At 40.5% G+C, this 57,671-nt stretch carries 54 protein-coding genes (1 of these 54 running past the window's edge); 37 read left to right on the forward strand and 17 right to left on the reverse strand.

The genetic code is table 11. From position 1 onward, the window contains the following. Nucleotides 1-153 precede the first annotated feature (153 nt). The 8 genes from dnaA to lenA all read left to right on the forward strand — a co-directional run bounded on the left by dnaA (nt 154) and on the right by lenA (nt 10,931). On the forward strand, nt 154-1,479 hold the full coding sequence (gene dnaA / locus A0128_RS00005) for a chromosomal replication initiator protein DnaA (protein ID WP_069605656.1): 1,326 nt from the start codon (nt 154-156) through the stop codon (nt 1,477-1,479). Between the two features lie 308 nt (nt 1,480-1,787). Next, entirely contained in the window at nt 1,788-2,909 is a 1,122-nt protein-coding gene (dnaN, locus tag A0128_RS00010; protein ID WP_069605657.1) for a DNA polymerase III subunit beta, read from the forward strand. Continuing rightward, nucleotides 2,909-4,006 (forward strand): DNA replication/repair protein RecF, encoded by a 1,098-nt coding sequence (gene recF, locus A0128_RS00015; protein WP_069605658.1) that lies wholly within the window; start codon nt 2,909-2,911, stop codon nt 4,004-4,006. Before dnaN ends, recF begins: the two co-directional genes overlap by 1 nt. Continuing rightward, the gene (locus A0128_RS00020) at nt 4,003-4,467 is read left to right on the forward strand and encodes a DciA family protein (protein WP_069605659.1); all 465 of its coding nucleotides are present in this window, start codon (nt 4,003-4,005) and stop codon (nt 4,465-4,467) included. The genes recF and A0128_RS00020 overlap by 4 nt, the downstream gene beginning before the upstream one ends. 65 nt (nt 4,468-4,532) lie before the next feature. Beyond that, nucleotides 4,533-6,458, forward strand: a complete 1,926-nt coding sequence (gyrB, locus tag A0128_RS00025) for a DNA topoisomerase (ATP-hydrolyzing) subunit B (RefSeq protein ID WP_069605660.1) — start codon at nt 4,533-4,535, stop codon at nt 6,456-6,458. A gap of 18 nt (nt 6,459-6,476) precedes the next feature. Further along, nucleotides 6,477-8,981: a DNA gyrase subunit A gene (gene gyrA, locus A0128_RS00030; RefSeq protein WP_069605661.1), complete on the forward strand. Its 2,505-nt coding sequence runs from the start codon at nt 6,477-6,479 to the stop codon at nt 8,979-8,981. A gap of 4 nt (nt 8,982-8,985) precedes the next feature. Beyond that, the gene (dusB, locus tag A0128_RS00035; RefSeq protein ID WP_069605662.1) at nt 8,986-9,942 is read left to right on the forward strand and encodes a tRNA dihydrouridine synthase DusB; all 957 of its coding nucleotides are present in this window, start codon (nt 8,986-8,988) and stop codon (nt 9,940-9,942) included. 245 nt (nt 9,943-10,187) lie between these two features. Next, nucleotides 10,188-10,931, forward strand: a complete 744-nt coding sequence (gene lenA / locus A0128_RS00040; RefSeq protein WP_069605663.1) for a lipoprotein LenA — start codon at nt 10,188-10,190, stop codon at nt 10,929-10,931. A 139-nt stretch (nt 10,932-11,070) separates the two neighbouring features. On the opposite strand, the gene A0128_RS00045 is transcribed toward lenA, so the two are convergent. Beyond that, a complete protein-coding gene (locus tag A0128_RS00045) occupies nt 11,071-11,634 on the reverse strand; it encodes a lipoprotein LipL21 (RefSeq protein WP_069605664.1) in 564 nt (187 codons plus the stop codon). A gap of 138 nt (nt 11,635-11,772) precedes the next feature. Between A0128_RS00045 and A0128_RS00050 the strand changes: the two genes are divergently transcribed. Continuing rightward, nucleotides 11,773-13,326, forward strand: coding sequence for an LIC10012 family protein (locus tag A0128_RS00050; RefSeq protein WP_069605665.1), 1,554 nt, complete (start codon nt 11,773-11,775; stop codon nt 13,324-13,326). A gap of 23 nt (nt 13,327-13,349) precedes the next feature. Beyond that, nucleotides 13,350-14,219 carry an AAA-type ATPase lid domain-containing protein gene (locus A0128_RS00055; RefSeq protein ID WP_069605666.1) on the forward strand — a complete coding sequence of 290 codons (870 nt, stop codon included), beginning with the start codon at nt 13,350-13,352 and terminating at the stop codon, nt 14,217-14,219. On the opposite strand, the gene holA is transcribed toward A0128_RS00055, so the two are convergent. Then, nucleotides 14,185-15,273 (reverse strand): DNA polymerase III subunit delta, encoded by a 1,089-nt coding sequence (gene holA / locus A0128_RS00060; RefSeq protein WP_069609003.1) that lies wholly within the window; start codon nt 15,271-15,273, stop codon nt 14,185-14,187. The genes A0128_RS00055 and holA overlap by 35 nt on opposite strands. An 85-nt stretch (nt 15,274-15,358) precedes the next feature. On the opposite strand from holA, the gene A0128_RS22195 reads away from it, so the two are divergent. Further along, nucleotides 15,359-15,574 (forward strand): hypothetical protein, encoded by a 216-nt coding sequence (locus A0128_RS22195; protein WP_069605667.1) that lies wholly within the window; start codon nt 15,359-15,361, stop codon nt 15,572-15,574. Here A0128_RS22195 and A0128_RS00070 read toward each other — a convergent pair. After that, nucleotides 15,565-16,128, reverse strand: coding sequence for a nucleoside triphosphate pyrophosphatase (locus A0128_RS00070; RefSeq protein ID WP_069605668.1), 564 nt, complete (start codon nt 16,126-16,128; stop codon nt 15,565-15,567). The two genes, A0128_RS22195 and A0128_RS00070, sit on opposite strands and share 10 nt — an antisense overlap. Nucleotides 16,129-16,188: 60 nt before the next feature. Here A0128_RS00070 and A0128_RS00075 point away from each other — a divergent pair, with 60 nt between their 5' ends. The 5 genes from A0128_RS00075 (at nt 16,189) to A0128_RS00095 (ending at nt 20,961) form a co-directional block, all read left to right on the forward strand. Continuing rightward, nucleotides 16,189-17,079 (forward strand): hypothetical protein, encoded by an 891-nt coding sequence (locus A0128_RS00075; RefSeq protein WP_069609004.1) that lies wholly within the window; start codon nt 16,189-16,191, stop codon nt 17,077-17,079. 18 nt (nt 17,080-17,097) lie between these two features. After that, nucleotides 17,098-17,586, forward strand: a complete 489-nt coding sequence (locus A0128_RS00080) for a hypothetical protein (protein ID WP_069605669.1) — start codon at nt 17,098-17,100, stop codon at nt 17,584-17,586. Between the two features lie 6 nt (nt 17,587-17,592). Continuing rightward, complete coding sequence (locus A0128_RS00085; RefSeq protein ID WP_069605670.1) at nt 17,593-18,336, forward strand: SDR family NAD(P)-dependent oxidoreductase; 744 nt, start codon at nt 17,593-17,595, stop codon at nt 18,334-18,336. Nucleotides 18,337-18,353: 17 nt separating this feature from the next. Further along, entirely contained in the window at nt 18,354-18,962 is a 609-nt protein-coding gene (locus tag A0128_RS00090) for an L-threonylcarbamoyladenylate synthase (protein ID WP_069605671.1), read from the forward strand. A gap of 313 nt (nt 18,963-19,275) precedes the next feature. Continuing rightward, nucleotides 19,276-20,961 (forward strand): FG-GAP and VCBS repeat-containing protein, encoded by a 1,686-nt coding sequence (locus tag A0128_RS00095; protein ID WP_069605672.1) that lies wholly within the window; start codon nt 19,276-19,278, stop codon nt 20,959-20,961. Here the strand turns inward: A0128_RS00095 and A0128_RS00100 are convergent, their stop codons facing one another. Next, nucleotides 20,962-21,318 (reverse strand): arsenate reductase family protein, encoded by a 357-nt coding sequence (locus A0128_RS00100; protein ID WP_069605673.1) that lies wholly within the window; start codon nt 21,316-21,318, stop codon nt 20,962-20,964. Between the two features lie 181 nt (nt 21,319-21,499). On the opposite strand from A0128_RS00100, the gene fliG reads away from it, so the two are divergent. The 6 genes from fliG (at nt 21,500) to A0128_RS00130 (ending at nt 27,743) form a co-directional block, all read left to right on the forward strand. Next, nucleotides 21,500-22,513 (forward strand): flagellar motor switch protein FliG, encoded by a 1,014-nt coding sequence (gene fliG / locus A0128_RS00105; RefSeq protein WP_069605674.1) that lies wholly within the window; start codon nt 21,500-21,502, stop codon nt 22,511-22,513. Nucleotides 22,514-22,578: 65 nt separating this feature from the next. Continuing rightward, nucleotides 22,579-24,819, forward strand: coding sequence for an adenylate/guanylate cyclase domain-containing protein (locus tag A0128_RS00110; RefSeq protein WP_069605675.1), 2,241 nt, complete (start codon nt 22,579-22,581; stop codon nt 24,817-24,819). A gap of 10 nt (nt 24,820-24,829) precedes the next feature. Further along, complete coding sequence (locus A0128_RS00115; RefSeq protein ID WP_069605676.1) at nt 24,830-25,321, forward strand: hypothetical protein; 492 nt, start codon at nt 24,830-24,832, stop codon at nt 25,319-25,321. Continuing rightward, nucleotides 25,293-26,534, forward strand: a complete 1,242-nt coding sequence (locus A0128_RS00120) for an LIC10025 family lipoprotein (protein ID WP_069605677.1) — start codon at nt 25,293-25,295, stop codon at nt 26,532-26,534. The genes A0128_RS00115 and A0128_RS00120 overlap by 29 nt, the downstream gene beginning before the upstream one ends. Nucleotides 26,535-26,677: 143 nt before the next feature. Continuing rightward, nucleotides 26,678-27,382: a urate hydroxylase PuuD gene (locus A0128_RS00125; protein WP_069605678.1), complete on the forward strand. Its 705-nt coding sequence runs from the start codon at nt 26,678-26,680 to the stop codon at nt 27,380-27,382. Between the two features lie 4 nt (nt 27,383-27,386). Continuing rightward, entirely contained in the window at nt 27,387-27,743 is a 357-nt protein-coding gene (locus tag A0128_RS00130) for a c-type cytochrome (RefSeq protein ID WP_069605679.1), read from the forward strand. A 55-nt stretch (nt 27,744-27,798) separates the two neighbouring features. On the opposite strand, the gene A0128_RS00135 is transcribed toward A0128_RS00130, so the two are convergent. From A0128_RS00135 to A0128_RS00145, 3 genes are read right to left on the reverse strand one after another with little or no spacing between them, the layout of a single operon-like run. Next, on the reverse strand, nt 27,799-28,647 hold the full coding sequence (locus A0128_RS00135; RefSeq protein ID WP_069605680.1) for an inositol monophosphatase family protein: 849 nt from the start codon (nt 28,645-28,647) through the stop codon (nt 27,799-27,801). Between the two features lie 19 nt (nt 28,648-28,666). After that, nucleotides 28,667-29,578: an LIC_10030 family protein gene (locus A0128_RS00140; protein ID WP_069605681.1), complete on the reverse strand. Its 912-nt coding sequence runs from the start codon at nt 29,576-29,578 to the stop codon at nt 28,667-28,669. A 42-nt stretch (nt 29,579-29,620) separates the two neighbouring features. Beyond that, nucleotides 29,621-31,597: a beta-galactosidase gene (locus A0128_RS00145; RefSeq protein WP_069609005.1), complete on the reverse strand. Its 1,977-nt coding sequence runs from the start codon at nt 31,595-31,597 to the stop codon at nt 29,621-29,623. A 200-nt stretch (nt 31,598-31,797) separates the two neighbouring features. Between A0128_RS00145 and A0128_RS00150 the strand changes: the two genes are divergently transcribed. From A0128_RS00150 to A0128_RS00180, 7 genes are all read left to right on the forward strand, one after another. Continuing rightward, nucleotides 31,798-32,655 (forward strand): Hsp33 family molecular chaperone HslO, encoded by an 858-nt coding sequence (locus A0128_RS00150; protein WP_069605682.1) that lies wholly within the window; start codon nt 31,798-31,800, stop codon nt 32,653-32,655. Between the two features lie 7 nt (nt 32,656-32,662). Further along, nucleotides 32,663-33,175 (forward strand): tRNA (adenosine(37)-N6)-threonylcarbamoyltransferase complex ATPase subunit type 1 TsaE, encoded by a 513-nt coding sequence (gene tsaE / locus A0128_RS00155; protein WP_069605683.1) that lies wholly within the window; start codon nt 32,663-32,665, stop codon nt 33,173-33,175. Further along, nucleotides 33,172-33,852: a tRNA (adenosine(37)-N6)-threonylcarbamoyltransferase complex dimerization subunit type 1 TsaB gene (gene tsaB, locus A0128_RS00160; RefSeq protein ID WP_069605684.1), complete on the forward strand. Its 681-nt coding sequence runs from the start codon at nt 33,172-33,174 to the stop codon at nt 33,850-33,852. The genes tsaE and tsaB overlap by 4 nt, the downstream gene beginning before the upstream one ends. Before the next feature lie 5 nt (nt 33,853-33,857). Beyond that, on the forward strand, nt 33,858-36,122 hold the full coding sequence (locus A0128_RS00165) for a ribonuclease R family protein (protein WP_069605685.1): 2,265 nt from the start codon (nt 33,858-33,860) through the stop codon (nt 36,120-36,122). A 143-nt stretch (nt 36,123-36,265) separates the two neighbouring features. Beyond that, nucleotides 36,266-36,772 carry a hypothetical protein gene (locus tag A0128_RS00170; RefSeq protein WP_069605686.1) on the forward strand — a complete coding sequence of 169 codons (507 nt, stop codon included), beginning with the start codon at nt 36,266-36,268 and terminating at the stop codon, nt 36,770-36,772. Nucleotides 36,773-36,774: 2 nt separating this feature from the next. Beyond that, entirely contained in the window at nt 36,775-38,391 is a 1,617-nt protein-coding gene (locus A0128_RS00175; protein WP_069605687.1) for a GMC family oxidoreductase N-terminal domain-containing protein, read from the forward strand. Nucleotides 38,392-38,454: 63 nt separating this feature from the next. After that, complete coding sequence (locus A0128_RS00180; protein WP_069605688.1) at nt 38,455-39,957, forward strand: tetratricopeptide repeat protein; 1,503 nt, start codon at nt 38,455-38,457, stop codon at nt 39,955-39,957. Here A0128_RS00180 and A0128_RS00185 read toward each other — a convergent pair. From A0128_RS00185 to A0128_RS00200, 4 genes are read right to left on the reverse strand one after another with little or no spacing between them, the layout of a single operon-like run. After that, on the reverse strand, nt 39,954-40,673 hold the full coding sequence (locus A0128_RS00185; protein ID WP_069605689.1) for a type I 3-dehydroquinate dehydratase: 720 nt from the start codon (nt 40,671-40,673) through the stop codon (nt 39,954-39,956). The genes A0128_RS00180 and A0128_RS00185 overlap by 4 nt on opposite strands. 3 nt (nt 40,674-40,676) lie before the next feature. Beyond that, a complete protein-coding gene (locus A0128_RS00190) occupies nt 40,677-41,645 on the reverse strand; it encodes a KpsF/GutQ family sugar-phosphate isomerase (protein ID WP_069605690.1) in 969 nt (322 codons plus the stop codon). After that, nucleotides 41,629-42,168, reverse strand: a complete 540-nt coding sequence (locus A0128_RS00195; protein ID WP_069605691.1) for a UpxY family transcription antiterminator — start codon at nt 42,166-42,168, stop codon at nt 41,629-41,631. Before A0128_RS00195 ends, A0128_RS00190 begins: the two co-directional genes overlap by 17 nt. Next, nucleotides 42,152-42,631: an LIC_10042 family TonB-like protein gene (locus A0128_RS00200; protein WP_069605692.1), complete on the reverse strand. Its 480-nt coding sequence runs from the start codon at nt 42,629-42,631 to the stop codon at nt 42,152-42,154. Before A0128_RS00200 ends, A0128_RS00195 begins: the two co-directional genes overlap by 17 nt. A 181-nt stretch (nt 42,632-42,812) precedes the next feature. Here A0128_RS00200 and A0128_RS22300 point away from each other — a divergent pair, with 181 nt between their 5' ends. The 6 genes from A0128_RS22300 to A0128_RS00225 all read left to right on the forward strand — a co-directional run bounded on the left by A0128_RS22300 (nt 42,813) and on the right by A0128_RS00225 (nt 49,054). Further along, nucleotides 42,813-43,058, forward strand: coding sequence for a DUF445 domain-containing protein (locus A0128_RS22300; protein ID WP_245667177.1), 246 nt, complete (start codon nt 42,813-42,815; stop codon nt 43,056-43,058). A gap of 35 nt (nt 43,059-43,093) precedes the next feature. Beyond that, nucleotides 43,094-44,032 carry a DUF445 domain-containing protein gene (locus A0128_RS00205; protein WP_245667178.1) on the forward strand — a complete coding sequence of 313 codons (939 nt, stop codon included), beginning with the start codon at nt 43,094-43,096 and terminating at the stop codon, nt 44,030-44,032. 178 nt (nt 44,033-44,210) lie between these two features. Beyond that, on the forward strand, nt 44,211-45,908 hold the full coding sequence (locus A0128_RS00210; protein WP_069605693.1) for a methyl-accepting chemotaxis protein: 1,698 nt from the start codon (nt 44,211-44,213) through the stop codon (nt 45,906-45,908). A gap of 87 nt (nt 45,909-45,995) precedes the next feature. Continuing rightward, nucleotides 45,996-46,874 (forward strand): M50 family metallopeptidase, encoded by an 879-nt coding sequence (locus A0128_RS00215; protein ID WP_069605694.1) that lies wholly within the window; start codon nt 45,996-45,998, stop codon nt 46,872-46,874. Next, nucleotides 46,871-47,809 carry a UDP-glucuronic acid decarboxylase family protein gene (locus A0128_RS00220; RefSeq protein ID WP_069605695.1) on the forward strand — a complete coding sequence of 313 codons (939 nt, stop codon included), beginning with the start codon at nt 46,871-46,873 and terminating at the stop codon, nt 47,807-47,809. Before A0128_RS00215 ends, A0128_RS00220 begins: the two co-directional genes overlap by 4 nt. Nucleotides 47,810-47,884: 75 nt before the next feature. Next, entirely contained in the window at nt 47,885-49,054 is a 1,170-nt protein-coding gene (locus A0128_RS00225; protein WP_069605696.1) for a Re/Si-specific NAD(P)(+) transhydrogenase subunit alpha, read from the forward strand. Here A0128_RS00225 and A0128_RS00230 read toward each other — a convergent pair. Genes A0128_RS00230 through A0128_RS00245 form a run of 4 tightly spaced genes read right to left on the reverse strand, consistent with a single transcriptional unit; the run spans nt 49,013 to nt 54,102 of the window. Continuing rightward, nucleotides 49,013-49,549 (reverse strand): phosphatase PAP2 family protein, encoded by a 537-nt coding sequence (locus A0128_RS00230; RefSeq protein ID WP_069605697.1) that lies wholly within the window; start codon nt 49,547-49,549, stop codon nt 49,013-49,015. The genes A0128_RS00225 and A0128_RS00230 overlap by 42 nt on opposite strands. After that, on the reverse strand, nt 49,546-50,865 hold the full coding sequence (gene hisS / locus A0128_RS00235) for a histidine--tRNA ligase (RefSeq protein ID WP_069605698.1): 1,320 nt from the start codon (nt 50,863-50,865) through the stop codon (nt 49,546-49,548). Before hisS ends, A0128_RS00230 begins: the two co-directional genes overlap by 4 nt. A 6-nt stretch (nt 50,866-50,871) precedes the next feature. Further along, entirely contained in the window at nt 50,872-52,020 is a 1,149-nt protein-coding gene (locus A0128_RS00240; RefSeq protein WP_069605699.1) for a DUF1577 domain-containing protein, read from the reverse strand. Nucleotides 52,021-52,029: 9 nt separating this feature from the next. Continuing rightward, complete coding sequence (locus tag A0128_RS00245; RefSeq protein WP_069605700.1) at nt 52,030-54,102, reverse strand: OmpA family protein; 2,073 nt, start codon at nt 54,100-54,102, stop codon at nt 52,030-52,032. A gap of 93 nt (nt 54,103-54,195) precedes the next feature. Here A0128_RS00245 and folP point away from each other — a divergent pair, with 93 nt between their 5' ends. Further along, nucleotides 54,196-55,041 (forward strand): dihydropteroate synthase, encoded by an 846-nt coding sequence (gene folP / locus A0128_RS00250; protein WP_069605701.1) that lies wholly within the window; start codon nt 54,196-54,198, stop codon nt 55,039-55,041. Nucleotides 55,042-55,045: 4 nt separating this feature from the next. Here folP and A0128_RS00255 read toward each other — a convergent pair whose 3' ends face one another. Both A0128_RS00255 and A0128_RS00260 read right to left on the reverse strand, forming a co-directional pair. Then, on the reverse strand, nt 55,046-56,029 hold the full coding sequence (locus A0128_RS00255; protein ID WP_069605702.1) for a tetratricopeptide repeat protein: 984 nt from the start codon (nt 56,027-56,029) through the stop codon (nt 55,046-55,048). Between the two features lie 91 nt (nt 56,030-56,120). Continuing rightward, nucleotides 56,121-57,029 carry a tetratricopeptide repeat protein gene (locus tag A0128_RS00260; protein ID WP_069609006.1) on the reverse strand — a complete coding sequence of 303 codons (909 nt, stop codon included), beginning with the start codon at nt 57,027-57,029 and terminating at the stop codon, nt 56,121-56,123. Between the two features lie 106 nt (nt 57,030-57,135). Between A0128_RS00260 and mpl36 the strand changes: the two genes are divergently transcribed. Continuing rightward, on the forward strand, nt 57,136-57,671 hold the 5' portion of the coding sequence (gene mpl36, locus A0128_RS00265; protein ID WP_069609007.1) for an RlpA family plasminogen-binding lipoprotein MPL36. It continues 388 nt past the right edge of the window; the window shows 536 of its 924 coding nt (coding positions 1-536); its start codon is at nt 57,136-57,138; its stop codon lies off the right edge, out of view.

Raw genomic sequence — 57,671 nt, forward strand, 5'->3', positions numbered from 1 at the left:
AGAGTTCTTTCAAAAATAGTGTATTCTCATTCATCGATCTCCGGGACTCCGGAGGAAAAGTGAAAAATAGCCTCAGTCAATTGATTTGGAGAAAACCATCCAAATCAAACTCGTAAAAATCTCTTGTGAGAGAGAATTTTTGTTTTTGTTTCTTTGGAGGAAGAGTTGAACCTAGTTTGGAATAAAATTTTAGAGGAAGTATCCAAGAAAATATCTCCTCAATACTTTGAAAGGTTCATTGATACCCTGAAATTAGAAACTCTTAACTCTGAAAAATGTACGATCATCGCTCCTTCGGCGACAATCAAGACTCACGTTGAAAGAAAATATCAAAGCATCATTGAAAGCGCGATCTTAGAAGCCTGCGGAGATAAAATTCCGGTCGAAATTCTGATCGAAACAAAGGCCGCATCACCGCTTCAGACCATTCTTGAAAAATCATTCGATCAAAAAGATTTTCAATTCAATCCGGATTATACGTTCGAATCCTTTATCGTCGGCGACTGTAATCGTTTAGCCTATACGGCAGCTAAAGAATGTGTAAGAAAACCTGCGGAGATAAATCCTCTTTACTTGTTCGGTAGCGTCGGAGTTGGAAAAACACATCTGCTTCATGCGATCGGTTCCGAACTTTTAAAAAAAGATCCGTGGAAAACGGTCTGCTACGTTGATATATCCTCCTTTATGAATGAATTTCGTTTTGCATTGCAATCTCGAGAACTGATCGAAAGTTTTAAAATAAAATATCAATCTTACAACTGCCTTCTCGTGGACGACATTCAACTTCTCTCAACAAACGCAGAAAAAACTCAGGATGAATTTTTCGCATTGTTCAATTTTCTTTTTGAGAGAAGAAGACAAATCGTTATCGCATCGGATCGTCCAAGTTCCGAGCTTCCAATACACGAAAGATTAAAATCAAGATTCGTAACCGGCGTTCAAGCTGACATTCAATATCCGGACAGAGAAATTCGAAAAGGCATCGTCGCACATCATTCTCAAATTATGGATTTAGGATTGAGTGAGGATATCTTAGATTTTCTCGCGGATCAAATCGAAGAAGATACAAGACTTCTTCTTGGAGCGCTGAACGATATTTATCTTTATAAAAAATCCTATTCTCTTTTGTTTTTGAACTTGGAGAAAGTAAAGGAGATCGTAAAAAATCGTCTTTATCGAAAAAAGAACGTAGAATTTTCTCATGACAGAATCATCGAAGCGGTTGCAAAAGAATTCAGTTTAAACCCTTCCGAGATTATGGGAAAGAGTAGAAAGAAAGAACTCATCATTCCTCGCCACATTTGTTTTTATCTTCTGCACAATATTTTTAAAGTGAACAAGTCTCAGGTTGGAAGACTTTTTCAAACTCAGCATACGACGGTCATTCACGGGGTCAGAAAAGCTGAGGACCTACTTTCCAAAAACAAAGATATGCGATTTTTAGTCGAAAGAATCAGCTCTCGTTATCGACTTCAGTAAGCGTTTTAAACTTACAGGTGAATTCAGATTTACACACACTGTAAATAAAGTGTATATAAACTCTCTTTTCCTTGTTCAGTAAGTTTAATAAATCTGTAAATAAGACATAATGCAAAATTACTGTCGCTTCAAGTGAAGAAATTGACGAAGAATTATGTCCAAAATGAAAATTCTCTTTTCAAAAAGAATGAGACATATTTCAGTATTCAATAGGAATACGATTTTATGTACATATTTACAGGTACTACTCCTACAACTGTACAATAATAAGAACCTATTTAATTAAGTAAGATATTAGGAGAACAAAATTGAAAATCAAAATAAACACATCTGAATTCTTAAAAGCAATCCATGCTGTGGAAGGTGTGATCTCCGCAAGAGAGATTAAATCTGTATTATCAAATCTTAAAATAGAAGCCGAAGGAAAAGAAGTATTTCTTTCAGCGACGGATCTTGAGATCTCTATAAAAACTTCAGTTCCTGCGGAAGTCATTCAACCGGGAAGTATTTCCTTACCGGCAAAACAACTTTCCAGCTTTTTTAAAACGATCAACTTTGAAGAAACTATTTTGTCCTTAGAAGAATCTGATGGTGAATCTTCGATCGCATACATTACCGATGCTTCCGGAAAGAACGATTACAAATCTAAAATTTCAGGAATGGACGCCGAAGAAATCAAAACGATTTCCAAAGTAAATTCCTCTCAAGTGTCTTCGTTTCCTAGTACGTTAATCAATGATATGATCAGAAAAACTTCTTACGCGATCGCTCATGAAGATCAGCGTTTTATTTTCAACGGACTTTATATGATCCCGAATGAAACTAAGCTGATCTTTGTTGGAACCGACGGAAGAAGACTTTGTAAGATTGAAAGAACACTTCCCGCACCCTTGCAATTTAAAGAATCGATTATCGTTCCTGCAAAAGCGATCCGAGAAATTTCAAAAATGATTGCTACATCAGAAACCGGTAATATAGGATTGATCGACAGTCAGATTTACGCTTCGGCAAATAATATTGAACTCTTGTGTAAATTGATCGAAGGAAATTTTCCAAACTACGAACAAGTAATTCCTAAAAGTACTAAATTCTCCACCGGAATTTCCAAAGAAGAATTTCAAGTTTCTCTGAGACAGGTTATGACCGCCGCGGAAGAACCATCGAGACAAGTAAGACTTACCTTTACTAAAAACAATCTAAACTTCTTTGCACAAACACTCGGCGCATCGGAAGCAAGTATCAACAAGTCGATCGAATATTCGGGCGATGAAGTTACGATCGCTTTCAAAGGGGAATATCTCATGGACATTTTTAAATCCATCGACGATACGGAAGTTAAAATCGAATTTTCAGATTCCAGTTCACCAGTGATCTTTAAGGATCCGTCCGATCCTGAATTTATCTCTGTAATTATGCCGATGAAACTTTAATGTTTTTAAAACATCTTACACTTCAAAACTTTAGAAGTCACGAAGAACTGAGCCTGGATTTTCATTCCAGGCTTATTTTTTTTGTGGGCGATAACGGAGAAGGAAAAACAAATCTTCTCGAAGCAATTTGTATGTTGTCGTGGTTAAAAAGTTTTCGCGAGTCGGAAGACGGAAATTTAATCCGTTGGGGCGCCGAGAATTATTTTCTCCGAGGTAGAATCCAAGAAAATCAAAAAGAATCCATTTTAGAAATCGGATATACTACAAAACCGACTGTAAAAAGAAAATTAAAATTCAATCAGGAAGAAATCAAAAAGAGAACGGATCTGATCGGAAAATTTATAACGGTTCTTTTAACTCCGATGGATTTGAAAATTATAGAAGGCGGCCCAGCGGAAAGAAGAAAGTTTATAGACGCTTTCATTTCTTCCTTTGATCCGTTTTATTTGGATTCTTTATTGGAATATAATAAAATTCTAAAACATAGAAACGCTCTTTTAAAAACGGGAAATTCGGATTCTTCTCAACTTTCCATTTGGGAAAAGAGACTCGTGGAAAAAGGAACGATCCTCTTAAATAAAAGAAGAGAAATCGTTTTAGAATTGAATTCATTCTATCAGACAAACTTGGATAAGTTGAGCGGTGGAAGAGACGGACTTACGTTGATCTACAAACCGGACGTCAAAGACGAACAAGAATTTTTTGATAAACTGAATCGCAACTTGGGTCGGGATTTGAGACTCGGTTATACTTCTGCCGGAATTCATCGCGACGATCTTTTTATCGGGGCTGATTCCCGTGATATTACGGAATTCGGTTCTCAAGGCCAAAAAAGAAGTACGGTAATCGCTTTAAAAGCCGCCACTTTCAACTATTATAAGAATATTCTCAATACAACCCCTGTCTTACTGATAGACGACGTGATCCGCGAATTGGATGTAAAACGAAGGGAATACTTTGTGGACTTAGTGGTTAACGCCGGTCAGGCTTTTTTTACGACGACCGATCTGGAAGGAATTCAGGATTATGTCGGTAAGCTCGAAGATCAAAAGCAGATCTTTATCATCAAAGACGGAGCCGTTCGTTCAGTAGAATGAGAGACGATCTAATTTCATCGAAAAAGATTGAAACCGACGAGTTCAAATCCGTTCTCAATCAATTGGGAATTACGGAAGAAAGTCTTCAGGAAAAAATTTCCCTAAACACGCTCAAAAATCGTTGGAAAGAAATAGTCGGACCAGTCTTTGCCTCTCATTCCGAAGTTAGTTCGATTCAGTTCGGCAAATTAAGAATTATCGTTTCCCACAATGCCTACAAACAAGAATTGCTTTTTCTTCAAAACCGAATCCTAAGACAAGCTTCTCTCTTTCTCGGAAAAGGTGTTGTTCGTTCCTTGGAAATTTCAATCGGTAAACTAACGAATTCCGTCTCTTCTAAACAACCGGAAACAAAGGAAAAAAAAGGATTAGAAGGCAAAGAGGATTTAATTGCCATACTTGAGAAAGAAACCGATCCGGAAGTTAAAAAACGTTATCTCGAGATTCTTCAATATCTTTGATTAATAAATGAATTTCCTTGCCTCCCTATGGTTTTCAGGAAAACTATTCCTGAGGTCTGAAAAAAATGAGCCAAGAAGAAGCAAGCTACAGCGCCGGTCAGATTAAGATTTTAGAGGGTCTGGAAGCTGTTAGAAAACGTCCGGGGATGTACATTGGAACTCAGGATGATACGGGGCTTCATAAAATGGTCTACGAAGTTGTTGATAACTCCGTGGACGAGGCGATGGCCGGTCATTGTACAGAAATCAAAATCAGCATTCTTCCCGATAACATAATCGAAGTAAGAGACAATGGCCGAGGGATTCCCGTCGATATTCACCCGGATAAGAAAATTTCAACCATCGAAGTCGTTATGACCATTCTCCACGCCGGTGGTAAGTTTGAAAACGACGCCTACAAGGTTTCCGGCGGGCTCCACGGGGTTGGGGTTTCGGTCGTGAACGCACTTTCTGAATGGCTCGTCGTAGAGGTTTTTCAAAAAGGTAGAATTTATACTCAAAAATATGAAAAGGGGATTCCCGTTTCTCCGGTAGAAGCAAAGGGAGAATCTTCTGAAAGAGGAACGATTGTCCGTTTTAAGCCGGATGCCTCCATCTTTACCACGGTCGATTTCCAATTCGACGTCCTTTCCGCTCGATTTAGAGAATTAGCTTTTTTGAATAAAGGTTTGATTCTTACAATTGAAGATCGGAGACGAGGAAACGAAGGTGAGAATCTTTTAAAGAATGAATTTCAGTTTTCAGGCGGTATCGTTTCTTTCGTAGAACATATCAACGAAAACAAACATCCGATGCACAAAGTGATTCACTTTGAAAGAAATAAAGAGGATGTAATCGCCGAAATTTCGATCCAATACTCCGAAACATATACGGAAAGTATTTTCTGTTTTACGAATAACATCAACAATAACTTGGGTGGAACTCACCTCGAAGGTTTTCGCGCGGCGCTCACGAGAACTCTCAACGATTTTCTTAAAAAAGATACCGTGCTCGCGAAAAAACATCCAACCGGCTTATCGGGTGAAGATGTGAAGGAAGGTTTGACTGCTGTTATCTCTGTAAAAATTCCACAACCTCAGTTTAACTCTCAGACAAAAGAAAAATTGGTAAATGCGGAAATCAAAGGGATCATGCAAACCTTAACTTCGGAAGGTCTTACTCTTTTCTTTGAAGAGAATCCTAATATTACAAAAAGAATATTAGAAAAATGTATTCTTTCCGCGAAAGCAAGAGAAGCAGCTCGAAAAGCAAGAGATCTTACGAGAAGAAAGACGGTTTTGGAAGGCGGGGGTTTGCCGGGAAAACTGGCGGACTGTTCTGAAAAAGATCCGGCTCATTCGGAAATCTATCTCGTCGAGGGAGATTCCGCGGGCGGTTCTGCAAAACAAGGAAGAGATAGAAACACACAAGCGATCCTTCCTTTGAAAGGAAAAATTTTAAACGTGGAAAAAGCGAGACTTGATAAAATTCTCGCGAGTGAAGAGATTCGAATCTTAGTTTCTGCGCTAGGGACCGGAATCGGCGAAGATGAGTTTAATATCGATAAGATTCGTTATCATAAGATTATGATTATGACGGACGCAGATATCGACGGTTCTCATATTCGCACACTCCTTCTTACATTCTTCTTTCGTTATATGAGGCCCGTGATCGAAAGAGGATATCTCTACGTCGCACAACCGCCTCTTTATTTAATCAAACACGGTAAAAATTCTACTTATGCTTACTCTGATAAAGAAAAAGACGAACTATTGAAAACGGTCGGCACGGACAAAGTTGTAATTCAACGATACAAAGGTTTGGGAGAGATGAATCCCGAACAACTTTGGGAAACCACGATGGATCCTTCCAATCGAGTGGTTTTGAAAGTAAAGTTAGACGACTTCGTGGAAGCGGAAGAAACGTTTAACGTCCTTATGGGCGATGAAGTTCACCCAAGAAAAATGTTTATCGAAGTAAACGCCGCAAAGGTAGCAAACTTGGATCTTTGATCCGAAGGGAATTCAGAAATGAGTCAAGAGATGGAAAACGAAACAAAAGTCCTAAGCTACAATATTGCAGGAAAACCAGATATCGCGGAAGCGTTGAGAAACGGAGTCCGGGTAATTCCTGTAGAAATCGAAGACCAAATGAAAGAGGCGTATCTTGGATACGCGATGTCCGTTATCGTAGGACGGGCGCTTCCGGACGTCAGAGACGGTTTAAAACCGGTTCATAGAAGAATTCTTCACGCGATGAATGAGCGTGCTTGGAGAAGCGATCGTCCTTACGTAAAATGCGCTAAGATCGTCGGGGAAGTAATCGGTAACTATCACCCTCACGGTGACGCTTCCGTTTACGAAGCTCTCGTAAGAATGGTCCAGGATTTCTCTTTGAGAGTTCCTTTGATCGACGGACAAGGAAACTTCGGCTCCATCGACGGTGATAATCCGGCTGCCTATCGTTATACGGAAGCAAGACTTGAAAAAGTCGCCGAAGAACTTTTGCGTGATATCGAAAAAGACACCGTAAGTTTTTCACCTAACTATGATGATACGAAACAACAACCGGATGTTCTACCGGCTAATTTTCCAAACTTACTCGTAAACGGTTCTTCCGGAATTGCGGTGGGTATGGCGACGAACATCCCGCCTCATAACCTAAAAGAAACGATCGATGCGGTCATTGCCGTCATTCGGAACCCGGAAATATCAATTCCTGAAATTTTAAAAATCATTCCGGGTCCTGATTTTCCTACTTCCGGTATTATCATCGGTGGAGAAGGACTGATCTCAGCTTATACGACCGGAAAGGGTTCGATTCGGATCCGATCCAAGGTTGATATCGAAGAAAAGAAGAACGGACGGGAAGTCATCGTCGTAACGGAAATTCCTTATCAAGTAAATAAGAAAGTTCTTCTTGAAAAAATCGGGGATCTAGTTAACGACAAGAATATCGAAGGAATCTCTGAAATTTTAGATCTTTCCGATCGTAAAGGAATTCGAGTAGAAATTCATATTAAGAAAGATGCAAATGCTCAGGTCATTCTCAATCAACTTTATAAGATGACCCAGCTTCAGGTAAGTTATGGAATCACGATGCTCGCGATTCTGGATAACAAACCTAAGATTTTCAATATCAAGGAAATTCTTACCGCATACTCGGCTCACAGAAGAGTCGTAATCGTACGAAGAACCCAGTTTGATTTAGATAAGGCTGAAAAGCGCGCCCATATTTTAGAAGGTTTGAAGATTGCCTTAGAAAATATCGAAGACGTAATCAAAGTAATTCGCGCTTCTAAAAATCCTGCGGAAGCAAAAGAACAATTGATGTTGAAGTTCAGCCTTTCCGATGTTCAGACGGATGCGATTCTCGAAATGAGATTGCAAAGACTTACTTCTCTCGAAGTCCAGAAGATCATCGATGAATTGGAAGAAGTCAGAAAACTCATTGTGGATCTAAAAGACATTCTCGCGAAACCTTCTCGTGTAAGTGATATCGTTTGCACCGAACTTCAAGAAGTCGGCGATAAATACGGAACCAAAAGAAAAACTGAAATTTCGATCGAAAGCATTGAAAGTTCTTCTTTCAACGCGGAAGATTTGATTGCGGATGAAGAAATCGTAATCCAAATCACGTATGATCAATTCGTAAAACGTCTTCCGATCGATACTTTCAAAAGACAAAAACGCGGCGGGAAGGGAATCCAAGGTCTTTCACAGAAACGAGACGATGTGATCAAGATCATGAAAGCCGCAATGACTCACGATAGCATCATGTTCTTTTCCAATATTGGAAAAGTTTACGTGATGAAAGCTTATGAACTTCCGATCGCTTCCAAAGAAGCGCGCGGAAAATCCCTCAAAGCGATCATAAACCTTAGAGAGGATGAATACATTTCTTCTGTCTTCGCATTCAGAGAAGAAGATATGGATAAAGACCTCCTTCTTGTAACTCGCAAAGGTTTTATCAAACGAATTCACCTTAACGAATTCAGTAATGTTAAGAAATCGGGTATCATTGCGATCGGTCTTCGCGACGGAGACGACCTCATTAAAGTAGAAGCGATCAACGATAAAGACGAAGTGATCATATTCTCCAGAAAAGGTTTAGCCCTCAGAATCGAAGGGACGATCATCCGTCCTCAAGGTCGTACTGCGAGCGGCGTAACGGGCATGAGACTTTCTCAAGACGATGCGATTGTTGGTCTTAGTAAATTCAAAGAAGGCGAAGACATCTTCGTTGTTTCCGAAGAAGGTTACGGAAAACGTCTCGGCTTTGAAGAATTTGCCGCAAAAGGAAGAGGTGGAAAAGGAATGGCTTACTTAAAAGTCACGGATAAAAACGGCTTCTCAGTGGGAACCGGCTCCGTGGGCGCAGAGGATGAAATCATTCTAATCACTCAGCAAGGAATGACGATTCGAATCAACGCATTCGACATTTCTAAACTAGGGAGGACCGCCGTCGGCGTACGTCTCGTAGATTTGAAAGACAACGATAAGGTCCAAGACTTTACGGTTCTCGGAGAAAGTTAAGAATATGATTCAGATCGGAAATGTTACGATCCCTGGGAGAATTTCTCTTTCTCCGATGGCGGGCATTTCCGATTCTCCCACTCGTAGAATTTGTAGAAAGTTCGGAGCCGCATTTTCCTATACTGAATTTGTAAACACGGATGAAATTATTCATAAGGCGCCGAAAGCCTTAAAGATGTTTCAATTTCATCCGGAAGAAAGACCGATCACATTTCAGATTTTTGGAAATCGACTCGAGGTGATCGCGGAAGCGGCCGAAATCATCCAAGAATTAAAACCCGATATCATCGATCTCAATATGGGCTGTTCCACTCGGAAGGTTTCTCTTCGAGGTGCCGGAGCCGGTTTATTGCGAAGGCCTGTACACACAGGAAAGATTATCGAGGCTATTAAGAAAAGGGTTACAGTGCCTGTAACCGCTAAGATAAGAATCGGATGGGATTCTGAAAATCGCAACTATCTTGAGGTCGCGAAGATCCTGGAAGACTCAGGTGTGGATGCACTAACGGTCCATGGCAGAACTAAGGAAATGGCTTATACTGGATTTGCGGATTGGAATGCGATCGGCGAAGTAAAGTCGAGCGTAAAGATTCCTGTTTTTGGAAACGGAGATATTAAAAGTTTTCAAGAAGCGCAAAAGAAGATTCAAGAATACGGAGTCGATGGCGTTTTAATCGGAAGAAACGCAATCGGCAATCCCTGGATTTTTTCCGAAATCAAAAAAGAAAATCTATCCTGGACCGAGATATCGGAAGTGATTCTACAACATCTCTCATGGATGATTGAAAATTTTGGAGAAGAATTCGGCTTGGTTCTTTTTCGCAAACACCTTGTGAAATATCTTTCCGGATTGGAGTTTGATCCACTCTGGAAATCTCAACTCTTGGAAATCAGAGAGTTTGATCGTTTTGAAGAGCTTTTGATTTCCCGTAGGGCTGTTAGCTCTTTAGTATTACATTGATCTAACATTCCTTATTCTGAAAGTAAGAATTTTAAATTTCCTCTTTTTCAAAGCAATTTCAATTCAATAAGAATTCGATAACTTTCTTATTTTTCAGCCCTTTCGCATAAAAACTTCTTTGAAATCGATTCTTAGCGTTAGGTGTTTTGATGAAGTAAACGCAAGTTTTAGTGCTCGTTCTAAGCGTTTTTCTTGACTATTTTAAATCCTTCCGCGATAACTTCGCGAAACGGAGAAATTACTTTATGAAACTTGTAAAAATATTCTTAGTTCTCTCTTTTGCTTTGTTAGTTTCTAACGCCTGCAAAAAGGAAGAAAAGAAAGACGTTCCGCAAATCCTCGGAACTAGATTTGCGAATTATGACCAATGGATTTATAAAATTCCGGGAAGTGACAAAAAAGAAGATCAAGTCTCTCTCGTCTATGGAATGGAAGAAGTTACAGGACTGGAAACCGTGGATGTACAAGTCCCGACGAAGGACAAAAAGGGAATGGTTTCCGCTACTTTTTTAAAAGTTAGAACCGTGGAAAATAAAGAAGGTTATGCTCCGGTAAAAAACTTTTCTGAGAACGTATATTTTGTTTTGAACGCGAGTGAGGATGCTTTCGTAAAACCGACTATCACGGCTAATACGAAAGGCAAATTGAAACGAGGGATGTATTGTTTAGAACAGGAAGTTATTGGAGAATTCTCCAAAGTAACTTGTTACGACTCCATCCTCGAAGAGGAAAAACTTACCAATTATTATGACGTGTGGATTAAGACCGCCTCTCCGCACCTGAGTAAAGACGCACTCTTGGGTGAAACGATTAAACTTTTAAAGAAGGCGAGTCAGGAATTAGCGAAATACAATTCAGCAACGGAGGAAGAGAAAACGAAAATTCTTAGCTCGGCAACGGAAGCTCTGAAAAAAGCTGCGTCAAAGCAGGATGAATTTTCTACGGATATCACCAATCTAGCAAGTAAGTTTAACCTTTCCTTGGAGTAATGAAAATTCGATTTTAAATCTATGTCGAAGTCGAAAACCAAGATTCAAAAATCCTTATATTCGATCGGGTCATAGGCAATAAAAAACCCCGCCTTTAAACAGCGGGGTTTCGAAACAAAAAGCTTCTTTTTAGAAAAGCTTACTGCTTATTGGAAACCTCTTGTGCTTTCGCTACCAGAGCATCCTTTCCACCAGGAAATTTTGCATAGATAACACACTGACATTCTTCCCAGTTGTCTTTAGAAACGTCTTTTGGATCGGAACCGTTACCAGTTGCTTTACACTCGTAAACCCCAACTCCTTTTACAACGCCTTGAGACTGAGAAACAATTACGGAAGCAGTTGCTTCACCGTCGGATACGCCGGAAGCAGCTTCTACAGTTTCACCAACCATCTTCTTCACAACATCAGAAGCGCCTTGAAGTCTAGAAGCTTCACGGCAAGTTGATTGCATCATAGCCTGGCTTTTCTTAGCCACTGCTTTAGCGGATGCTCTGGAAGAAAATTTAATATAGTACCAGTCTTTTGGAGCAGTATCTCTTGGTGTTTTTCCGTCGTTTCTTTGTTCTGGAGCTCCACCCCATCCTTCAAATGTCCATCCACCGTCACCTACAGATGTTGCGTCTTTTTGTCCAGTGTCGGTGCTGGAGCAAGCTGCAAAAATCATTGTTGCTACAGATAGAGCGATAAGTCTATTGATCATTATTTTCTCCTTGATCTACTAAATGAAAAAATCTAATACTTCGCCGAGTTTATGCAACACATTTTTTAATAGGTTGCTTTGAAACATAGATTTCTCTAAATGAATCTCAGAGAGAGATTTGCGTCGCACTAATTCTTTATGTTACGAAATTTATTATTTTTCTTAATTTTCTTGGCTCAACCGTTACTCTCTACGAGTATAACTTTCCTTCCGGGTAAAGTAGACGGCAACTTACCAAATTCTTTTCAGAGAATCAGCGATAGATCGCAAGAAATTTCCAAATTTGGGGCTTTTTACGCAAACTTACTCTTAAGGGCCAAAGTAGACGCGACTGAAAGAATTAAGGAGAAAGAACTTTTCGAAAAATTTCGAAGTTCCCGTTTTGCAAAGGAAGACTTCGCAAAAATTTGTTCTGAACTTTCCGTCGATATTTTAGTTCGTGATGAGTTGAGTTTTCAAAATCAAATCACGCTCGATCGCTCTGTTTATAATTGTACACAGAAGCAATTGGATGAGTTACACCTTTCCGAAAAATCGGATCCTTTTTCTTTAATGCGTTCTATGACGGAGAAATCCTTTCCATGGATTCCTTCCAAAAAAAGACAAATCTCCCAATTGAATCAAAAGAAGTCTTCGAAAGAATTGATCTTTGTAATCGACTTGTCTCCTTCCTTTCAAAGAGAGAGAGAAGAATGGGTTCAATTCGTAAAAACAGCTTCTTGGGAATGGATGACCGGAATTCGAGTCGTGACTTTCTCCGAAGGAAAGACCACGATTCTTCCGAAAGCGGGTTCGCTCGCAGAACTTAGAACACAGATTTCTAATTTAAGATCGGTCGGAAAATCTTCTTTAGAGGATCTATCGGATGCTCTGATCAACGTGAAAAGAAGTCTACTTCAATCCGGAACAAAATCTCAAACGTTTCAAGACATAATCATTCTTACAAATGCAAAGGGAAAAATTCCCAATCCCACACTCTCTTCCATTCTTCAAGATTTACAATCTGCGGGTTACGGGATCCGACTTTTCACCGCTCCGTATTTTTCCATTTCACAGACGCAGTTTTATAAAGGAATTCTTTCCAAAGGAAGTTTTTATGAGATCTCGTATTCTCGCAAGGTGAGCACGGCAAAAGATTCCAAAACATTGCTCTTTCGCGGAAGACAAATTTATTTTACTTACTCGGAACTTTCTGCGGGACAGACGGGCTCTGAATCCTCACTCAATAAGGTTTCCTATTCCGGAAAATACACCGAATCGGAAGCGATCAATCCTCTCAATTTTACGGAAATCTACGCTGAATTGACGGGCGATAAGATTCTCGCGTCGGAACCGCTTCGCGACAATCTGAGTTTTTTACTTTCCAATGTGCTTTTGAAAGACGAATTCAAATCGGAAGGACCGGAAGTTTTAATCAAGTCCGGTGAAAAAGCTTTTTGGGTATCTTTACCGACGGGTGTAAAAGCCCCGGAAACGGAAGAATTGGTAAGTTATCAGACGACTTATGTTCCCTCGGGCGCATCCGTAGACGGAGTGAGTAATATCGCGGGCCTTACCGAAGTCTACAAAGGAAATTTTTCCCAAATCCTAGAATGTACGCCCATTCAGGTAAGAAATTATTTTCAGAATACGAACAAAAGTTCTTTCGATTGTATCGTCCGAGGTCGAGTTCTACAGGTCAAAGGATTATAATCTTTTACTAAAGGGATCCTCATTTGAATTCCGACGAACATATTTTTATCAGCAATGCTTCTAACTCGGTTAAAATATTAGATCGAATCAAATCTTTTTCCCAAAATCAGATGCCCCTATTTCTTACTGGCGGCCCTGGATCTGGAAAGACGTTTATTTCCCAGTTGATCGCGAAACTATCGGGTAAAGAACCTTCGATTCGAGTTTTGGATTCTGAAAATCTTGAAAACGAGTCCGCATTAGAGAGTATTCTTTCTCAAGAACAAAACACGTACTTTGTATTTAAGAATTTTACAAAGTTTCCAAAAGAAATCCAAGCTTTCCTGTTAAAGCGACTTCGTGAAAATCAAACGGATTCAAGATTCCTATTTTTATCCGGAAAGGAATGGAAACAAAAACTTGAAGCCGGAGATATCTTAGAATCTTTGTACTTCGAAATCTCCAATTACAGATTGGACCTTCCGGATCTCAGAGAAAGAAAAGAAGACATTCCTCTACTCATTAAACATTTCCTCGAAATACTTTCCGATAAATATAAAAGAAAAGAAATTCGACTGAGTGAAAAACTCTATCACTTACTTTTGAATTACGATTTTCCGGGAAACATACGGCAGTTGAGAAATCTTCTGGAAAGTATGGTCTCTTTATTCCCGGTTCGAATTCTTGATACAAAACATCTTCCCCCTCAGATGTTTGAAACTTCCTATGTTTATAAAGAATTTATAGAAGTAAAAACGGGAATTCCGCTCAGAGACTACGAAAGGGAAATCATAAAAAAGAATCTAATTCTTGTGAATGGAAATCGAGAAAAGGCCGCGAAAATTTTAGGAATATCGGAAAGAACAATTTATAGGAAGATTATAGAATTCGGTCTTTCCGGCGAAGCAGAATAAAAAAATCTTCCATCTTTCGATTGAAGTAGAATTCGGATTCTTCCTTTTCCGATCCCGTTTTGATCCTAATATTCATATCTATGATAAAGTCATAAAGTTCGCCGATGATCTTATCGGAAAAGAAAGTGGCTTCCTTTTTAAGTCGATTCCGAACGAAATTCTTTCTCGCCGGGCTATAAGACTGAATATCGAGGTATTCGTAAATTTCTTCATCGGAAAGAGTCGCTTCGTATTTTCTCGAAATGATTTTGTATTTTCGGAGTTGATCGATTCTTTCTTTTAAAATCGTAAAAAACAGAAGCAGCGAATCTTTTCCCTTTTGAAACTTCCGGAATTCTTTAAAAAAACGAATTCGATCCGATTCCATAAAAAAATCCACGAGGCCGCTCGAGTTGAGTTCCGAGTTAAACATAAGAACGTCTTCGACGTCTTGTTTGTTAAAAACCTTTTTGCTTAGATAGAGTTTCAGTTTAGAAAGCGATTGCAAATACGCTCCCATCGAAGGCGGAATTTTATGAAGAAACTCATCCATCGCGTCTTCTTCCAACTGAACGCCTATTTCTTTGCAGGCTTGTAAAAGTCCGCCTTTGGCTTCGTTTGGATAAAAATTTTTAGTTTTGATGAGATGAGCTTTGCCGCCGAAAAGTTGTAAAACCTTGCTTGGAACTTCCCAGTGATTGTAATGAACTAAGAGCTGAATGGAATCCGGGAAATTGGAAAATTGCTTTTGTAAGGATTCGTTGTTCTTTCCTTTTCCACCGGAAACCGGTTTAAAAAATTCTAATCCAGATTTGATGATAAACAATTTCCGATTGGAAAACATATCGAGGTTAAAAGCTTCCGACTGAAATCTTTCGAAATCTCCCGGCTCGGAAACAAAGATTACGATTTCTATGGATTCTCCGGTTTTACGAATCGCTTCCTTATACTTTTCCGCGAGAATCTCGAATTCGTAGGATTCTTTCGCCGCAACGAAAACGATCGACGGCAGGTCCTTTCCAAAATCGGAGAGAAACTCGATTGAATTTTTGTATTCTTTTGTTTTGGTCGCCATTGTTTCAGGTGAGAATCCGATTTGTTTCCGAAAAAACCGGAACATTTAACTTAAGGTAAGGAATCGATTCTCCGAAGAATAGAATATGAACATCAGTTCCGGAGTCCAGAGGATTTCTTTTCCAGGAGAAGGTTTGGCCTATGTCAGCCCGGCTCGTCTTGGAGGGAAGGTTGAGGCCGTGGACCGTATTCAAAGGGAAGATTTTAATTCTGACCGAAGTTTTCCCGGAAAGAATTTAGCTCGCCCTTCTACAGAAGCGCAACCGCAAACACGCGGAAGCCTCATTGATTTCTACGCTTGATTCCCCTTCAGATACTTTTCCCATAATTTGTGGTACTGAAAAAACATTCGGATCGGAAAGCCGAGAATGTTTGTGTAAGATCCTTCAAAGTGTTCCACAGGACCTTCCGCGTCTTGAATCCCGTAACTTCCTGCCTTATCAAAGGGAGAATAGGTTTCCACGTACTTGCGAATCTGATCCCGAGTCCATGGTTGAAACGCGACCTTAGAAGAATCAAATGCGAATTGTTCCAAACCGCGATCGTAAATTCCCAAACCCGAATAAACGATATGAGTATTTCCTGAGAGGGTTTCTAAGATTTCTACAGCTTCTTGAAAATCGCGGGGTTTTTGAAGAATTCGATGATTGTAGACAACGATCGTATCGCAGGAAACGAGCAATTCGGTTTTCGATTTGGTCCCTAATTTAGAAAGTGTGATCCGCTTTAGATATTCCAAAGGGCTTTCCTTCGGTAAGGAACTTTCGTCGATGTCTTCCGGTTCGACTCGAAAATCCAGATCCAGCGATTCCAATACCTGTTTTCTACGGGGAGATTTGGATCTGAGGACGATCATAAATCCACAGTTTGAGAAAAGCCTTGCTTTGCACCCGTTTTCCAGTCGATATTGGTATGGATGAAAGAGAATCAAAAGTCTTCTTATCTTAATCTCCGTGTTCTTTTTTGTATCCTTCTCCTTACTTCGATCTCCTCGATTTTTTCCCAAGAAAAAACGAACGATCAAAAGGATTCTAAGGAAAATACAAAGATCGGCTCTGAAAAAGAACTGATCGTGACCGGAAAATTAGAATCGGTTCGCAAGAAAGCCTTTCTTGGTTTGAAAGGAATCCGCACCTCTCTTTTGAATTTTGGAAAAAAACAAGATCTGGATAAAATAACATCGGACTATGGACAGGCGGAAATTTCGTATCTCAGAGCGGAATATTCTACAGCCGCTACGGGTTTTGAAAACGTTTACAAAGCGGTAGTTCCCTTGGAAGAAGTTTTGAGAAGGGATTACGAAACAAAGACGGTTCAGCTAGGTCAAGAACTGGCTCCGTTGATCGTCTCCATTCGTTTGGATCAGAAAAATAAAAACCGAAGTATTCTTCCCGTATTAGAAAAATATTATGTTCGTTCGGGAGATTCTTCAAAGGCTTCCGTAAGCGAGTTGGAAAAAGGAGAACGGACGTCGGCTCTTTATTTTCAAAAGCAAGCGTTGATTTCTCTTTATCAGATTAAAATTCTACTCGGAAAAATAGAAGATTCTACAATTTCGCTTTCGGATCGAATCTCGAAAAATAGAATTTTAGAAACGGACTATTTGAAACCGGAAGAATTGATTTACTGGGACGATGCTGAAGATAAGCTTCACTCCGATTCGGAAGAAGAAAGAAAAAAAGATAGAATTCGGACTTTAAAATCCTATGAGTGGAGACTCGGAATTTCTTCCGGTAAACTTCAAAAAGAAAGCGATTCAAAAAACTCGCCAGCGAGTTCAGAAAAACAAAACAACACAAAACCTTAATGTTCTAAAATTACTTTTATGAATTCATTCTATATAAAAAAAATCCTGATTCTTTTATTTATCGTTCTGCTGTTACCATCCTGTAGAAGAGGAAGTTTTGACAGAGTAAAAGAACGAAGTTACCAATACCTTTGCAAAGAATATCTGATCTTCTGCGATAAGATTGTAGCTAAAATCGATATGTTCGACTGCGACCCTTTGCACAATACTTACGAAAGCGACGGCGCGCACTATATCAATCGAGAAGTTCTGGTTGACGACTTGACGATTGAAAAAGATGAAAGAGGGACCGAAATTTTTGATCCATATTCTGATAAAAAGCCTAGAAAAGAAAAAACTCGGGATACAAGTTCGGACTTTGGAAAGAATATCAGAATCGATTCTCGGAAACTGATTCGCACTTTTGATACGGAACGCGGAAAACGTCCCGAAGGCGCGACTAACAACGAATCGATAGAAAATATACGGCCTTGTTATCCGGTGAAACCAAATTACAATCAGGAGTGAATACAATTGAGCGATCTATTCAATTTAAAAAATAAAACGGTTCTTGTGACCGGATCTACACGCGGGATCGGAAAACATTTTGCGCAGGGATTTAAGGACGCAGGGGCGATCGTTTACGGAACTGGATCTTCGGAAGAATCCATCAAAAGATTTGAAGGAAGCGGAATCAAAGGATTCGCCGCAGACATTCGTCAACCGGATGCGATGACTTCCATCATTGAGTCCATCGTAAAAGAACACGGAAAGTTGGACGTTTTGGTAAACAACGCAGGAATCGCCGCAAACAAACCGGCTGCTTTTTTAAAAGAGGATGAGATCGAATCGATCATTCAAACAAACTTTACCGGCGTATTTAGAACCTGTGCTTCGTATTACAAAATTCATAAAAAGAAGGGTGGAAACATCATCAATATCGCTTCCATTCTAGGAATGAGGGGAACTAAATTTGCATCGGTTTATTCGGGAACAAAAGGCGCCGTAATCAATATGACCAGAGCCTTGGCGGTGGAATGGATTGGGTCCGGTTATCGAGTCAACGCGATCTGTCCCGGTTTTATCGACACCGACATGACCGAAATGATCAAAGAAAAACCGGAAGTTATGGAACAGATGGTGAAGGCGATTCCAATGGGAAGAATGGGAAAACCGGAAGATCTCGTAGGAGCCGCGATTTACCTCGCTAGCGATGCATCCGCCTACGTTACAGGACAAACGATTGTTGTGGATGGGGGAATCACCGCAGGACTCTAAAAAGAGTCTAAACTTTGATGATCGTTTCTCTTCATCCAATCAATCCGGAAAAAAGAAAACTCCAACAGATTTCGGAGAATTTGTTGGAGGGTAAGGTTTATATTTTTCCAACGGATACGGTTTACGCACTCATTGCGGATTCTCAATCTAAGACCGGTGTGGAAAGATTATACGAACTGAAGAATATTCCAAAAAACCAACCTCTTTCCCTAATCTGTTCAAGTATCTCCGTGGCTTCGAATTATATCGAATACTTACCGAACGAAGCATTTCGCTTAATGAAAAAACTGACCCCGGGTCCGTTTACTTTTATCATTAGAGCGAATAAACATTTACCTCGAGTTTCCTTTTCCAATCAGAAAGAAAAACAAATTGGTATTAGAATTCCGGATGCGATCTATCTGCAAGAATTGATGAAAATTCATCCGAACCCTCTTACATCTACCTCGGTCTTTGCCAACGATGAATTTATCATTGAAGTAGAATCCTTAGAAGAAATCTACGGATCTAGAGTGGAAGGGATAGTAGATGGTGGAATTGTTAACGTTGAACTCTCAACGATCTTGGACGTCACCGGAGACGAAATTACAGTCACAAGAGAAGGGAAAGGTTTCGATCTTTTATAGCTCGCAAAACGAATTTCCGAATTCACCGCATTCCTCTGAAAAAATCTCGCTATATTTCTAACGGAAAATCCGTCCGATGAAAGAAAAAAGGACTTCGCATAATATTTAGTAAATATTTTATGAACGTGACCAATGATAAAAATTGGACATTTCTAATTTTTATCATTCATTGATCGTGAAAGATGGCTTGAAGGATCTCGTCGCGGTTTGTTCGAATCCTCTTTTGTTCGATAATAAAAAATTTGCCGATTGATTTTATTTATTTTGATTTTCTTTTTAAAGTTAGTTTATAATTTATTTCCTGGTATCAGAAATGAATCGTCTCTTTTATCCTCTAGTAATCTTTTTCGTATTCTTTAACTGTAGCATCAAGTCGATGAACAATTTGTGCGACGAAAAGGGATCCTTATTCTATAAAAATCTGATCGTAAGTTATTTTGCAAACGCGGGCGAGGCGAATTCTTGTGGTGTTCGTTTTGGAGTGGTAAGGCCCCGTCTCCTCAGCGTTGGTCCGAAAGGACTTTTGAATTCGGGTTTTCTTTCCGGTGATTTTGATCCTTCCGCTGCTGGGGTGGAAGTTTCCTTAGATTCGGGTCCTTTTGTGAAGGCAGTCCTTTCCGGTAACCAGTGGAAATTTCAACTGCCAGCACCCGGTGTTCCAGCGACGATTCCTTCTTCCGGAATTTGGAAAGATTGGAGTTTTCATACGATTTCAATCAGAGCTATAACTTCCAGTGGGCAAGTTTCATTTCCGTTAGTTGTTTCTTTACAGAAGGGACTGAATAAGGATATCAACGGAGACGGTTATCCTGACGCCATGATCGGTTCTCAAAATTTTTCCCGTGCAAGAGCTTATCTCTCATTGGGACAAGGTGGGGGACTAACGGCCACTCCCGCAACCACGATCAATGGAGCGAGTGGATTTGGTTATTCCGTCGTCTTGAGCGATATCGACGGGGACGGTTACGCGGACGCGACGGTATCAAATACGGCGGCTAACTTTTCTATTTATCTTTCTTTAGGAGCAAGCGGGGCGCTTTCAACAACTCCCTTAACCCCGACTACGGTAGGAACAGGAATTCTTAATATTGCCTCCGGAGATATCAACGGAGACGGTTTTTCCGATATAATCGTAGGATCTCCTTATGATTTATCAAACGTAGGAAGTGCTTACATTTTTACTTCGAACGCCGCAATCGGTCAGGGAGTTTCTTTCACTCAACAGGTGAATAATCCAAGTCTCGCGGGAAGCACTCAGTTTTACGGTTATTCCGTTGCGCTTGGAGATTTAAACGGAGACGGAAAATCAGACTTAATTTCCGGAGCGGTTGGATCCAGTCAAAACGGGGCCTTCTTTGTTCATACTTCCCAAGGTACGACGTTTGCTTCTTACTCTCAAACTTTTTCGGGATCGGCAACGAACGAATGGTATGCAAATTCAGCGGCCACGATGGATGTGAATCGAGATGGTCTTGCCGATGTAATTTTAGGCGCTTATCAAGAATCTGGCGCCTTCGGAAGAACTTATTTATATCTTTCTAATTCGGGAATTCTTTCCAATGCAGCCAATAGTCCTGTAACTGGAGTTTCGGGTTCGCAGAGCGCGACTTCGGTTACTTCAGGAGATATCAATGGGGACGGGTTGTTCGACATTCTAATCGGTGGTTATTCTTATACAAACACGTTTAGTGCGCAAGGATGTGCGATTACATTCTTATACGGCGGAAATACGTTGGGACTCAATCCCACTTCCTTGAACTTTTTAACCCAAGCTGTAAACCAAGGAAATATGGGAAACGTGATTAGCTCCGGAGATATCAACGGAGATGGTTTCAGCGATCTTTTAGTCGGAGCTCCGAATTCAATCGGAGGCGGAGCTTATGTTGGTAAAGTTTATCTTTACCTTTCCGATGGAACGGGTGCTGGGTACACTTCGACTCCGCAGACGATCAACGATCCGGATGCCACCGGCGCTTTCGGAACTTCGGTCGACTTGTAACTATCGAATTTGTTTTTTCCACTCTTCTTCTTTAAAACCGACGAATCCAAAACCTTCTCCTAAGACGAAAGGGCGTTTCACTAAATTTCCGTTCTTCGAAAGAAGATCCAACTGCTCTTCGATCGGCATAGAAGCCAATTTGTCTTTCAATCCTAATTCTTTGTAATCTCCGCCGGATGTATTAAAAAGCTTTTTAGAATCGTTTCCAACGTATTTCAGCATCGTCTTGAGTTCCGTTTTTTTGGGTGGCGTTTCCCGGATCGGAAGAACTTCCAATTCCACTTTTTTACCGGAAAGATATTTAAGAGCGTTCCTGCAAGTACTGCAGTTTTTGTATTCGTAGACCTTGAGTTTCAATGGAATTCTCCTATTCCGATTGTTTTTCCATCCTGGGAAAGGTCAAGTTTTCTGAAAATGGACTTCTTCTAAAGGGAGAATCGGGTTTTTTCAGTGGAACAAAATTCTTCTTCTCACCCAAAAATCTTTTCGTTGAAAAGACCTATTTTAACCGATAGGATTCATACAGGTAGACTCGGAAGTGCTCAATAAGAAGACCAACTTAACCGGAAGACAAAAGGCCGCAATTTTTCTAATCGCGGTCGGTAGCGAAGTGTCTTCGGAGATCTTTAAGCACCTCCGAGAGGACGAGATCGAGCAGATCACATTCGAGATCGCCCGTCTTGATAAGATCACTCCGGAAGATAAGGAAAAAGTTTTAGTAGAATTCAACGAGCTCATGATGGCTCAAGAATTTATCTCAAACGGCGGTATCGACTTTGCCCGCGGTCTTTTGGAAAAAGCTCTCGGAAACCAGAAAGCGATCGATATCATCAATCGTCTTACTTCTTCTTTGCAAGTAAGACCATTCGACTTTATTCGAAGAACGGATCCTCAGCACTTATTAAACTTTATTCAGAACGAACACCCTCAGACGATCGCATTGATTCTTTCGTATTTGGATCCGCAAAAAGCTTCGAACATTCTTTCCAACTTACCGCATACCATCCAAGCCGAAGTTGCAAAACGAATCGCAACGATGGACCGGGTGAGTCCGGACGTATTGAGAGAAGTGGAACGGGTTCTCGAAAGAAAACTTTCCACATTGGCTTCGGAAGACTATACTTCCGCCGGTGGTATCGATTCCGTTGTCGAGATTTTGAACTTGGTCGACCGGGGAACGGAAAAGACGATCATCGAAGCTTTGGAAGAAGAAGATCCAGAGCTCGCCGAAGAGATCAAAAAACGGATGTTCGTCTTCGAAGATATCGTCCTCTTGGATGACCGCGCGATTCAAAAAGTCATGCGAGAAGTGGATAACTCCGATCTCGCAAAAGCGTTGAAATCGGTTGATACAGAGGTTCAGGAAAAAATCTTTAAGAACATGTCTAAACGCGCCGCGAACCTATTGCGTGAGGACATGGATTTTATGGGTCCGATTCGAATCAAAGACGTGGAAGACGCTCAGCAAAAAATCGTAAACATCATTCGTAAATTGGAAGACGCAGGTGAAATCGTCGTGGCCCGTGCGGGTGAAGACGAATTGGTTATGTGATTTAATTTTCGATTTAGGAAAGAAATTTCCTTCGCAGGTTTTTGATCTCGTTGAAATCTGGTTGCATGGTCCGGCTTCTAAAGCACTTTATAATCTACTTATCTTTCTCATTCTTTCTTTCCTGCGGATACAACCCCAACGAGGACGTTTTAGACCTAACCCACGCGGAATGGAAAGTGATCCAGGGCAATCATCTGGATCCAAAATTGGGAAAACAAAATCGTTCGGCTTCCGGTTCGCAATCTATAAAAAAGAGTAAAGAGAAAGAATCGGCTTCTTCCGCCGAGTGGAAGGAAATACGTCAATTTCCGATCGGATTCAATTCATTTTTTCAAATTCCCGATCAATCCGGGTTTCACGACGTAACTGTCAAAGTCGAATTTTTGATCAATGCGGGATCTTCTTATTTAAAAATGCCGACCGCGATTTACTTTCCGGATTTAGGAGAGAATTGGGAACTCTATCTAAACGGAATTTTAATCCGAAATGAACTCTTCTCCGAAACTGGAGACAAAGCCGACCTCAATCCCCGGATCCGAAGATCGTTAAAATCGCTAACGTTGCCGATTCCTTTTGGAGTTTTGAGGGAAGGAAAGAATACCATAGAATTGTATATCGTCGGAGAATCGAATCTCACTCCTTATGTTCAGAACGATCATTTCGGTTTTTATCACGCGAGCGGGTATAGAATTGCATCCTTCGAACAAATATACGAATCAACTTCCGAATACTTTGAAGTTTTTCTCTATGGAATCTATTTTATATTCGGAATCTATCATATTCTTTTTTACGTCACTCGAAGACAGGATCTTTACTATCTCTACTTCGGTCTTTTTTCGTTCGTATCTTCGATTTACTTTTTTGCCTCGTCCAATCTGATCTTTCAAAAGTTTGTGAATTCGAATTCAAACGTCGACAGCTCTCTCTTTTTTAGAATCGAATATTCCTCCTTGATGTTGATTCTTCCCGCTTTTTATTTTTTTATTCAGGATTATTTCTATCCGAAACAAAAAATGGGAATTCTACCGATCGTCTTCACTTCCGTTTTACTTTCTTTATTTATTGTTGTTTGGTCTTCACCACTCTCATGGGCTCATAACGCACTGAAAGCCTGTCAGATCTTGATAATCTTTTTTCTATTTTATATTCTTTTCTTTTCGATCCAAACCGTAAGAAAGAAAAAGCACGACTCAAGGAAAATGTTGGCGGGGATATCGGCGTGTATCCTTTTTGCGGTTTGGGATCTTTTGGATTCTATGTTTAAGATCATAGGCCTGCACTATCCTTTCTTTAAGATTGCTTATTCGTTATTTATTATTACGATTATAAGCATTCTAGTTTCAAGATACATTCAGCTTTATAAAGACGCTCAACTTCTCAATAAGGAACTTTCTAATCAGAAGGATGCATTCTATCGTTTTGTTCCCGCAGATTTTATTCGTATTTTAGACAAGGAATCCCCTGTCTCGATCGCGATCGGCGATAGTAAAGAGAAATCCATGACTGTGTTATTTTCGGATATTCGGGACTTTACTTCGTTTTCGGAATCTATAAAACCGAGTCAAACGATCGCATTCTTAAATTCTTATCTTTCCGAGATGGAAGAGCTCGTGTATCAGGCCGCCGGTTTTGTGGACAAGTATGTGGGAGATGCCGTCTTAGCGTTGTTTGCCGACTATAACGATCGAGTCGATAAGGAGAATTTTAATTCCGCAGATAATGCGGTCGATTCTGCAATTCAGATGATCTCCGCAGTGAAATCCGGAAAAATCCAAAAACGATTCTCGATCCCTTCGGAATGGAATTTAGAAATCGGAATCGGAATCAACACCGGCTCTTTAATTTTAGGAACGGTAGGAAGCGAGAGAAGAATCGATACTACCGTCGTTGGCGACGCCGTCAATCTCGCTTCCAGACTTCAAGATCTCACTTCTCTTTATCAAAGTAAAATTTTGATCTCGCATCATACATACTTGCAATTAAATCGAATGAGCGAAGCCGGAATTCGAATGATCGACACGGTATTTGTAAAAGGAAGAAATCAACCGGTCGATATCTATGAAGTTTTCGAAGGTGATTCCGAAGAACTTCGTGAATTTAAATTCAAATCAAAAGATATGTTATCGCAGGGAATGTCAGAGTACAGAGCCGGAAAGTTTTCGCAAGCGTCGAGCATTTTCAAGGAGTTATATCGGGAAGAACCGAGAGATAATCTTTCCAAAATTTATTTGAAACGATGTAAGCTCTATTCAATAAAACCTCCCGAACTTCATTGGGACGGAATCTTTCGCTATCAGACAAAGTAAGAATTAAAAGATGAAATGGATTTTGTTATTCTTTATAGGACTTTTATCGCTTCCAATTTTTTCTTCGGACCTTCCGGATTTTCAACTTAAGGATCAGAGAGGACAAAAACTCAGTTCTAAAAGTTTAAAAGGAAAGACTTCGATATTTTTGGGTTGTGGATTTTCCGATATCGTTCTTTGCAGAAAGCACGGAAGAAAAATCTATTGGAGAATGCAAAATCTTATAGATGAGTCCAAGGATCCCGTTGAATTCGTCGCATTCGTGGATTTAAGAAATGCGCCCGCAGCGGTTCATTCCTATATCCGTGAGAATCATTCTAAAAATTACGAATCTGTGTTTTTAGACGAAACAGGGATTTTATCTTCCGGAATTCGGTCTAATTTTTCTTGGTTAAGAATTTTTTCTGGGAACAAGAAATTGATCTATGAATCCTACTATCAAACGGTAGACGATAGCACGGTGGATAAACTCTATGAAATCATTCGAAAGCAAAGAAAGTAACCATCGTATTTTTATCTGCATTACGATTGTATTCTTAACATACAACTGTGTGCAAAAAAAAACTAACCAAGCCGCCTATTGGCAGGAATATCTTTCGTTTCAAAAAGCTCTTTCCAGAGAATTTCCTTCCGGAGGAATTAGAAACGCGCTCTATGGAAATCTTACTTCCGCCGACGAAACTTTTCTTCAGGAGAAAGAAGGGATTCTTTCCATCGATTTTTATCTTCGCAAAACCAACCACGGGTTTCAGTCGGTTTTGACTGCCGACAAGGTTCCGGATAACGTACCTTATAAGATTCACGTCGACTATGTTCCTTCCTCTTTTAAGGATCAAAAAACATATCGAATGAAAAGAAAAACCGAATCGATTCTTCCCGCTTTTAGTTATCTTGATTTTTTTTCGCATGTGGATCAACTGCAGAATTTTTTTCGTTTCAGTAAGGACGTATCTTCTAAATTTACAAAAATCTCCGTAGCACATCAATATCTTTGTTCCGTTTCCAATTGCGACATAGGCCGAGCCGAAAATTCTTCTTGGCTTATGTACGAGCTGGATGAATCAACGGGTGTAAAATTTCCGGAGTTCTATAAGAAAATGTTTAAACTTTTAAATCAGGTTTCTTATAGAATAACGATTTTTAAGTCGGGAGATTTTTTGAGCGGAATCGAACTCTATAACGAAAAGACAAAAACATTCTTAAAAATTCCGGATACTCCGCCGGGATATTGGCTTAAACCTGAAACCTTGCACATTCGTGTTTCTTTATTCATTCAAGCCTACGGTTTAAAAATTGATATTAGAAGTTTAGGATATAGACTTCGTTTTTCTTCTTCTAAAAATTATGAAAAGATAACGGGAGAATTCTCAAAAATTCCCGAAAAAAAAATCAGCGGAAGGTTCTTACAAATTTTTCCACCCGGAATGGTGAACTGGTTTATTCCGGGCGATATCGAAGAATACTTTGATAATTTTTTCACACTTCTTGTTCATGGTTCGGATGGAAACGGAGGAAACCGATTTGAGTCCGAAGCGTATCGAGTCGGAAATAAAATGAAAGTGATTCTCCGCTCGGAAGCGGAAATTTTTCGAGAACGTTTTAAACTCTTTCAATCGAGCGGTGATAAAGACGACACACCCGCCTTTTTTGAAGTTTTAGAAAAAATTCTAATCGATGATCTTCAAAAATCACCGGAAGGCGCCGCATCCTTTTAGACGTGGATTTTATTTCCTCTTTAAAATTAGAATCTTTCTAAAGTGCTTGACTGAGCGTCTAAATTCCAGGATTTATTTTTAGTTCTGGCGCTTGGTTTCTTTAAGCGTTAAAAATCAAATTCTATCGATGAATTGGAGGTATTATGGAAGGGATTGCTCTCTTTACAAATCAGGGTTTGTATTTCATCTTCAAGTGGATACATTTCCTCGCAGGCGTTGCCTGGATCGGCCTACTTTGGTACATTAACTTCGTACAAGGATCTTTCTTCGCTGAGACCGATGCGGATACAAAGAAAAAAGCAACTCAACAATTAGTTCCACGCGTACTCTGGTGGTTCCGTTGGGGCGCGATGTTTACATTCTTAAGCGGTTGGACGATGATCGGAATTTCCCTTTACAACGGAACTACTCTTTCTTCCGGCCAATGGCTCGCTATCATTCTTGGCGGCGGGCTTTTAGGTTCTCTTATGTGGTTTAACGTTTGGTTTGTAATCTGGCCTGCTCAAAAAGTTGTGATTGCGGCCGCGAAAGGTGAAACAGCAGAGAATCCAGCTCCGAGAGCCGCAAGAGGTCTTCTCGCTTCAAGAACCAATACGTTGTTATCCATTCCAATGTTGTTCCTGATGGGCGCCGCGAGAAACTTAACTGTTTCTGTCGACGTTATCAGTTCGGAATCGCATACGTTCTTGGGAGTGATTCTGGTTCTTCTTGCATTGGTTGAAACCAACGCGTTAACCGCAACACCGGAAAGCGCGACTTTCAAACCGATCAAAACCGTTAAGGGTGTAATTACTTCCGGGTTTGTTCTTACTCTGATTATTTACATTCTTCTTGAGGTTCTTCTCTAATCCAATGAGAAGAACGAATGTTCGAGGCGGAATCTTCCGCCTCTTGTTTTTCTGTGCGGTTTTGGTATCGATTTTTACAAATTGTAAGGAAGAGAATCTGACTCCGGAACAAAAGCTGCTCACTCAGGGGAAAGGTTTGTATGTGGCGAATTGTTCGGCTTGTCACAATCAGAATCCCGCGATGGATGGAGCCGTTGGACCGGCGATCAAGGGTTCGAATTTTGAATTGTTGAAGGCAAGAATCGTTAGCGGTTCGTATCCACCTGGATATACCCCGAAACGTCCGAGCCAGTTGATGACTCGACTTCCGCTCAACGATGAGCAGATTCGAAGTCTCGAAGCCTATTTAAACGCTCCTTAATAAAAAAGAATATATAAGGGATATTGAATGTGTATCCCTTATATTTCGGTTCGGTTTAGTTTCGTCCGATGGAATCCCGAACGTTTCTCATGATATCCACAATCTGAGAATGAATTCTTCCATTCGATACTACAACTTCCGAATTTCCGGATAGGAATCTTTTTCCACCGAAGTCAGTCACTTTTCCACCCGCTTCTGTAAGAATGACAGAGCTCGCGGCCGTGTCCCAGAGTTTTACACCCTTTTCCCAAATACCGTCTAACAAACCTTCTGCGACCCAGCAGGAGTCGAGAACAAAGGATCCGGTTCTTCTCATAGATCGACCGCAACTAATAAAAGCGGTGATGTCCGAGATGACTTCGTTTAATATTTCTTTTCGATTTGTGGGAAAGCTTGGAACGAGCATCGCGCGCGCAAGTGATTCGGTATTGGACACGTCGATTCTAAGTCCGTTTTTGAAAGCGCCTTGAGAAAGAATGGCAGAGTACTTCGTGTTTAGTCCAGGAACAAAAACGACGCCGGCGACCGGGGTTTCTCTGTGTTCTAATCCGATCGAGACACAATAGAGCGGAATTCCACGAACAAAATTCATAGAACCGTCGATCGGATCTAAAACCCAACGAAAAGAATTGTTTCCCTCGTATTTGTAATTGTCTTCCGAGAGAATCGAATCGGAGGGAAAATTTTGTCTGAGATATTCAACGATGAATTTTCCCATCATCTCATCGGCTTTATGAATTTGATCTTTCTCTTCGGCTTCGGTAGAAAAAGCGAAAGCCTTTAAATCCTTCTGAAGTTTCAGAGCGGATTCGATAAAAATTCCGGAGACAGATTGAACGGATTTGATCCTGCGTTTGACTTCCTCTAAAGGAAAATCAATGGGAGGGGCAAGTGGTTGGTCCATGGGTTTCTCTTAAAAAAGATTACTTTCGTTTTAGGATTTTCCAAAGCATATTACCCGAGGGAGTTACGTCCCTTTCCGTTCCGAAAGAACGAAGCCAGTTATGCAAAGGTTCCTGTATTACTGAATCTATAGTCATGCTTTCCGGCGACAATAAAAGATCAATCAAATGCCGTATGTCTACAAATTGACTAAAAATTCTTTCTTGAGAACCTTCCAAAAATCGAGAGCTGATGGACTGAAATTCGACGTCAATCGGTTCAAAGACCTTTCCCGGTTGCCAGACATCCTTTGTTATGTTCAGAATAGAATGAATCAATGAGATCTGTTTTGAATAGTCGACGTCGTCAAAGAGTTCGGAATACGTGTGTTGAATCTTATTAAAAGCGGGAACGGTATCCACATCGACCATGAATTCTGTCTCTTTATACTGACGGGTAACGAAATCGACGATCTGCCCGTTTTTGATTTCCAAACTTTCTAAAGGAAGAATTCTCGCTAAAAAATAAATTTTATATGTTCGAACGGAAGCCGTTTTTCCCTGAGCCGGTTGTTTCACAAACATCGGAGCGGGTGCGCCTCCAAGATAGGAAAGATGAAAGCTAACAACAAAGATAAATTTTTTGTCATCGCTTTCGTCCGTGGAAGGAAGCGGCTTCACTAAGAACAATTGATTTGAATTCTTCTTGGGCTTTGCTTCCGGAAGAACCTGACAACCGGCGATCAATTCGGGAATCAGTTGTTCCGCTTGCAGCAGAAATTCTTTAGCCGCAGAAAATTCCACCCCGTAAACGGAAGTGGATGGAAGAATATAACTGTCCTCGAATTGCAAGAATGGAGTATGTAAGTTGTCTACGAAGATTTCGTGAGGACGATTCGTGCCCGAAACGGAAGCAAGAATACGGTTCAATTCTTCGACTTGATTTAACTCCAAAAAATTATTTCCTTTCTGCCCTTGTTTAACAACAGTTCGATCTCATTTCTTTTTAGGTGTAATTCTAACTTCATACGGATTCAAAATTTTCAGACCAGCTAAATTCTTTTTGCCGGAATGATTGATAAAGATTTCGTAATTCTGATTTCTTCCAGTTCGGTTTAATTTTTCCACGGTCGGTCCGTAAAACGTAAAAGGAATCTTTGCTTCTCTTAAAATACGACGATAGAGAAGCATAAAACTCAAAGGTTCTAAAGAGGCTCCGATATAAATTACTCTTCCTTTATGATAAGAATTTGCTGTAATTATAGGCTGCCCCTTGTAGAATTTTTTCTTATCGGTGTACCGGGCCCAAACCTCGGCGGTAGTCGGCTCTAAAATTTCGCATATCTTAGAACAAGTGCCTGGGAAAAAACGGAATTTGAATTTTACTTTTTGATTTCCAACCGCTTCGAACTTTCGAACTTTCACTCCGGCCATTTCCGAAAACGGTCCCGGCACTTGAGAATCATACATCCAGCCGTTTAAATCTTTAGCCCCGGTTCGATATCCTAAGATAAGTGTTCCTCCTTCTTTCACAAATCTTTCGAGTTTCTGAAAAATGGAATCGGTTACCATCGTATACATCGGTAATATGATTATTTTATAATCTTTAAAATCGATTTTAGAAGCGGGACGAAAGTGAGTGTTTACGTTGAGAACGTTCATTCCTGAAAACCAGGTCGCCATTTCAACGTCATATCCAAGTTGTGCCCAAGGAACCGGTGAGTATTTGAGTCCGCTGGAAATCGGTTGGTGCTTCCAGTTTCTCGCATTCTCGATGTCGTGAACCACTGCAACTTGCGCCGGGAATAATTCCTCAACAAAGTCGTCGGCATATTCGCTTATTTCTTTGATTCCTTTTTGCAGTTCGAAATAGCGCTCGGTCTTTTCTTTATCATGATCTAAGATTCCATAACAAAGTTGTTCCTGACCAAAACGTGCGGTTCTATAACGAAAAAAGTAGATCGCATTGGATCCGTGAACGATGGAATGTTTCATCCATAGTTTGGTTTGCCCGGGCGCCGGGAGATATCCCAAGAGATCATGTCCTTGAAATCCGGAAATTTGTTCCATTACTGTGAAAGGAAGATTCTTCAAACCCCGATTGTATTGTTGCATCGCCGCTATAAAAGGATGTGGGAAGGGTTCTTCTTGTTCTCCCCAAGTAGGATAGTTATCCCAAGAAATATAATCCAAGTAAGAAGCGAGTTCCGCCATATCGATGATCGGAAGAAAAGGAGAAGGATAAAGATTGGTGGTAAGAGGTCTCCCAACGGAGAATTTTCTTAAAATCTGAGCTTGGAGTTTTACAAAATCAATGATCGTATCCGAATGAAAACGATAGAAGTCTTGGATCATCGAAGGATGAAAGTTGCTCGCTACGTGCACACCTGGGATCGGAATTTCATCAAAGGAATTATAAAGGACTCCCCAAAAAACATTTCCCCAAGTCTCGTTTAGATTTTGAATCGTCTTGTATTTATTCTTTAACCAAACTCTAAATGCTTTTAAGGAAACGGGCGAATGATCGATATCGGAACCTTCGTGGCCGATTTCGTTGTCGATTTGCCATCCAATCACAGCGGGATGATTTCCAAAATGTTTTGCCATTGCGGTCACAATTTTTACCGACGCTTTTCTGTAATCGGGAGATGAGAAACAGGCTTGTCTTCTGGTTCCTATTGTTCTTTTGACTCCGTCTCGTTCTTGAATTATGTCTGGAAATTTCTTTACTAACCATGGAGGAAAAGTGGCTGTCGGAGTTCCCAGAATCGCGGTCATCCCATTCTTATGAATGAGATTTAGAATTTTGTTAAAGAAGGAAAAGTCGTATTTTCCTTCTTTGGGCTCCATGAGCGCCCAACCGAATTCGGCGAGTCGAACCGAAGAAATACCCATCTCCTTCATGATCCGAATGTCCTCTTCCCAATCTTTTTGAGTCCATTGTTCCGGGTAGTAGTCTGCGCCGAATATCATTCCGATTCTCCTTTTCGTTCCGGAAAGAGATTTCAACGGATGGGTTCAATCTGAAAAGAAAGAAAACCGCAATTCTCGGAAGTCTAAAAGAAAAAATACTGTCTTTTCCCGGGAAAGTCTGAGAGGATACAAATGACGTAAAGATTATTTTACTTCTGCGCGTAACCGAATTCTCAGTTACTCCACCACAGAAGGATTCCATGCACAACCAGGACTCATTGATATACGGAATTTTACCGGATGTTCACTTCCGATATTCCGCGACGGAAATTTCATATTCTGTCACCGCGGCTTCCAATTTACATAACTTAGACGATTCAAATACTGAACTTCTCGCGAGAGCTATGATCGGAGCTTTCTTCCTAGCGGATCAAATTAAGGAAGATACGAAGGTAAGCTTACAAATACAATTCAACGAAGATTCTCCCATTCACTCGGTTCTTGCTTACAGCGATCGTAAGGGAAGAATGAAGGCCGTCTTAAGAGCCAGACCGGAAGAAGACATCGAACCCGGTCAGCTTATGGAAGATTATTCCGGAATTCTGAAAGTTTTTCGTTGGAAGGACGGGGCCTGTATCTATCAATCGGTGGTTCCATATCAGAATCGAAGTTTCGAAGAGAATTTTCAAAATTATCTTAATAGCTCGGAACAGATCACTTGTTTTGTCACGATCTCTATTAGAAAGATAGGATTCCACTGGGATGTAAGAGGAATTCTGCTTCAATCTCTACCGGAAGCAAAAGAAGAACACATTCAAAAAATCGAAAGTCTCTCGAATGAGCTCAACGAGAATATAGACGCGTTTTTAGGAAAGGATATATACAATTGTTTGAATAAGATCGGAGAAGTGACGCGCTCTGCGGTTCAAATTTTAGAAGAAGGTCAACCCGAGTTCCGCTGCGATTGTTCGGAAGATAAAATCAGGGAATTGATTCAGACGCTTGGTAAAGAAGAAGCAATGAATATATTGGAAGAAGTCGGTATGATCGAAGTTACCTGCGAATTTTGTACTTCCGTTTATCGTTTTGAAAAAGAAAGGGTAAACGAATTATTTTGAGGAAGAATTGGAACTCGAATTTCAGAATCTAAAACTGGAAGAATTAGACAAACCGGCTTATTTCCTTGCCTCCCTGATCGAAACATCTTTGAAACAAAATTTATTTCCGGTCTTATTGTTTTCCGGTTCCATGGGAGCCGGAAAGACCACGTTCGCATCTAAATTGGTAAAAAAAATCACTCCTACGGCAAACGTAAATTCCCCAACTTACACTTTGATCAATCAATACCCGATACCAAATCGAGAAGATTATTTTTATCACTTTGACCTTCATCGATTGAAAAACCCTCAGGATTTGGAAGATTTAGGTTTTGAAGAAATTTGGGGAAAAAGTGGAGTATCGATTATCGAATGGTGGCCTGTAGCAAAGGAAGATATCCAAGAATTACCGTTCAAGATCGAAGTGGATTTTCAAATCGTCTCCGAAGAGGAAAGAAAAATCACATTCAAAAGTACTGATATAAATTCTTATCCGATTCTAAAGGATCTCTGGGAAAAGATGGAAGGACATCCAGCATGAAGAAAATTCTATTCTTTGATGCGACGAATCAGTGGGTTTTAGTGGAAACCTTTCAATGGAATGAAGAAGCTGATTTGGAAAACGTGGCTTCATATTCCGGAATTCATCCGAGAGAATCCTCTAAGGTTCTTATCCAGGAACTGCAAAATATTCTAAAAAAGTCGAGTTGGAAAAAACCCGATTTGATTGTCTGTGCGCTTGGTCCTGGATCTTTTACCGGTCTTCGAATTGCAGTCGCTACTGCGAGAAATTTGGCGCAACTCTGGAAAATTCCCGCGATCGGAATCGATAGCTTAAACGTTTATACTTCTTTCTATTTTCAGGAAGTCGGAGATCCCGTTGTCGTTGCTATCGAAGCAAAACAGAAAAAAATTTATTTCGCGATGGAAGATCGACGAGGTTTTTTTGGATCCATCGACGTAAAACCCGATGATATAATAGAAAGAATTCCTGAGGATCGTTTACAGGCGTATTTGACTTCTCAAAAGTATTCGGATAATCCCGATTTTTTTGAAGGAATTTCTATTTTAGAAAATCTTCCTTCCGGTTCCGCCGCGCTCAATCAGTTGAAAGATCAGATTCAGGAAGCGCTGGAATTTCCGGATCGCTATCCTTATTGGAAATTGGTTCCCAACTATGTTCGTGGAACCTATGTCGACGAAAAGTCGACGGTTTAGTTATTATGAATAAAAAGAAAAAACAAACAAATCAAAAGAGGACAACTCCTCAACCGAAAAAGAAAACCTTCTCAAAATCCGACAGAACTAAAAACGAAAGATCTTCCGGAAGATCGGATGGTTACAGAGAGAACGACGTAGGTAAAAGAATTCTTAAATACCTTCAATCCAGAGCGGGTTCTGTGATTTTATATAAGGATTTAACGGCTAAAATTCTAAGAGACGACAATCAAAATTCTTACGGTAAAAAAAGAGAGAAATGGCAGATCCAAGAAAGGGAAAGGGAGATCACCGAAGCCCTTCAACTTCTGGAAACTGAAGGATTGATTGAATTAGAAAAAAAGAATATAATCGTAAATTCTAATCAAAAACTCCAAGGAACTATTTCGATCAGCAAACGCGGCGACGGTTTTGTAAAGCTGGCTTCCGGGATGGAGATTTTCGTTCCGGGTCAATATACACAATCCGCGATTCAAGGTGATCTCGTAGAAGTTGAACCTTACGGAATCGGAAAGAAGGGACGTCTCGAAGGAGAAGTTTCCGAGATTCTAAGACGGGGCCGCGATCTCTATCGAATGATCATCACTGAAAAAGATCCCAAGTTTATCTTTGGAAAACTTCTGGATATCGATGGTGAAGAAAAGGAAGGATATCTTCTTCGTAAAACGATTCTTACCGATCTCCAAGATGAAATTAAGTCGGGCGACGTTTTGATCGTTAAGTTGAAGGAAGACACCGAACAAGAACGAAATTTATACGAAGTTCAGTTTTTGCGATTCGAATCGGATACAAAAGAAGATTTGGATTTGATGAGAATGCTCATGAAATACAATTACAGTATTCTTTATCCTGAAAATATAACTCTGGAACTTCCTGAAGAAGTTGACGAAAGCAACGTAGACGATTGGAAATCCAGAGTCGATCTAAGAGAACTAAAATGTATTACGATAGACGGAGAATATTCCAAAGACTTTGACGACGCGATTAGTTTTATCGAAGAAAAGAACAAGATAAGATTTTATGTTCATATCGCCGATGTTTCGCATTACGTGCGCTTGGGAACGGACCTCGACGAAGAAGCTTACAACCGTGCGACCTCAGTCTATGTAGGGAGCCGTGTCGTTCCGATGCTGCCTCCGGAACTTTCCGAAAATCTTTGTTCTCTCGTCGCAGGTAAAAATCGTTTAGCCTTTACCGTCGAGATGGAAGCGGATTGGAAAGGAAAGATCACTAACGCTAAATTCTATAAAAGTGTGATCAAGGTTGCGGAACGTTATACTTACAACCGGGCCGAATCCGAAATTCTATCGGGCGATACCAAAAATTGGGTCTACCGGATGAACGAATTTGCAAAAGTTCTTAGAGCCAAGCGAGTAGAAAACGGAAGAGTAGATCTGAACTTAAAAGAGAATAAGGTCGTCACCGATTCCGAGCATAACGTGATCGAGATCGCGGTTCAAGATCGACTTCAAGCGCATATTCTCATCGAAGAATTTATGCTTTCCGCAAACATCAAAGTTGCGGAATTCATCCGAAAAAAGAAACAACCGACTCTCTATCGCGTGCACGAACCGATGGACGACGAAAAAATCGAATCTCTCAACGCATTCTTAAAATTGAATGGAGTTAAAACCTTGCTGAAAGATTCGAGCTATAAATCCATCAGTGCGGTTTTAAAAGATCTGGAAGGAAAGTCCGCAGAAAGATTATTCAATATGTTTTTGTTGAGAACTTTTATGCAGGCTTATTATTCGGGCGAACATTTGGGTCACTGGGGTCTAGGCTTTGAAGACTATTGTCACTTCACTTCTCCCATCCGAAGATATCCGGATCTTATCTGTCATCGTGTTTTGCAAAACATTCTGCTTGGCAAAAAACCAATCTATACTCCGGACGATATGATAACCGCCGGTTTGCACTGTTCTCACCAGGAAAGAAAAGCGACCGATTCTGAAAGAGATTATTATAAGCTCAAGGCTTGTAGATATTTGGAAAAAACCGGAATCAAAGAATTCTCAGCCACAATTACAGGCTGCAAACCTTTCCTCATCTTTGTGGATTTAGAGAACCCGATGGTGGATGCTTGTTTGCTTTCCTCCGAATTTACGGATGAAGGTGAAATTCGAATGGATACTGATTTTTCATTCTATTCCAAGAAGTTTACGAAGATTTATACTCTTGGAGACAAGATAGAAGTGGAACTCGATCGAATCGATTACGAAGAAATAAAGATCTTTGTGAAAATGAAGAAATTTCAGAAGAAATTATAGACAAAGTTATTCCTCTCCTGTATCACTGCGGATCGGAGCGCATTTTTATTAAACACCGTCACTGACAGAGTTTAATTTGCGTCTTTCCTCTGATTCGTTTTATATATAAAACCGCTGCACTGTTTGGTGTACGGGAGGTGAACTTGGAGAAGTTTTTACAAGAACCGATTCCCCGGAGTCGTTTTCTAAAGCTAAGTCTGAAATTTTTGGCAATCGCGACGTTTGTTCTTCCGGGATTGAGCGCCTGCTCAACCGGATCCATTCCTCGTTTGCGCGGATTGAAAGAAGATCATTACCTTTCCTTTAAATCTTTAGGAGAGGTTTTTTTAAGAGGAAATCCAATCTCAGATTTCGACTTGGGCGTCGCAGTAGATGATTACATCTATGGACACCCTACTCCGATTGATACGGAAGATGTGCTCTTACTTTTGGGTATGATTCCGTCCTCAAGGCTCGCCGCATTAGCGCTCGATTTTTCTTTCACACCGATGATCTCTTTGAACGTGGAAGAAAGAGAGAAACGTCTTTTGTCTTGGAAAAATTCTTCTCTGAATCTGAAACGCGGAGCGTATTCTATCATGAGACAGATTTCATTCTTCCTTGTTTCAAAGGACAAACGAATCCAAAAATTAGCAGGATACGAGGCGTAAAGATGGGCGGAATTCCAGCAGCAAATGATAAAATCATAACTCCAAAGAAACACAAAGAAATTATTGAAAGAGAAAATATCCAAGATGGGACTTGGGAACTCAAAGCCGAAGCCGTAGTGATCGGTTCCGGAGCCGGCGGCGCGGTTGCAGCGGCGACACTTGCGAAGAACGGTTGGAAGGTCATTTTGATCGAAGAAGGTTCTTACTTTACTCCCGCACAATTTACCAGTGAAGAATTTATGGCCTCCGCCAGACTTTATAGAGACGCGGGCTTTATCGTTTCAGAAGAACAGACTCTTAGTATTCTTCAAGGAAGAACGGTTGGAGGTTCTACTACCGTTAACTGGCAAACTTCTTTATATCCTCCCGATTACGTAACCTCGGAATGGGATAAAAGATTCGGTCTGAAAGGTTACTCCCGAGAGGATATGGATCCTTTTGTTTCTTCGGTTCACGAACGACTTGGAGTTCACCCGGTTCCTCAAAATCTAATCAACCCGAATAACAACACTTTGATGAAAGGTGGTAAAGCTTTAGGTCTTCATCCCGAGGTGTTGAATAATAATAACAGAGGTTGTATTGGTTTGGGAAGATGCGGCTTGGGTTGTCCTATCAATGCGAAACAATCCATGTTTTTAACTTACATTCCCGATGCGATCGAAGCCGGCGCTACGGTGATCGCAAATATGAAAGCAAAAGTGATCCACGATGGACCGACAAAAGTTGTGGTCGCCGAGTTTACACCCGACGCGTATGAAAAAGCTCCGGATCAAGTGATTCATAAAATTAAAATTTCCGCACCCGTTGTGATCGTTAGCGCGGGTGCGATCGAAGGACCTGCTCTTTTACAAAGATCCGGTTTGGGAAATGATTGGGTGGGAAGAAACTTGAAAGTCCATCCTACAAGTACGATCTTTGCGATCTTTGACGAGAAAATCAATATGTTCTCCGGACCGCCTCAGTCTGCGGTGATCAAGGACGGTCACAATCAAGAGAACACAGGTTATGGTTTTTGGTTAGAAGTTGCCCCCTTTCGTCCAACGTTAGCAGCGTCTTTGATTCCATTCTATGGACCGAAACAATTTGAGATGATTGAAAAGTATCCAAACATGAGCGCTGGGATCGTTCTCGTTCGGGACGGAGCCGACGGAGAAGCAAACGCTTCCGTAAAATGGTCCTTAGGTTCTAGAAAGGTTTACTTCGAACTTACCCCAGGTGATGGGAAGAATATGTTGCGCGGTTTGAAAATGCTTGCGGAAGTGCAAGCAGCCGCTGGAGCCAAAGAACTGATTTTTCCTTTTCCCGATATGGAAGAACCCGTCAAGGTAGATAAAAACACGAAGTTCGACTGGGTTTTAGAAAAGAAATTCAATCCCGGAAGTTTACTCGTAGGATCGGCGCATCCTCATGGATCGATCCAAGCCGCAGATTCTCCCGAAAAAGGAGCCGTAGACCCGAGCTTGGAGTTGTATGGTCACAAGAATATTTTTGTGATAGATGCATCCGTTTACCCAACGGGACTTTCGGTAAATCCTCAGATTACAACAATGAGTTTTGCTCTGCGGGCGTCGGAGGCGCTTGCGTCCAAAAAACAGGAAAAATTAGGAAATTTATTATAAACCGAAACGGAGAGGGGTCGCAAATTCACTTTTAAAAAAGACTTCCTCTCTGAAACTGGTCCTATGCGCTTCCGGATTCTCCTTTTTTTTGTAATTTTCTCTTTCGGTTCAGGTCCGCTTTTGGCGGATCTAAAAGAAGGAAAGAAGGCTTATGCTCGAAAGGATTTTGCTAAGGCCATCGATGAGTTTCAGAAGTTTAATAACGGAAATCCTTCTTCCGGTGAGGCTTGGATGTACATGGGTTACATCTATGAATACCGGAGGGATTATCCGAAATCTATTCAGAGTTTTAAAAAAGCCGTAAGCCTCAATCTTCCAAAAAAAGATCTCGTTAACTGTTACCAGAAAATCATTCTTTATTTTAACTATCAGAGAGATTATCACGAGGTAATCGCATACTCAAATCGGGTTTTAAGAATCGACCCGGACCTAACTCATATACAAAAAATTCGAACAACCGCGGAAGAAAGACTTTCGTCGGGACACGTCGTTCATCACAAACCAAAAAAGAATACCGAAGAGGTAGAAACTCCGGGCCCGAATTCGGAAGAGGATTATCAAAAAATTCTAAATAAAGAACCGGAGAACGAATCCGCGAGATGGAATCTTTCTCTGATCTACGCAAACCGCAAAGAATTTCAAAAAGCTGAAACTTTTTTAGAAGGGCTCGTAAAAGATCACCCGGAAAAACAAGATTATTTATATAAGTACGGCGTCATCTTGATCCGCAACGGAAAGTATCCGGACGCGCTTCAAGTTTTGGATAAACTGGAGAGTAAAATCGATTCCGGAAATTCTAAGATGCTCTATTACGCGAACTTGAACCAAGCGGTTGCTTATCATAAAATGAAACGTTATGAAGAGGCCGCTAAATATTATAGAAAATCCTATTCTGCAAACGCAACGGTTCAACCTTTGATCGGGTTGACAAAACTAAAATATGAAGTTAAGGATTGCGAGAATTCCATAAAGACCGCGGAAAGAGCTTTGGAATTCGGCGAGCGAACTCACGAAATCAGAATGTATTTGGCTCTTTGCAAAATACAAAACAAAGAAGAAACGGAAGGATATACGATCTTAAAAGAGATCGCGTCCAAGTTAGAAAAAGACAATCCTGAATTTAAAAATCTTCCCGACGTTTACAACGACGGCATTTTGAAATTAGCGCGCTATTATACAAATCACGGCGAATACGACAAAGCTCTTCGATACTTTCACTCCGTTCAATCCACAGAAGAGGAAGAAAGAGAATATCGTTTTTATCTTGGTAAAGCCTATTTTTATACCGGCAAAATCGATCAAGCAATCCTGATGTTGGAAAAAGTCGGAGGATCTTCCGGAGCCTATTATCTTTTAGCAAAATGTTATGCGAACAAAGACGATCTCGAAAAAACAATGGAATACATTCGACTTGCTGCGAATATGAAACCTTCCATTTGGGCCGCAGCCGCTGAAGAAAAAGAGTTTGATCGTTTTAAAGAAAAGTCCTCTTTTAAAAAATTCTTAGAATCGAAGGGTTCGGAAAAAGATAAGAATTTTGATTCTCACGCCTCGGATAAGACCTAAGAAGATTTTATATCTTCTCTGAGCTTTAACAAAGAATTGAGATCCACTTGCCCAGGGGCCTTGGGCTCATTCAAACAACAATAAGTAAAGATAGAACCGAACGCTTCCGGATAAACTCTGGAAAGTATTCCTAACGTTCCCATACAAATTCCCGTTAGGTGGACATTATCTTTCTTATATTCGCGTGCAACGTTACGGAAGGACGAAAGAAACTCGACGAGTTCTTTTACGGAATTTGGGAATACTGCAAACTTGTAAATTAGAGGCAGAATCGCTTCGGATCTGTTTGTTATATTTGGATAAGAATCTTGCTGAATCCAAGTTCGGATTTCTTGTTCGGATAAAATTCCGTCGAATTTATGGACGGAACGAATCAATCCAAAGCCTTTTTTCGAAAGCGTTTCAAATAGCACATTGGGTCGATTCAATTCCAAATCCAAATAGTGATTCTTAATCTGAAGCTGATTGGCTATCGTTTGAAAGTCGATTTCAGTTTCTTTGGATCGAGACGTTTGGTCCGTATCCCCTGTTTGTCTGTACGTAAAAATACACTTTGCTTTCAATCGTTCGATTTGAGTTGTTAGTCTTTCCTTCAAGGCCTGAGGAGAAAAAAGATCGAGGCGTATTTCGATCCAATCGCAAGGAGGTTGTACCTCTAAGCTAAAAAATTCTTCCTCACTAACTGTGAGAACGATTTGAAATTCTTTTTGAATCACAATTCAGAGACCTTTTTGCAAAAGATCGTGGATGGACACGATTCCAATCAATGCCTTTTTTTCGTCCACGATAGGAGCTACCGAAATAGGATTTGGTCGCGACTCCATTTGTTTTAGAATTTCATAAGCATTCTCACCGGAACGAAATGTGATCGGATTTGAATTCATCAAATCTTTTGCGGTGATCGAAGAATCCAATCCACCGTCTTTCAATTTTTTTCGAATATCAAAATCGGTAATAATCCCTAAGAGTTTTCCGGAAGTGTCGGTAACTCCCGTTGCCCCTTGTCTTTTCACCGTGATTTCGGTTAATATTTGTTCTAAATTAGAATCCGGGGAAACCTTCGCCAAATCCTTTTCACGGCGCATAACGTCGTCTATTTTGAGGCTCAGGCGTTTTCCCAATCTACCGGCAGGATGATAGAGGGCAAAATCTTCCTTTTTAAAATCCTTGAGTTCCATAAGACACATGGCAATCGCATCTCCTAAAATGAGCGCAATCGTTGTGCTAGAAGTGGGAGCCAATTCAAGCGGACAGGCTTCTTTCAAAACCGGAGTTAATAAGACGACATCGGATTCTTTTGCGAGTCTAGATTCTCCGTTTGCGGTCATCGCAATCAGCTTTGCGCCGATATTCTTAATTGTAGGAATTAAGTTGAGAAGCTCTTCGCTTTCACCGGATTTTCCGATCGCAATTACAACGTCTTCACTCGCAATAATTCCCGCGTCGCCGTGAGCCGCATCGGCCGGATGAAGAAAAATAGAAGGAGTTCCGGTAGAAGATAACGTTGATGAAATCTTTTTGCCGACGTCGCCGGATTTGCCTACGCCGATTACGATCAGCTTTCCTTTCGATTGAAGAATGAGCTCGATCGCTTCAGTGACCGAAGGATCCAAATTTTTTCTGAAATACAAAATGGATTCTATCTCTGTATCGATTGCCTTGGTTATTTTTTCAAAAATTGGATCCAATGTTTTCCTCCAGTTTTAACTTTCCTATATCCAGTGTAACAGAAGTCATTAAATTCATTCCGGGGAATTTAACTATAATTTGTTCTTGGTTTTTTCTTTGAATGATTTCGGCGTGATACCCCGAGAACGGACCTTCTTTGATTAGAATCTTTTTGCCCGGAGATAGTTTTTCTTGAATCTCAACTTGAATTTTATCGGGAAAGGTTTCCAGAAATGTCCTCACGAGTTGAATGTCCTCGTCCGGAATTACGTAAGGTTTTCCCGCATAAAAAACGAAATGATGCGCGCCGGGTAATTGAAGAACTTTTACTCGTTCTTCAAAAAAAGAAATTTTTACAAAAATATAAGAAGGATACATCGGTTCTTCGACAACTTTCCAACGATCCGACCATTTTTTCTTTTTCGAAAGCAATGGTAGAAAACATTCGATCTTACGCTGTTGAAAAAGTTTTTTGAGCTTTTTTTCAGCTCTTGGATTGGTATACAACGCATACCATTCATTGGCGTCAGAATTCTTTATCATCTACTTTAAACGAGACGGGAATGATTAAATTCGTTCCTTCTTTGAGATTGAATTTCCAGGTTTTGAGAGCTCTTTTAAATTCGGTTTCAAAAATCGAATATCTACAAGGTTGTACGGTTTTAAGAACTTCCGCCTTACCGTCAGATTTTATCTCTACTTCCCAAGAACAATCTGATTCCAATCTCTGTTCGAGGGCTCCCTGTGGAAAGTGGATTTCATTCTTAAATTCCTCTATTTCTCTTTGTAAGGTTCCCGATGCGCTTGGATTTTCCGAAGCAGTCGATTCCGAGTTCCTACCGTTTGCTGGATTCGAAAAGCTAAACGTGAGCCGGAGGCTTCCTCCTTTTTTCAGAAAAATTTTGAAATTGGAAACGGAGAAAGAATCCGGACTATAAAATAAATAAAATGAGAAGAATAGAATATGAAAAAGACCGGAAATTAAAAAGGCAAGTTTCGTACTCACAAGTCCACTCTTTCGATTAACGTTTAGAGAGCAATCGATACCGAATTTAGAATTTTCTAAATCAAAAAGTTCTCCCTCAAAATATGGATCGTTTAGGATAGAACAAGCGAAATAAAAAATAGTTGTTTCAACTTCTTGGATCTGAATTCTTACGATACTTCCAAAATAGAGGATCTAATAAATGGAATGGTTTCGGGAACATCCACAACTTGTTGAGATAATTTCAATCTTGCTCACTTGCTCTTTCGTCGGCTGGATCACAAATTACATCGCGGTTCAGATGATTTTTTATCCTAACCGTTTTATCGGAATCGGCAAGCTCGGATGGAAAGGAATCATTCCCAATCACTCGGTTAAAATGAGTACTTTGATTGCAAAGGTTTTGACGTCGAGAGTGTTCGACCGCACGAACTTTACGAAAAAGTAGATCCGCATCAAATCAACGATTCGATTCGTGATATAGTGAAAGAAAAATCCAAGGAAATCGTTCACGATATTATCGTCGCAGAAAATCCAGCTCTCTGGTCCCTTCTGCCGAACTCATTGAAGGAGGAATTGGAAAAGGAAATTCGAACCGAAATACCGAAACAAATCGAGCAGGTTTATAAATCTTTTGGAAAAGAGCTCGATGAAGTTTTAGAATTGGATGAAATCATTCGTGTTTCGTTGAGCGGAAAGAATACAAAGTTTCTCGTTGAGATGTTTATGCGGTGCGGAGGTCCGGAGTTTTCCTTTATCATTCGCTCCGGAATCTACTTTGGATTTTTAATCGGACTTCTTCAAGTTGCGTTTATCAATTTTTTCAATCAGTGGTGGATGATGCCGATCATGGGAGTTATTGTCGGTTATTATACAAATTGGCTCGCGATCTTGATGATATTTCGACCCCTAGAACCGAAACGATATCTTTTCTTTCGATACCAAGGGCTTTTCTTAAAAAGACAAAAAGAAGTTTCTAAAGAATTTGCGGCCGTGATCGCGTCCCGTGTTTTGAACCCTGAAAATTTAATCCGACTTATTTTTTTGGGGAAGGGCGGCGATCTCATCATTCAGCTTGTGATGGAAAAGGCAAAAACAATGACAGAGACCAAGTTAAAAGAAAAGGTTCCTTTTGCTCCGTTGTTTTTGAGTTCCGAAAAAATCAGCAATCTAAAAGTAAAAATCGCCGATCACCTCATTTGGATCATACCACAAGTTGCGGATCGAATTCAAAATTATATCACAGATACTCTTCAAATTGAAAAAACTGTGGCAGACCGTTTGAGTGTGTTGCCGGCCGATGAATTTGAATCTTTATTACATTCCGTATTCAAAGAAGATGAAACGACTTTGATCATTTTAGGGGCCCTTTTAGGAGGTTTAGTCGGTCTCATTCAAGCCTACCTCGTTTTTATGACTTAAATAAAATCGATTCAACTAATCCTTTCGCTATATATTAGAATCTTCTAAAATACCTATGAAAAATTTTTTATACGAATCCATTTTTCCTTCGGAACATGTTATCTTTTCAACTGAAGAACAAAATTCTCCTTTAAAGGAACGATTCAATAATATGCGATGTAAATGTTAGGGTATCCGAATGAGAAAAAATCTTCCGGTCACAAACCGAGAAATTCAAATTCCTCCGAAAGCGGTTCTGATTTCAAGAACCGATATCAAAGGTAGAATTTCCTATGTTAGCCAAGACTTTGCTGATATAAGCGGCTTTTCTGAAAAAGAAATGTTAGGCGAGCCTCATAATCTAATTCGACATCCGGATGTTCCACCTTACGTCTATCAAGAGATGTGGGAAACGATTCAGTCTGGAAATCCCTGGAACGGCGTTGTAAAAAATCGGGCGAAGTCCGGAGATCACTACTGGGTAGATGCGACCATTACTCCGGTAATGAGCGACGGAATCGTAACCGGTTACATGTCCGTACGTAAAAAAGCTTCAACGAAACAAATCGGCAAGGCAGAATCTCTTTTTAAAGAATTACAAAATACGGATTCTCTTATCTGGAAATTTAAAGTCATTGTTAGATCTTTACTTCAAAGACTAGGTCTTGCAGGTAAAATTCTAATATATAGCTTACTCGTTTTTATTCCGCTTCTATTTGCTAATTTCGCATGGATCAGCCAAGGTTTGATCTTTCTTCCTGTGCTTGGAATTTCCTGCGGAGCGCTCGGAATCGTTTTTCTGATTCTTACAATTCTCGGATATCGAAAGCGGATTCGAGAAATCATTGCGATCCAAAAAGAGATCGTTGCCGGCAACTTTCTAAAAGAAATTCCCGCAAGAAGGGAATATTCCGAGGTCGCCGAAATTTATTCTACGCTTAGGGTTCTTGTGATCAGCGTTTGGGGTTTGCTCGTGCAGATTAAAGAGAATTTCGAAAAGAACAACGAACTCTATAGATATCTTTCTCTATCCTCGGAAAAATTTCAAACTAGTACACACTCTCAAGCGATCTCGGTTGAAGAAACCGCTTCCGCATCTCATGAACTTTCCTCGACGTTGGAAGAAATCGTGAAGTCGATTCAGTTTCAATCTTCGGGTTTGGCGGCGATCAACGAAGGGATCGGAAAGGTAAACGAATCCATTCAGAACGTTTCTAAGTCCATGGATAATCTTTCTACTCAAACCTCTTCGGTGAAACAAAAAGCTTCTCAAAGTCAGGAAACATTTGGAAGAGCGATTCTTGCGATGGATGAGATCAAAGAATATTCGAACGGCATTTCTAAAATCATCGGAATCATTACTTCCATTTCCGAAAAGACAAACCTACTCGCATTGAATGCGTCGATCGAATCCGCAAGGGCCGGAGAAGCGGGAAAGGGTTTTAGCGTGGTTGCTGAAGAAATTTCTAAGCTTGCGGATCAAACTCGAAACTCAATCAAAGATATCGTGAGCTTGATTGGAAACACAACAAAGGCCGTCGATTTCGGCGCGGAAAAAGTTCAAGAGTCCTTATCGATCGTAAAAGAACTAACGGATTATATCGGAGAAGTAAATTCATCGGCGACGATCGTTACCGCTTCGTTAGCGGCTCAGGCCGAAAAATTAAATGAGATTCGAAAAAATACGGATCAGGTAAATCAGCTTGGAGAAACAGTAACTGAATCTTCTCGGTTTCAAAAAGTGGCTTCGGAAGAAATTGCGTTGTCCATGCAGAATATTGCTGAAAATTCAGAATCAATCGCAAAGACATCGGAAGATATCAAACTTACCGTCGACGAGTCGATTTTGAAGGCGACTAAATTACAGGATATCCTCAGACACTTTAGAACTAATTGAATTCTTAGATAAATTAATAAATCAATTCTCGCGAGAAGAAACTCATTTTGTTTCTCTTGCTTTTGAATTTTGCCGATAATCTAATCGATGGAGAATCGATTTCTAAGACTGACAATTTTTATTTCGATTGCGATTACATTGTTTTCCTTTTGGGATCATCACCTTGTTAGTTATCTCAAAGACTTCATCGTTTTTATCCATGAAATCGGACACGCTATCGCCGCGCTTTTAACCGGCGGCACCGTTCACGCCATCGAACTCCATGGAAATGAATCCGGAGAAACGATTGCGATTCCCAGTTCCGGAAAAGGTTCTTTTATCTTCGTGGTTTCTGCGGGCTATTTAGGTTCCTGTTTGATCGGCGGATTTCTTTTGAATCGGGGCTTTTCCGGAAAGATGATTCGTCCGACTCTGATTTCCTTTGGAGCAATTTTGCTTCTTATGACGATCTCATATTCGAAACCGGGCAATCTTGCGCAGTACACAGGAATTCTCTGGGGATTGGGTTTTGTTTTACTAGGATTTTTTAATCTCAAAATCAATCACTTTGTGTTGGTGTTTATCGGAACGAGCATCACACTTTATAGTTTATACGATCTCTTGGATTTTACAGGAAACATCGTTTATACCGATGCGGGAATTATGGCGATGTGGATCACTGGGGCAAGTCCTTCTCAGATCATACCGAAATCGGTGATCGTCTTGGGATATTTGATTGCCCTCCTCTGGTCTTTTTTTAGCTTATCCATCATATTCATCTCGGTGAAAAAAATCTTCCAGTCTGGAACACAAGACCCAGAATTTCTACAAGAAGAAGATTCTTTCCACTTTCCCGAGGGTGCAAATGCAGAAAGCCCGTTTCCTGGAGACGTAACTCCGGAAGTTATGGAATGGTTTTTCAGTAAGGGTTTAGATTTAAACGGAAAGCCCTTGCCTGCAGAATTTTTGGAAAAAGAAGAACAATGAGCAAAAAAAGAATACTTATCACCGGCGGAGCCGGCTTTATCGGATCCCATCTTTGTAGCAGGCTTCTGGACGAAGGCAACGAAGTTATCTGTGTTGATAACTTACATACCGGAAGGAAGAAAAATATCGAAGAACTTTTTAAACATCCTAAATTTGAATTCATAAGACACGATGTAACCGATCCGATTAAACTCGAAGTGGATCAGATTTACAACATGGCTTGTCCAGCGAGTCCGGTTCATTATCAATCAAACGCGATAAAGACGATCAAGACGAATGTTCTCGGAATGATGAATATGCTCGGCCTTGCTAAAAGAGTGAAGGCAAGAATTCTTCAAGCTTCCACAAGTGAAGTTTACGGCAATCCCTTGGAACATCCGCAGAAAGAAACGTATTGGGGAAACGTAAATCCGATTGGAATTCGAAGTTGTTATGACGAAGGAAAACGCGTCGCCGAAACTCTTTGCTTTGATTATGAGAGAAATCACGATGTGGATATCAGAGTGATTCGTATTTTTAATACTTACGGACCGAAGATGCTTCCCGACGACGGAAGGGTGGTTAGTAATTTTATCGTTCAAGCTCTTAAGAAAGAAGACATAACCATTTATGGAGACGGAGAACAAACCCGTTCTTTTTGTTTTGTGGACGATCTCGTAAATGGAATCATTCGTATGATGAACACGGATGATTTTTCAGGACCCGTTAACCTCGGAAACGACGGAGAATTCACTGTAAGAGAACTTGCCGAATTGGTCTTAAAGGAAACCGGATCTTCTTCTAAAATTATTCTTAAACCGTTGCCTCAGGACGACCCGGCTCGTAGAAAACCGGACCTAACCCTCGCAAGACAACGTCTGGGTTTTGAACCAAAGGTTGCTCTTGTTGACGGAATTCGGAAAACGATCGAATACTTTAAAAATAACTTGGATTAAATTTATGCGAAGAAAATCTGGACGTACTTTGACGAAACGTGTCCGGAACACGCTATATATCACCGGGAATAAATTATGAATATTGGAATTCTAAAAGAAGCTAAAGAAGAAACAAGAGTATCCGTAACTCCTGACATCATTGACGCCTTAAAAAAGATTGGCGCGACGGTTTTGGTTGAAAAGGGTGCGGGTGTTCAGTCCTATTATCATGATGAGGATTACAAAAAAGCGGGAGCTAGTCTTGTATCTCGCCAAGATATCATCAGTAAATCTAATATCATTGTGAGCCTTCATCTTGCAGACCCTGCGACGCTCGCAAAAATCAAGCCGGGAACAATTTATCTCGGGATGTTTCAACCTGCGATGAATGCGCCGACGATTCAAAAGCTCGCAGCTAAGAAAGTAGATGTTTTGAGTTTGGATGCGATTGCGAGAATAACAAGAGCACAGTCTATGGACGTTCTTTCGTCTCAAGCAACCGTTGCCGGTTATAAAGCCGTTCTTCTTGCCGCTTCTCATTTAGCGAGATTTTTTCCGATGCTTACGACTGCGGCTGGAACAATTACTCCTGCTTCCGTATTGATCATTGGAGCGGGCGTTGCCGGTCTTCAGGCGATTGCTTCTTCCAGAAGATTGGGTGCGGTAGTCGATGTATTCGATACTAGACCGGAAGTAAAAGAACAAGTCCAATCTCTCGGAGCGAAATTTGTCGAAGTCGAAGGCGCGCAACATTCTGCGGCAGCCGGCGGTTATGCGGTAGAACAAACCGAGGAATATAAAAAACGCCAGCAAGAAGCGATCGATAAGTTTGCTCAAAGAGCGGATGTAATCATCACAACTGCGTTGATTCCAGGAAGAAAGGCTCCCCTTTTAATTACAAAGAAGATCGTAGACAATATGAAATCCGGATCCGTAGTAGTTGACCTTGCGTCTTCTATGGGCGGTAACTGTGAATATACGAAACACGGTCAAAACGTGATTACTCCGAAAGGTGTTACGGTCATCGGTCATAAGAATCTGGCTGGATCGATTCCTAATGATGCTTCTAAGATGTTCAGCAAGAACGTTCTTAACTTTTTGAAGTTATTGATTAAGGAAAAGAAAATCAATTTGGATCTGAATGACGAGATTCTTTCTTCCACCGCGATCACTTATGGTGGAGAAGTTCGTCATAAACTTACTTTAGATGCTCTTGGATCAAAATCAGGCGCAGCAAAAGCTAAGAAGAGCGCTTCCAAGAAATAGTCCCACTGCTCCAAAGATGGATCCTATGATCCATCCGCCGATCACGTCACTGACGAAGTGATGAAGAGAAAGCAACCTTCCAAATCCGGCTAAGAAACTGATTAGAATCAAGGCCGGAGAGAATTTAAATAAAAATACAAGAATCAATACTGCGGTCATCGAGTTGGCGGCGTGCGCGGATGGAAACGAATGTTTCATGTCCGGATTGGAATCTACTTTTCCAGCGACGGTGATCAGTGGTCTCTTTCTCGCGATTAATTTTTTTAAGAATAAAACGAATCGATCGTTCGCATAAGTTATCGCACCGGTAAACAAAAGCACCCAATACCAAGCAATCGGAAGATCGTTCTTTAGAAAAAGAAAGGGAAGAAGGATGATGAGGAAGACTTCTCCACGATTGATCTTAGAAAGAATATGACTCAACTTAGGATTGTGCAGATTGGCACGGATCCATGTTGAAAGTGAAAAGTCGATCTGATCTACGATTTGTATCAAAGTTGAAAGTCTTTCTTAAGAATTTCGGAAAGGCCTTTTCTAGGCAGGCTTTTCTGCTCCCCGGAAACAAGATCTTTAATCTGGACGGATTCCGATTGGATCTCCGATTCTCCAAGAAACAATACATAGCGATAACCTTTTTTTTCCGCGACCTGAATTTGTTTTCCGATTTTTGCGGAATCTAACATCGTTTCGGTGAGGATTCCATTCTCGCGGAGTTCTTTCGAAAGTTTCGAGGTTTCTAAGAATAAGGATTCATCCATAATAGGAAGGAACACTGTAGTTTGCCTTCCTAAGTCAGGAATTAAATTGTGACCTTCGAGAAAATTTTTAAGAGTCACATCGCCTAAACCGAATCCAATTCCGGAAAGTTGTTCTTTCGAAAACAATCCAATTAAGTTATCGTATCGCCCGCCGCCGTACAAGGATCTTCTGTTTTCCGGATTTGTATCAAACACTTCGAAGATACATCCCGTGTAGTAATCGAATCCTCGAATGATCGACGGATCAAAGGTAAGTTGTTTTCCAACTCCCAATTCTCCTAATTCACGAAATAGATTTCGGATAAAAGAAACGGATTCAGAATCGATGCCGGGGATTTCAGAAACATTCTCCAATGTAGAAGAAAGATAAGTTTCAATCAGAGGTAGTTGTTCTTGAGCGTTGTTTAGAAGAGGTTTGATTTCCGCTTCGAAGGCTTCGGCTGAGATCTTTGATTTTTTATCCAATAGTTTGGAAACGCCGTGAACCTGATCTTCGTTTAACTTCAAGGTGGTTTTTAAAAAGCTATCGAGAAGTTTTCTATGCGAGACCTTGATCTGATAACTTCCTTGCGGCGCGCCGAATTTTTTAAGGATAGAATCAGCTATGAGTAGAATTTCGAGTTCCGCGCGATACGTATCCACGCCGAAAAGATCCACGTTCAATTGCCAGTGTTCTCGAAGTCTTCCTTTGCCGGGTTGTTCATAGCGCCATAAGTTCGGGATGGAAAACCATCGAACCGGTCTCGGAAGATTGCGTAGATTTCCCGCCACCATTCTTGCGAGCGTAGGAGTCATTTCCGGACGGATTGCGACTCTTCTTTCGCCTTTGTCTATAAAATCATATAATTGGCGTTCTACGATTTCTTCGCCGCTTTTGGCTTTGTAGAGATCGAAAGATTCTAAGACAGGACCGTCATACTCTTGATAGCCGAAAGATAGGACTGTCTCGCGCATTACGGAAAACATCCAATTACGGAGACGCATCTCTTCCGGATAAAAGTCTCTAGTCCCCTTGTAAGGGGCTGTGGTTAAAAAGTTCTTCTGATTTTCCAAGGCAAATTACTGAGTCTTAATGAAGTTCATATTTTTCTTCAATAGAGTCATATTTGCCTTAGCATCATTGGAGCCAACTATTTCTGCGCCCACATGGTAGATTTCTCCGACCTGAAAAATATGTCGGATCTGAAATGCGAAGCGTAACGGCGCCTGCATCTTAAAAGTAATGTCCGCTGTAAACGAAGGTTTGTGTAAAAAAGACTCGATCAAGTCGGACTCGGTAACTTCTAAAAGAATTCCGCCTTCCGAAATATTAAGCACGTTCTGTCTTACATCCAAAGCCTTGGTATTGGAATCGCCCGTTCTTGAATTAAAAATCTCTTCCATCTCAAGATAGAGAGGTACGACTTTTTCGGAAATCGGTCCATCGCTGGATTCGATCACGCCCATAGCGAAGATTTGAGAATCGACACCGGTTTTGAGAAGAATCGGAAATATCAAAAGAGAACGAACCTTGCCATTCTTGAAGAATCGAATCCTTTCTTCTAAAATCAATTCTTCCTGAAGAAGTTGTTTGATCGGAAGCAAATCCATATTCGCAAATCCGTTTTCAGTTTCCGAACTCATCGTGTTCGTATCGCTTATATAAATCGGCTTTTTATGCTTTTTAACTAATTCTTCCTCTGGTGAAAGATCTTTGGAAGAGCTAAAAACCAAACGTGCGTTCGGATAACTTTGTTTAATTTTACGATTGAGATCGCTGAGAATGATTTGTCCGGAAGTTCCCAACGCTTTGCTGATTTCAAATTCTTTACGAGGAATTAAAAACTTGTGCGCGACAACCTTCCCTATCAAACCTTCAATCCTCGGAGACATCCTCTGAGTTTTGGCGATCTTTGCGAAAACAGGTTTGCAAAAGACCTGAGATTCGGTTTTTTCCGTTACATGAAATCCAATCTCGATGTGTTTGGAAAGAGTTCTATATAATACTAGCTCATCGTCTAAATTCGTCAATGTCGTATCGATCGGAAAAACGAATGTACCGTCTTCTCTAATTTCCATCGGCTTGAGCTCTTGGTGAAATGGAGATTCTTTAACCAACAATCCTTGAAAGTGAATATATTCTTTAAGAATGTATTTTATTTTATTCAGGTCCTCGATGGTTTCCCAGGATCTAGGGGCCTGTAAATATTTTTGATACATTACGTTCATGAAAACTCCTTAGAGTTTTCGAAAGCTAACCCTTCTGTTTTTTGCTCTTCCAGTTTCTGTTTCATTTTCTGCATCCGGCTGTGAATACCAATAAGCTCTTGCTTTGATTCTTTTCTCAGAAATTCCTTTAGAGATAAGATATTCATAAACGTTACGAGCTCTTTTAGCGCTCAACCTCGTGTTGTATTCCTTAGAGGCAACGTTATCCGTATGTCCCCCAATTTCAATTTTATCGGACGCATTTTTCAACAGATACTCTACAAGAGGATTTAATAACTTTTTATTGTCCTCTGTGATTTTTGTTTTATTAAATTCGAAATAAATGCGTAGATTATAGATCGGATCTACGTCCTTCTCGGCTTTAAGAAAAATGGTTATAGTTCCGTTTTTGGAAATATTTTTTTGACTAATATTTACACTTTCAGAAATGTATTTTGGCGCAATCGCAAATAATTCAAAATCGGATTCCGGCAATTTATTTACTAAAAAGGATTTTTTATCGGATTCTTGAGGAAGAGATTCTCCTTTGCGGTTAATCGGTGTAAAAAGTGTTACTTTAGCATCGGGAATAATTTCTTTTGTCTTCTCGTCCGCTACCACAACTCTCAAACCGGAAGTGACTGCGGTTTGTTGATTGTTCGTAACCGGAGGTTCTTCTACTTTTGTTTCCTCCGCTTTCCCTTCGCCGGTTTTGATCGGCAGTAAGACATAAGTCCTGTAAATTTTTCGATTCTTACCGATATTTCCACGAAGGTCTAAAATATCCTCTTGGGGATGAAAGCCCGGCGAACTGATTTCTACCTTATAGATTTTACCGGTTTGTAGCGTAGTAGCGAAGTTGGACGGTTTTCCTTTTGTAAGGTCGCCTCCGATTCTTTTGGAAGTGATTACGATTGCGGGCTTGTTTCCATCATAGATCTTAAGTGTAGAATCGAGGCCGATCATCGATTTTTCAGATCCGTCCAGAACTAGCCCTTTGAAATTAAGATTATAAGAATTTCGAAGCGATTCCGGAACCTGAAAGCGATAGATATCAAACTGACCTTCGCCTCCGGTTCGGTTTGAAGAAATGTATGCCCAGATTCCGTCTCGGTCAAAACTGATCCCTTCGTTATCGAATCCTTCCCACTTATCGGAGTTAAACGGTTTTGGTAAAAGAAAAAGAGAAGACTGATCCACTTTTGGAATCATCGAATCTGCCGTTTTTATTTCGGGAGTTTCTTCCACGTCCTCTTCGTCTTCAAGCATGTTGTCTAACGCGGATTTGTATTTTAAGAAGATTCTATAAATCTTAAACTTCTTTCGTTCGTCTTCTCGATTGGAACTAAAGTATAACTGTTCACCATCTTGATGAATGAAGGGAAGAATTTCGCTTTCAGAAGAGTTTAGAGGAGAGCCTAAATTTTTAGGCTGAGACCAAGTTCCATTCTTCGCATTTCGAACTGTAATCCAAAGATCAAAATCTCCGTAACCGCCGGGACGATCCGAAGAGAAGATCAGAAAGTTTCCATCCGGCGAAATCGCAGGCATCTTGTCATTAAAGTTGGAATTGATTTCACTTAAATGTTCAGGATCGCTCCAGCGTCCCGTTTTTTTATCTTTGATTGTACGATAAATATTTAATCCTTCAAAGCCGGTTCTTCCAACGGACGGATTGAGAGTGGATGTAAAATAGATTTCAGAAGGAGCGTGGTTTGTATCAAATAGAATTGAGATTCCACCTTCGAAGGCGTTCGAGTTGAAAAGATTCGGTTTGCGAACGCCGGCCGTTGAAGCTCGTTTCAATTCTTCTCGAATGTTTTGATTCATGTTTACCGGCTTTGTCCATTCGGCCGGGATTTCTTTATCCAGATATTGTACGTTTTCCGAAATCCAAATGTCCATACCACCCTCACCGCCGGGACGATTCGATTGAAATACGATGTACTTTCCATCGGGACTGATCAGAGGATTGTATTCGTCATTCTGCGTGTTGAGCGGCGGTCCGAATTGTTTTTCGGGCAAATCCGGAAGAGGTTGTGAAAAAATAGGAGAGAGAGCGCAGAGAAATAAGTATAAAAAGAATTTAGAAAAAGTACGCATGAATCACTCCAAAAAGAAAGTCGAAGAGGGCCGTTTTTAGTTTAATTTCAGGATCTCCCTTAAAGTATCGGTCTTGAACGAGACTTTTTAAAGATGGAAACTAGCAAGGAACCGAATTCTTCCATACATTCTCCGGTAATCTTCGGAGTTCTCAACATTACCGAGGATTCCTTTTCGGACGGTGGAAAGTATCTCACGCTTTCGGCGTCTCAAAACAAAGCCAACTCCTTACTTTCACAGGGCGCTGAGGTTGTTGATATCGGTGCTCAGTCTTCCAACGTTCAGTCCGGATTGGTCGGTCCCGAGATCGAATGGGTACGAATGAAGGAACTCATTCCAAAATTGGTAGAGGATAAGGTTCGTGTGTCCGTCGATTCGTTTCAACCCGAGGTGATTCGAAAATCATTGGAGGCCGGTGTCGAGTTTATCAATCATATCCGCGGCTTTGTCGATAAGGAATCGATCCAAGAAGCTGCCAAGTTCTCGCAGACAAATAGAAAATTCATCCTGATGTATTCTCACAATCATTCCAATCGACCGGAAAGAACTTCCCATCTCACGAAAGAGAATGTAATCAATGAAATTAAGATTTTTTTCAGAGAAAGAAAAAAGGAAATGTTAGAATCGGGAATTTCTCAAGAACAATTGATCTTTGATCCTGGGATGGGCTTTTTTTTGAGTCCCGATTTTCAGATTAGTTTTGAAGTTCTGAGAAAGATCAAGGAGCTCCAAGAAGAATTCTCGCCCATGATGGTTTCCGTAACTAAGAAGTCCTTTTTGGGAAACGCGTTAGGCGGTCTTGAAGTTTCCGAAAGGGAAATTGCCACCGTAATTACCGAACTCTATCTTTCGCTTCAGAATGTAGAATACATTCGAACACACGAACCTAAAAATTTAAAACAAGCTCTTACGATCTGGAACTTTTTACAATCCAAGTGAGGACTTAACGCCCGACCTTGATATCCTCTACGGTCTTTTTCCCGGACGAATTCAAAGTTGGTAAAATTTCTTCCTCTCGAATTTGAAGTCCCTTGTTTTGTAATCTTCGAATATAAGGAACAATCGGACTTAAATCACTATTGGGATTGATCGATAATAAAACCCGTTTCCAGAGTTCTACAAAAGGAAGGGTTTCCCTTTCCGATTCCGGCGTTTTACGAATCCATTCCATTGCTTCGGAGTAGTTTCGTTTTTCATAATATGCTTTTGCGATATAATAACTAAGATCCGGAATTTTATCGTCCGTCGATTGCAGGTTCATAGCGAACATCAGAAGATCGTCCCATTTTTCCATATCGTGCGCCAGCAAAACCATGGAAGCTCGAGCATTCTTATGATAAGGATTGATCTGAAGAATTTTTTCCAAATAGAAATAACCCTTTTCAAAATCCTGTTTTTCTAAAAAATATACGCTCAATTCTTCCCAGGAAGACACTTCCTGGCCTGGAATTTTGGATTGTACATCAAGAAGCAAAACCGTTTCTTCTCTTCTATTTTGAGAATTTAAAATTTTTCGAAGCTGCAGTATCTGATCCTTTTTTGCGGATTTTAAATAAACTTCGATTTCCTCTTTTGCAGAATCATATTCGTCGATGAGAAAGTGCATTCTGAGAAGATTTGAGAAACAGATCGGATTGGACGCGGAAAGTTTCAGGCATTCTTTCCAAGAGATTTCAGCATCATCTAAAAAAGAATTTTTCGCAAAAAGAATTCCTAAATTATTCTTATCTTCTGCGGTTGTCCCCTTACTTCTAAATCCTCTTACGCTCCAAAGACTATTTACTTTTTCCAATTCGGCTTGAGAGAATTCCATAGAATTCAAATACAAAAAGGAAGAATCGGTTTCCAAAATCTCCGCTTCGCGAATCGGATAAATACAAGAACTAAAAAAGGAAATGACTAAGACTATGAATAAATTCCAAAACATTTTAGTAGGCCATTTATGATGGCTCGTTTGAATTTCCAAACTTTGTTTGGAGCCAACGCCAACGCTTCGCTGCTTTTGGCAACCTCGCTCTCTATCGATCGCTCGCTTCCTGTGCACCAGTTTCTTCCAATTGTTTCTGAGCATAGAGCATATACTTCAGAGCCCGTTCTTTATCACCATGAAACAGATACATGAGTGAAAGATCAAGTGCATCCTGAGGACTTGGAGGTGTGAAGTCTTCCGGATTCTCCTTACTCATCTCGAATTTGGAACGAAATTCTTCCAATTTATTTTTGGTAAGTTTTTCTAAAGACTCAAAGAATGCCGCTTCTTCCGGATTCTTTTTGGATTCTTCGATCGCATCTGAAAGACGAGTGAAACCTTTGGACTGAGAAGTTGCTTGTTTGAGAATTTCAAAAGACTGTTTAAAATTTCCAAGTCGCGTATGAACTTCGGAAATCAAAACTTGCATCCGAGAATCTCCCGGATAGAGTTGATTTACTTTACTTGCGATTTCGAGACATTCTTTCCATCGTTCTTTTTCAAAATGAAAGGTCGCTAAAGCGGTCAATGCCATTCGATTCTCAGGATCGATCCGAATCGCATTGGTTAGATAGAGTTCTGTCTTTTCATCTTTTTCAAGTTGGCGATAACAATAGGCTAGAAGGATATGCGATTTTAAAAAACGTTTTTCAAGTTCTAAGGATCTTTTGAGAGATCGAACCGCAGTTTCAATTTCTCCGAGTCGATAGAGTTCGACTCCGATGTTGTAGTATAATTCCGGTGTTTTGCCGACTCCGAGAGCTTTCTGATAAATTTCGATAGCCTTTCTTGAATTTCCCTGTTTGGAATAAAGGGCGCCGAGATTTAGATAGGATTTTTGATACTTAGGTTGTGCTTGTATAATTTTTTCATACAGCCGAGTGGCCTCCGGGAACTTGCCTTCTTTTTCCAAAGTGAGAGCTTGGTTGAATAATCTGCTGATATCTGTCCCGGTCATAAAAGAATTATCGGACCAAATTCTCCCTCGGACAACCGAAAAAGTAGTAATGGAATTTTTCAATTCTACCGATTTATTAAAGGAATCACTAGGACCCGAGGGAACAATGAAACAAATAGCAATCTTAGTTGCCCTGATAATTTTTACGTCTTGCGCATCCGTTGAATCCAAACGAAGTGTAAGCGCTTCCGGAGATCCATCCGAGATTTTCTTTGAAAAAGAAATCGCTCCGATGGATAGAGAATCCGGTTCCAATACAACTTCGCAAAAACCGGCGAGAAGATCTTTTGAGGAAGAACTGAACGTTGAGAAATACGCCAAGGCTCAACCTCCTGAAAAAACAAATTCCTCCTCCGGAGATTTTGATGAAATTGGAATGTCTTCCTGGTACGGATCTAAATTCCACGGAAAACCGACTGCGAGCGGAGAGAAGTTTGATAAAACCAAACTCACTGCGGCGCATCCGACTCTTCCTTTGGGATCCATTATCAAAGTACAAAATTTAGAAAATCAAAAAGAAGTCTTAGTTCGCGTAAACGACAGAGGTCCTTTTGTAAAGGATAGAATCATCGATCTTTCCGAAAAGGCCGCAGATACGCTTGAGTTCAAAGACACGGGTGTTGCGAAAGTCGGGATCAAAGT

It is taken from the genome of Leptospira tipperaryensis (genome assembly GCF_001729245.1).
GTDB classification, from domain to species: Bacteria; Spirochaetota; Leptospiria; order Leptospirales; family Leptospiraceae; genus Leptospira; species Leptospira tipperaryensis.

Excerpts from the sequence above, each read along its gene's own strand:
- recF (WP_069605658.1), top strand. The coding sequence starts at position 2,909 with ATGTTTTTAAAACATCTTACACTTCAAAACTTTAGAAGTCACGAAGAA.
- A0128_RS00020 (WP_069605659.1), top strand. The coding sequence starts at position 4,003 with ATGAGAGACGATCTAATTTCATCGAAAAAGATTGAAACCGACGAGTTC.
- gyrB (WP_069605660.1), top strand. The coding sequence starts at position 4,533 with ATGAGCCAAGAAGAAGCAAGCTACAGCGCCGGTCAGATTAAGATTTTA.
- gyrA (WP_069605661.1), top strand. The coding sequence starts at position 6,477 with ATGAGTCAAGAGATGGAAAACGAAACAAAAGTCCTAAGCTACAATATT.
- dusB (WP_069605662.1), top strand. The coding sequence starts at position 8,986 with ATGATTCAGATCGGAAATGTTACGATCCCTGGGAGAATTTCTCTTTCT.
- lenA (WP_069605663.1), top strand. The coding sequence starts at position 10,188 with ATGAAACTTGTAAAAATATTCTTAGTTCTCTCTTTTGCTTTGTTAGTT.
- A0128_RS00045 (WP_069605664.1), bottom strand. The coding sequence starts at position 11,634 with ATGATCAATAGACTTATCGCTCTATCTGTAGCAACAATGATTTTTGCA.
- A0128_RS00050 (WP_069605665.1), top strand. The coding sequence starts at position 11,773 with ATGTTACGAAATTTATTATTTTTCTTAATTTTCTTGGCTCAACCGTTA.
- holA (WP_069609003.1), bottom strand. The coding sequence starts at position 15,273 with ATGGCGACCAAAACAAAAGAATACAAAAATTCAATCGAGTTTCTCTCC.
- A0128_RS22195 (WP_069605667.1), top strand. The coding sequence starts at position 15,359 with ATGAACATCAGTTCCGGAGTCCAGAGGATTTCTTTTCCAGGAGAAGGT.
- A0128_RS00070 (WP_069605668.1), bottom strand. The coding sequence starts at position 16,128 with ATGATCGTCCTCAGATCCAAATCTCCCCGTAGAAAACAGGTATTGGAA.
- A0128_RS00075 (WP_069609004.1), top strand. The coding sequence starts at position 16,189 with ATGAAAGAGAATCAAAAGTCTTCTTATCTTAATCTCCGTGTTCTTTTT.
- A0128_RS00080 (WP_069605669.1), top strand. The coding sequence starts at position 17,098 with ATGAATTCATTCTATATAAAAAAAATCCTGATTCTTTTATTTATCGTT.
- A0128_RS00090 (WP_069605671.1), top strand. The coding sequence starts at position 18,354 with ATGATCGTTTCTCTTCATCCAATCAATCCGGAAAAAAGAAAACTCCAA.
- A0128_RS00095 (WP_069605672.1), top strand. The coding sequence starts at position 19,276 with ATGAATCGTCTCTTTTATCCTCTAGTAATCTTTTTCGTATTCTTTAAC.
- A0128_RS00110 (WP_069605675.1), top strand. The coding sequence starts at position 22,579 with ATGGTCCGGCTTCTAAAGCACTTTATAATCTACTTATCTTTCTCATTC.
- A0128_RS00115 (WP_069605676.1), top strand. The coding sequence starts at position 24,830 with ATGAAATGGATTTTGTTATTCTTTATAGGACTTTTATCGCTTCCAATT.
- A0128_RS00120 (WP_069605677.1), top strand. The coding sequence starts at position 25,293 with ATGAAATCATTCGAAAGCAAAGAAAGTAACCATCGTATTTTTATCTGC.
- A0128_RS00125 (WP_069605678.1), top strand. The coding sequence starts at position 26,678 with ATGGAAGGGATTGCTCTCTTTACAAATCAGGGTTTGTATTTCATCTTC.
- A0128_RS00130 (WP_069605679.1), top strand. The coding sequence starts at position 27,387 with ATGAGAAGAACGAATGTTCGAGGCGGAATCTTCCGCCTCTTGTTTTTC.
- A0128_RS00135 (WP_069605680.1), bottom strand. The coding sequence starts at position 28,647 with ATGGACCAACCACTTGCCCCTCCCATTGATTTTCCTTTAGAGGAAGTC.
- A0128_RS00145 (WP_069609005.1), bottom strand. The coding sequence starts at position 31,597 with ATGATATTCGGCGCAGACTACTACCCGGAACAATGGACTCAAAAAGAT.
- A0128_RS00150 (WP_069605682.1), top strand. The coding sequence starts at position 31,798 with ATGCACAACCAGGACTCATTGATATACGGAATTTTACCGGATGTTCAC.
- tsaB (WP_069605684.1), top strand. The coding sequence starts at position 33,172 with ATGAAGAAAATTCTATTCTTTGATGCGACGAATCAGTGGGTTTTAGTG.
- A0128_RS00165 (WP_069605685.1), top strand. The coding sequence starts at position 33,858 with ATGAATAAAAAGAAAAAACAAACAAATCAAAAGAGGACAACTCCTCAA.
- A0128_RS00175 (WP_069605687.1), top strand. The coding sequence starts at position 36,775 with ATGGGCGGAATTCCAGCAGCAAATGATAAAATCATAACTCCAAAGAAA.
- A0128_RS00180 (WP_069605688.1), top strand. The coding sequence starts at position 38,455 with ATGCGCTTCCGGATTCTCCTTTTTTTTGTAATTTTCTCTTTCGGTTCA.
- A0128_RS00195 (WP_069605691.1), bottom strand. The coding sequence starts at position 42,168 with ATGATAAAGAATTCTGACGCCAATGAATGGTATGCGTTGTATACCAAT.
- A0128_RS22300 (WP_245667177.1), top strand. The coding sequence starts at position 42,813 with ATGGAATGGTTTCGGGAACATCCACAACTTGTTGAGATAATTTCAATC.
- A0128_RS00210 (WP_069605693.1), top strand. The coding sequence starts at position 44,211 with ATGAGAAAAAATCTTCCGGTCACAAACCGAGAAATTCAAATTCCTCCG.
- A0128_RS00215 (WP_069605694.1), top strand. The coding sequence starts at position 45,996 with ATGGAGAATCGATTTCTAAGACTGACAATTTTTATTTCGATTGCGATT.
- A0128_RS00220 (WP_069605695.1), top strand. The coding sequence starts at position 46,871 with ATGAGCAAAAAAAGAATACTTATCACCGGCGGAGCCGGCTTTATCGGA.
- A0128_RS00225 (WP_069605696.1), top strand. The coding sequence starts at position 47,885 with ATGAATATTGGAATTCTAAAAGAAGCTAAAGAAGAAACAAGAGTATCC.
- A0128_RS00240 (WP_069605699.1), bottom strand. The coding sequence starts at position 52,020 with ATGAACGTAATGTATCAAAAATATTTACAGGCCCCTAGATCCTGGGAA.
- A0128_RS00245 (WP_069605700.1), bottom strand. The coding sequence starts at position 54,102 with ATGCGTACTTTTTCTAAATTCTTTTTATACTTATTTCTCTGCGCTCTC.
- folP (WP_069605701.1), top strand. The coding sequence starts at position 54,196 with ATGGAAACTAGCAAGGAACCGAATTCTTCCATACATTCTCCGGTAATC.
- A0128_RS00255 (WP_069605702.1), bottom strand. The coding sequence starts at position 56,029 with ATGTTTTGGAATTTATTCATAGTCTTAGTCATTTCCTTTTTTAGTTCT.
- A0128_RS00260 (WP_069609006.1), bottom strand. The coding sequence starts at position 57,029 with ATGACCGGGACAGATATCAGCAGATTATTCAACCAAGCTCTCACTTTG.